This window comes from Actinomycetes bacterium (genome assembly GCA_024222295.1).
Classification (GTDB): domain Bacteria; phylum Actinomycetota; class Acidimicrobiia; order Acidimicrobiales; family Microtrichaceae; genus JAAEPF01.
This window is the reverse complement of sequence record JAAEPF010000033.1, coordinates 1-55,721: the sequence shown is the minus strand read 5'-3', so window position 1 is coordinate 55,721 and position 55,721 is coordinate 1. Positions and strand designations below refer to the sequence as shown.

The following is a 55,721-nucleotide window of genomic DNA, read 5'->3' as shown; positions in this document are numbered from 1 at the left end:
CCGCAGCTGCGCGTAGTTGTGGCACCTCCGTTACCGATCCCAGCTCCGCCGAGTCATAGGCCTCGATCGCCGCAGTCGCTCCGACCTGTTCCACGAGCCGGCGGGCCTCCTTGTCGTCGATCGGGTCGCCGTGCGCCGGCTCCATGGCGGGCCCGTGCGGGTAGATGCCCGGCTGGCCGAAGAGCGTGTTGGAGGTGAAGCGGGAGATGTCGGCCGGTTTCGCTGGTGATGGCAGGTCCGCGCTGTTGTCAGTCATGGCCTTCAGTCAACCCGAGGGCGGCCAGAACCCACCCGCACCAGTCACGACCACGGGGGGCCGTGGTCCCGATCCACCTGCCCAGCCTTGCTGCGAGTGGGTGCCCGCCGCCCACGACAGCAACCTGCGCAGCGGTGCGACCGCTGCCATGGTCGCCGCGTTGGCCCCAGTCGAACCCGAGCAGCGACCCCTCGGCACCCCACGCAGCCAGGGACCCGTCCTCGAGCCCGCGGACGTGAGCGATACCTTCGATCGCCTCGACATCGGCCGCTGAAAGGCCTGCATCCGACGCCACCCACCCCGCAGTCCCGTCGGTGCGCCACCGACCGCGCGCATCGCCCTGGAGCGGATTCAGCGGCGGATCCGTACCGAGCAGGCCGGCCATCGCGACATCGAACGCCACGCTTGCACCGACTGCGACCTCCTCCTGGCAGTGGTCGCTCAGCACCACCACCAGGGTGTCGCTCCAGACGGGCTCGTACAACGCCAGCATCTCGACGAGGCAGCGGTCGACAGCGCGGGCTCGCTCCCGTGCGTTCTCGCTCTGCGGCCCGTGCAGATGGCTGTCGGCATCCATCTCGTCTAGCTGCACGAAGGTCAACGCGGAGTCCTGGGGTTCGATGTCCTGCACCGCGCGCACGACCGCTGCATCGGTCGCGTAGCCGGTGACGCCTTTCGGCGTGGCGGCGTCGTGCACGCCGTCAGGCGGCCAATGCCGCCATGCCGACCGGGCGCCACACACGCCCACAAGGTTCTGGTCACCGAAGACGGCGACGCTCTGAAGACCGGCGCCAGATGCTGCCTCGAACACTGTCGGCACCGCCGGACCCACCTCTTCGGCTCCGACCCACGCCCCGGCTCTGAACACGTCGTTGGCCATAACCCCGTGTGCCAACGGCGATGCACCGGTGACGAATGTGGCGTGGTTGGGATAGGTGAGCGCCGGGAGCTCCCCGATTCCCCCGTTGTCAGCCCGTCCGCCCTCTGCACCGAGCGCGTACAGCCGCGGCATCACTTCCGGTGTCAGGTGGTGCAGTCCCAGCGAGTCGACGACGACCCAGAGCACACGAGGGCTCATCGACCCAGGCGGCCGGCGAGCCTGTCGATCATCGGCTCGAAGTGCGCGAACGGCGGCGTGGCCGCTCCGGACACCTTGGCTTCGTCATCCCAGCGGCGCAGCCTCACGGCGTCGCCGTGGCGGGGACTCGCCTCGAATGCCTCGACCTGACCGGGCGACATCGGCCCACCCTGCACCTCGAGGCTGCGAACCGACGACGGGGAGAGCATCTCCGGGTAGTCGGGATCCACAGAGCAGAGGTATCGCTTGGCTGCCACATGTAGTGCGACAGGCTCGGCAACACCGGGACCGAACCACTGACGCAGGTAGCGTGCACCTGCCCCTTCGTGTCGGTGATCGGCATCCAGCGACTCCTCGATCGGCGCGAGGTCACCGAGCAGCAGGTGGCCGACGTCGTGCAGCAGTGCCGCCACCACCAACTCGTCCGAAGCGCCACCGGCCTCGGCCAGCGCTGCTGCCTGCAGGCCGTGCTCGAGTTCGCTGACCGCCTCGTCGTAGAGCTCGTGCGCGAGTGGCGAGTCGTACAGCGACGCGAGGGAATCGAAGGCTACGGGCCTGCCGAGGTAGTCGTCACTGATCGACATGCGGACCCGCCGGCCTCCAAAGGTCCCGTCAGCGACAGCGAACTCGGCGTCCTTGTCGGCGTAGTAGCGGTCTCGGTGGTCACCATCGGCGGCGCTGTTATACGTGATGTACAGGGCCCGGCGGGGATGGTCGCTTGCATTGGTGCCGGAGCGGTGCGGCGCGAGTGAGTCGAACACGACCACGTCGCCGGGCGCGACCTCCACAGGCACCCAGGCGAGCGACCGCTCGACCTCGGCGGTGAGTCGGCCACCCTCCTCGGCATCGAGCAACCGCCGCTCTGCATCGGTGGCGAACCAAAGGCAGCCGGCCTGCTGTGTCGCTGGATCGAGCGGCACCATCAACGAAACGTGGTGATCCACGAACCGGTAGGCACGGGCGTCCTGGTGTGGCGCGAACCCCGCCCCTCCAGGCTGTTTGTAGTTCACCTTCTCCTTGAACAGCACTACGGGCTCGCCCAGCACCGACCCGACTATCCTTGCGGCTTCGCCCCGCACGAACGCGCCGAGGCCTTCGTGTGAGTCAGCGAACCGCTCGCTGCGTGCGAGTACCGGTCCATGGTCGGTCTGCTCCCTGTGGTGAAGTGCAAGCGCAGGCCCCTCCGGGCTCGCAGCATCGGCTTCCAGCTCGCGCACCCAGGCCGAGAGCCTGCGAACCGTCTCGGTGCCGAGCACTCCACTGCCCACCCACACCCCACGTGCGGCCCAACCCTCGGCGGACCCTGCGGGCCCACCTCGCCACCTGCCCCCGGTCTGTGCCACCCCGGACCTCCCAGATACTGGGTCCGCCCGCCTTCTGGCGGCCGGCCGACGCCAAGCTACCGCTGGAGCGCCTCCATGAGGACCTCGGAGCATCTTTGCGAAGGCACTGCACCGCGCGAACGCGCAATCTCCGGACGCCGGGCGGCGAGCCCGATGCAACTATGGTGAGCCCGGTCCCCCGAGACATGGATGGCAGGCACCCCTTAGATGGATGGAATCCGCAGCTGGTTCGAGTTCGTGTTCGATCGTTGGGACGAGATAGTCGAGGCTTCGCTCCAGCACGCCCAGATCACGCTGACCGTCATTGCGTTCGCCACGGTCTTTTCGGTCGCCATCGGGATCTTCGTGCACCAGAGACCCACAGCCCGAGCGGCGGCGCTGAGCATCGCCGGGGTCTTCCTGACGATTCCGTCCCTCGCGTTGTTCGCACTCTTCATTCCGCTGGTGGGCATCGGCAACAAGCCCGCCATGATCGCCCTGTTCCTCTACGCGTTGCTTCCCATTCTCCGCAACACCGTGACCGGGCTGGACGAAGTGAACCCTGCCGTCGTCGAGTCGGCAAAGGGAATGGGGCTCAACTCGTGGCAGCAACTGGTGAGGGTGCGGATGCCACTGGCCTGGCCGGTGATCATGGCCGGCATTCGTGTCTCGAGCCTGCTCGTGGTCGGAATCGCGGCGATCGCGGTACTGGTGGGGGGCGACGGACTGGGCACCTTCATCCAGAAGGGTCTCACCCGATTGGGCCTGCCCAACAGCATCGAGTCCGTGTGGGTGGGAACCGTATTCACGGTGCTGCTCGGCCTGTTGCTCGACGTCGTCTTCTCAACAATCCAACGCCTGACCACGAGCCGCGGGCTCCGACTGTAGGACCAACAAATGACCGAATCCATGATCCACCTCGATCAGGTGAGCAAGACCTACGCGGGCACGGAAACACCCGCCGTGGAGAAGCTGTCCCTCGACATTCAGCGAGGTGAGATTCTTGTGTTGGTCGGGCCCTCGGGTTGCGGAAAGAGCACCACTCTGCGCCTGATCAATCGGATGATCGAACCCACCGGGGGCCGGATAATCTTCGACGGCGAGGATGTCACGGACGTGAACCCCGACCTGTTGCGGCGCCGAATCGGCTACGTCATCCAGCAGATCGGCCTCTTCCCCCACCAGACGATCGCCCAGAACGTGGCAACCGTGCCCAAGATGCTCGGGTGGGAGAAGTCGGAGATAGGCGACCGGGTCGATGTTCTGCTCGATATGGTCGGACTCGACCCTGCAGAGTTCCGCGACCGCTACCCCAAAGAGCTCTCGGGAGGTCAGGCCCAGAGGGTGGGCGTGGCGCGCGCCCTCGGTGCCGACCCGGCGGTGATGTTGATGGACGAGCCGTTCGGGGCCATCGACCCGATCACACGCGACCGTCTCCAGAACGAGTTCCTCCGCCTCCAGAGCGAACTTCGCAAGACGATCGTGTTCGTGACGCACGACATAGACGAGGCAATCAAGATGGGCGACAGGATCGCAATCCTCGGTGATCGCAGCGTCATCCGTCAGTGTGATACCCCGGAGCGAATCCTCGCATATCCGGTGGACGACTTCGTCGACGACTTCATCGGTTCGGGTTCCACGCTGAAGGGCCTCAACTTCGAGCGAGTGAGCGATCTCGACTTCGCTGACTACCCGACGATGAAGGTGGGCGATCCATTGGACGCGGCCAAGCGAACCCTGGCCGAGTCGGGGCGGGAGTGGATTCTCCTCATCAACGAGCAGGACGAGCCGACCCGATGGCTTCGGGATTCCGATCTCAACCGGTCAGACCACAAAGTTGCGGAGATGGGTCAGACTGTTCGGGCCTTCGTCGAGCCCAACGCAACGCTGCACGACACGCTGGAGGAGATGCTCCAGTCATCCACCGGCACGTGCGTCGTGGTGGACAAGCAGCGCCGGTACCTGGGAGTTGTGGAGATCAAGCAGCTCACCGACGTCATCCAGCACCTGCGATCCGAGGCCCAAGAGCACTACGAGCGACTGGGGGCCGAACGATGACAGAGCGAATCGTCCGGGATCCCGACCATGTAGAGCGCCTCGACCATCCGAGGGAATCCGACGATGACGAGTCCGACCTTGCTGTAACGGCAGCCGGGTACACGACCACTCGCGCCCGCGCACTTGGCCTCTGGATCGCCCCCATCGGCATCGCCGTCCTCGGCGTGGGGCTCGTCCTCTACCAACAGGGAATCGTCAACGATCCCGAGGTGAAGATCCAGCTCTCCAGCGCGTTGGACTGGAGCACGAAGCTCCGACCCCAGCTGGTGGAGCACATCCTCATCGCCTTCTGGTCGACAGTGCTGGTGATCCTGATCGCCGTGCCCCTCGGCATTCTGCTCACCAGGCCGTCGTTCAGGCGGTATGCGCCCGCGGTGCTGACCGTTGCCAATTCCGGCCAGGCTCTGCCTGCCTACGGCCTTCTCGTGATCTTCCTCATCATCTTCGGCCAGGGCACCTCGACGGTCATCTATGCGCTCGTGTTGTTCGCGACACTGCCCGTGCTCAGAAACACCATGGTCGGCCTCGACAACGTCGACCGCCCCACCATCGAGGCCGGTCGCGGAATGGGAATGACCAAGCGCGGGGCACTCGTGCGCATCGAAGTGCCGCTGGCGGTCCCCGTCATCGTTGCGGGGGTCCGCACAGCCATGATCATCAACATCGGCATGGCCACTCTCGCCTTCCTGATCGGCGGTGGCGGCCTGGGTATCACGATCAACTCGGGGCTCAAGCTCCAGCAGAACCCCGTGCTGTTCGTTGGTGCCGGCATGGTGGCAGTACTTGCGCTCACCTTCGACTGGCTCGGAGCGGTGGCGGAGCGATACCTGAAGCCCAAGGGAATCTGAAGCGACCGCCGGCAACGCCCCAAACGAAGAGCGCCCACGACGTCCCAAACGAAGAGCGCCCACGACGTCCCAAACGAAGAGCGCCCCCCGACCCAACAGGTCGGGGGGCGCTCCAGGACTGTGGTGGCAATCGCTACATGCGGCTAGACGAGCCCGATTGACTCCAGGTAGCCCTTTGCAACGTCCGCGGGGTCATCGCCGTTCACGTCGACCTCGGCGTTCAACTCCGCCATCTTTGCGTCGGTCAGCGGGTCCAGGATCTCATCGACGATGGTCTGGTAGGTCTCTGCATGGGCCTGGAATGCCTCGTCGTTCCAAGTGTACGAAACGTTGTACAGGATGAAGACGCCGGGGTCCTCGACCAATTCGATGTCGAGCGCTGTCACTCGGCCGTCCGTGGTGAAGATCTCACCGAAGTCACAGGCGCCGTTCTCCGTCTCCGTGTAGATGAGACCAGTGTCCAGAATCTGGATCTGTTCCTGGGGCACCTCGTAGCCAGTTGCTTCCTCGAACAGGATCAGCCCATCTGGACGGTCCGGGAACTCAGTCTCGAGGCAGAGCACGGCGTCCGGGTTGGCCGCCAGGTAGTCCGCCATCGACTGCAGATCGAAGCTGCCTTCCTGTTCGACCAGCGTTCCGTTTGCAGCGAAGCCGTAGGTGTCATTGAACGGGGAGAGGCCCGCCCACTGGATGCCGTTGTCAGCAAGGTCCTTCTCTGAAGTGACGTCATAGAGCTCCTGGGGATCCGAGCTCGGGTCTTCCTGGCCGAGGTGGACTGTCCACCCTGTGCCGTTGTAATCGGGATAGACGTCGATATCGCCGGCAAGCAGAGCCTCGCGGTTGACGGATGTGCCGCCGAGGTTGACCTGATTGGTCACGTCTGCGCCCTGGGCCTCCAGAGCCTGGACGAGCATCTCGCCGAGCAGGATGTTCTCGGTGAAGTCCTTGGAACCGACAGTGACACTCACCCCGCTGAGCTCATCGCCGGCTCCGGAGCCTTCTTCGGAGCCGCTGTCGTCGTCATCGCTGCTGCACGCTGAGGCGATCAGCAAGGATGCGAAGATGAGTGCTGCTACGCGCAGTAGTCGAGAGTGGGGCTTTGTCATACCGACCTCCATGATCGGGTGCTGTACAGCCGCTCCGTCAGCGGCCTCGGGCCGCAGGTGTTCACCGCCCCGAGAATTTCCCGGCGACGAGCAACACCCATCTAGGGAGCGCTGTTATCTCGACCTTAACAGCCCGTCTGAGCCCGCCCGCCTGATACCCGCGTGGCCAGGGTCGCTGCTCCGGCAACGAGGAAGCACCCCGTCCCGCTCCGCAGCGGCCCTCTGTCGGTTGCCCGTGAAGGGCAAAACTGAAACGAGTTCCACTTTCGCGGGTGCCCCGGAATTACGATTGGGCCACGCCCACAGGAGGAAGACCGATGCCCATCGACGTGGACAAGCTGACCAAGGCCACATGGGACGTGATGCCGTTCACCGAACGCACCGGAGTACGCGTGCTCGAGGCCGAACGGGGCCGGGTGAAACTCATGATGCCGCTGGCGCCCAACGTGAACCACGTCGGGATCATGTACGCGGGCGCCCTGTTCACCCTGGCTGAGCTGCCGGGCGGAACGATGACCGCGGTCACGTTCGAGCGGGGCAAGTACTTCCCGATCGTCAAGGACCTCCAGATGACCTTCACGGCCCCGGCAGCCACCGACGTCACCGTGGAGGTCCACCTCGATGACGCGACGATCGAGACCATCCAGAAGGGCCTGGACACCAAGGGCAAGGCCGACTACGGCTGGACCGCCGAACTGCTCGATACGAGCGGCACCGTGGTTGCTCGCAGCCGCAACGAGTACCAACTCCGTTCCCTGGACCTCCCGCTCGGCAAGTAGGCCTGCAAGTAGGCCATGCTTGATGGTCCATGAGCACCAAGCACATACGCACCTGCCCGCTGTGTGAGGCCACCTGTGGCCTCGAGCTGACCATCGACGACGACGGTTCGGTGAAGGTCATCCGCGGTGACCGCGACGACGTCTTCTCCGCTGGGTTCATCTGCCCGAAGGGCACCACCCTGGCGAAGCTCAATTCGGACCCGGACAGGTTGCGCAAGCCGCTGGTGCGCCGTGAACTCCCCGATGGCGGCACCGAGTTGATCGAGACCACGTGGGAGGAGGCGTTCGCAGCGGTCGATGCGGGCCTCGCTGCAGTGCGTGAGGCCCACGGCAACGATTCCGTGGCCGTGTACCTGGGCAACCCGAGTGCACATGGACACGCTGGGCCGATCTTCGCCCGCACGATGATCAAGGCACTCAGCACCCGCAACGTGTATTCCGCCAGCACCGTTGACCAGATGCCCAAGCACGTGAGCAGCGGCTTGATGTTCGGTCACGGACTGACGATCCCCGTGCCGGACCTCGACCGCACCGACCATCTGCTGATGCTCGGCGCCAATCCCTATGAGTCAAACGGGAGTCTCTGCACCGCGCCCGACTTCCCCGGCCGGCTCGAAGCGATCATCGAGCGGGGCGGCAAGGTCGTGGTCGTCGATCCGCGGCGCACCAAGACGGCCGAGCACGCCAGCGAGCACGTGCGGATCCGACCCGGCACAGACGCCCTGCTACTCGTCGCGATCGCCCATGTGCTCGTCTCGGAGGATCTGGCGGAGCCGGGCCATGCCGGTGAACATGCCGACGGTCTCGGCGAGCTGGGCCGAGTGCTCGACCGCTTCACACCTGAGTCGGTGTCCCAAGCCACCGGGATCACTGCCCACCGGATTCGCAACATGGCCCGTGAACTCGCTGCCGCCCCGACTGCGGCCGTGTACGGGCGGATCGGCGTGCACACGGTCGAGTTCGGAACCCTTGCTGCCTGGGCCACCGACGTCGTCAACCTGCTCACCGGCAACCTCGACAGCCCGGGCGGAGCAATGTGGCCCTCGCCGGCGCACCTGCCGGCACGCGATGCTCCCGGCGGCCGCGGCTACCGCACCGGCCGCTGGTCCAGCCGGGTGGGCGATCACCCGGAGGCCAACGGCGAACTGCCCGTTTCGATCCTGGCCGAGGAGATCCTCACACCCGGCGACGGACAGGTGCGGGCCCTGCTGACCGTGAGCGGCAACCCCGCTCTCTCCACTCCCGAATCGGAGCGGCTGTCCGAAGCCCTCGACTCGGTCGAGTTCATGGTGTCCGTCGACCCGGCCCTCAACGAGACCACCAGGCATGCTGACGTGGTCCTGCCACCACCCGGCCCCCTGGAGCGCAGCCACTACGACCTGGCGTTCTACTCACTGTCGGTGCGCAACATCGCCAACTGGTCTCCCCCGTTGTACGAGCCCGAAGGCCCCGAGGAGGCCGAGATCCTCACGCGGCTGACGATGATCGCCATGGGACTCGGAGCCGACGCCGATCCGCAGGCCGGCTACGACCTCGCACTGGACACCTTGCTCACCCAGGCCGTGGGCCGCGAGGGCTCGCCGGTCGAGGGCCGCGAGGTCGAGGAACTCAGGGCCATGGTGGGCGGCGACCGGCCGGCCGATCAGGTGCTCGACGTGATGCTGCGCCTCGGCCAGCACGGCGACGGTTTCGGTGCCGATCCCGAAGGGTTGAGCCTGGAGAAGCTGGCCGACAACCCACACGGGGTCGACCTGGGGCCTCTCGTGCCGCAACTGCCCAACATCCTCGCCACCTCTTCGGGACGCATCGAGACACTGCCCGACATCGTCGTGGCCGACCTGGACCGCCTCGCTGCGGCGATGCAGAAGGACTGGCCGGACCTGGTGCTCGTCGGCCGACGCGACCTGCGGTCCAACAACTCATGGATGCACAACGTCGAGGTGCTGGTAAAGGGCAAGCCCCGCTGCACCCTGCATGTGCACCCGGTCGATGCCGAGCGATACGGGCTGAGCGAGGGCGCCGATGCCGTGGTGACCTCGCGGGTGGGCTCGGTGCAGGTGCCGGTGGAGGTGACCGACGAGGTGATGCAGGGCGTGGTCAGCCTTCCCCACGGTTGGGGCCATGACCAGCCCGGCACCCGAATGAAGGTCGCCTCACGTGTCCCCGGCGTCAACAGCAACGTGCTGACCGACCCCGAGCGGATCGACCCGCTGTCGGGCAACGCTTCGCTCAACGCCATCCCCGTGACCCTCGACGCCGCCACCACGTGAGCATCCAGGCGGTCACGAACCTGCTCGGGCTCTACTGCGAGGCGATGGACTCGGCAGACTTCGACGCCGTTGGCGCGCTGTTCCGCGATGGCTCGCTGTGCGATGCGCACGGCAACACCCTCGTCGAGGGAGCCGACGCTGTCGCAGCGTTCTACCGGGACAGCGTGCAACTGCACGACGGCAGCCCGTGCACCAAGCACCTGGTGATGAACGTGATCGTCGACGACCACGACGACTCGGCCGGCACCGCCACGCTGCGTTCCTCGTATCTCGTGCTGCAGGGCCTCGACGGGACCATGGCGCCGATGATCACCGGCCGCTACCGAGATACGTTCGCCCGCGACGCCGACGGCTGGCACTTCACCGAGCGTCGCTTCTTCGTCGACCTCGCCGGCGACCTGAGCCACCACCTGCGATTCGACATCTGACGCCGCCACCGCCGCGCTATGGCAGGAACCAGGGACGGCCGCAATCAGCGAGAACACCGTCGTAGGACTCGGCCAGCACGCGCAGCCCATCGTCATCGGGGTGGATGCCATCGAAGGTGAGCGCCTGGGGGTCGCCACGCCGCAGTGCCGCCGCTTGCTGGATCCGGTCCCAGTGGAGGAGGTCGACGTTGGGCCTGCCCGATGCCGCCGCGGCGATCATCCTGTTGACCTCCCGGCCGGCGTCCGGAAGCAACACCCCATCTGACAGGAGGTTCTCCGAGACCGTCACGACATGCACGCATTCGACATCGGAGAGCTCATCGAGGAGTGCGTCCATGGCGAGGCGGACCTTGTCGAGCGGCGTGCCCACCACCACGTCGTTGGTGCCGAGGTTCACGATCACCTGGTCGGCGTCAGCGTGCTGGGCAGCGGGCTGCACCCTGTCGCCGACGCGAGCACCGAAGTCGCCGTCGACGATGAGCCCGTAGGTGCTGCCCAGCTCCAGGCCGAGGTGCCCCTCTCCGAACTCCGTGATCGAGTCGCCGAACACGACCACGGAGTCGCCCGTGCGGTCAGGACCCGGCACCAGGGACAGGATGGCCAGCAGGGCCACGAGGCCGAGGCCAGCTCCGATCGCGATCCAGTACTCCCGCTTCACGGCTCCCCTATCGCAGCGATCAACTCGTTGAGCTCGGCCTGCACGTTGTGGCGCAGCTCCGTTTCGGTCTTGCCGAGCCGCACGACCACGGCATCCAGGCTCGGAACCACGATGATGTACTGGCCCTCATAGCCGGAGCACCGGTATGCACCCTGCGGACCGCCGTCCCAGGTCCACCAGTGCGCCGTGTGGGTGTTCCCCTCGTCGTCGGTACCGGTGGGCACCGCCGCGGATGCCACCCAGGCAGGGTCGAGCACCTGCAGCCGGCCGACCTTGCCGCCGTTCAGGTAGAGCTCACCGAAACGGGCGAAGTCCTCGGTGGTGCAGAAGCAGTAGGACGAGGCGATCCAGGTGCCCACCTCGTCGAACTGCGGGTCTGCCGACTCCATGCCCACCGGCTCGAACAGCGACTCCCGCAGCCAGTTGCGGTAGGAGTTTCCCCGGCCGACTTCACCGGCGACGATGCGCGACACGATGTTGCTCGTGCCGCTCGAGTAGTTGAGGGTGCTGCCCGGCGCTGCAACCAAAGGCTTGTTGGCCGCGAAGCCACCCGTGTCAGCCACGGGCTGCCAGTCGCGAGCGAAGAGCATCTCGATCACGTCGGAGCCCTCGCCGGAGACGTAGTCCTCGTTCCATGCGAGTCCGGGGCGCATCCGCAGCAGGTCCCACAACGTGATCGCACCACGGGCGTCGCCATCGCCGGCCCACTCGGGCACGTTTGCGGGCGCATCCGGGTCCAGGCGCCCTTCGGCCACCAGCAGGCCGACCGCGGCGTGCAGGATGCTCTTGGCCATCGACCACGACTTCAGCGAACTGGCCGCGTCGACCCCGTCGCCGTAGAGCTCGAGCAGGGTCTGGCCACCCTGGCGCACCATGACGGCGTCGGTGCGGCCGAGGGACTCACCGCCGGCAATGAGGCGTTCTGCTGAGTCGCTTCGCAAGGTGCTCCGATCCATCGCTTCTCGCCGAACACGCACCGTACTGGCGCCACGGTCGACCCATGGCGAACACTGTTGCCCATGAGCAACAGCCGCCAGACGATCGTGACCCTCGACCTCGAAGGGGTGCTCATTCCCGAGGTGTGGATCGCCACTGCCGAGGCGTCCGGCATCGACGAGCTGCGCCGCACCACCCGCGACGAGCCCGACTACGACGTGCTGATGCGCCAGCGACTCGACATCCTCGCCGCCAACGGCCTCGCAATGGCCGATGTCGAGCAGGTCATCTCGTCCCTGTCGCCGCTGGATGGGGCCAGGGAGTTCCTCGATGAACTGCGTTCACGCACGCAGCTGATCATCCTGTCCGACACATTCGAGGAGTTCGCCCGGCCCTTCATGGCCCAGCTCGGCTGGCCCACGGTGTTCTGCCACAGCCTCGAGGTCGACGACCACGGCCGTATCACCAACTACCGGCTGCGCCAGGAGGACCAGAAGCGACATGCGGTCAAGGCCTTCCACGGCCTCAACTACCGGGTCATCGCCGCCGGGGACTCGTACAACGACACGACGATGCTCGCAGAGGCCGACCATGGCTTCCTGTTCCGCGCACCCGACAACGTGATCTCCGAATTCCCGCAGTTCCCTGCCCTCACCGGGTACGACGAGCTGCTGGGGCACTTCAGCGACCTGCTGTAGGCATGGTCACCGCCGCGTGCGGCTCCGGCACATCTACCCTGTGGCCGAGCCGAAACGACCGGAGACCGACATGGGTAGATGGAGCCGCGACGAAATAGAACAGGCCTTCGACGACTACCAGGCCGCCGCGCTGGAAGGCGGCACCACCGGCGACTGGACTCGCTGGGCCAGCTGCTTCACCGAGGACGCAACCTACGTCGAGCACCTCTACGGCAAGATGGGCGGCCGCGAGGCGATCCTGGCCTGGATCACCGAGACGATGTCGACCCCGCCCGGCGACGAGATGCCCCACTTCCCGATCGAGTGGTACATCATCGACGAGGAGCGCGGCTGGATCGTGTGCCAGGTGTGGAACCGGATGGCGGACCCGGGCGACGGCTCACTGCACCAGGAGTACAACTTCACGTTGCTGAAGTACGCGGGCAATGGCCTGTTCTCCTATGAGGAGGACATCTACAACCCCGCCCACTTCGCCACGATGGTGAAGGGCTGGCAGGACCGCAAGGCGGAGCTCGAGGGCGGGCGCTGAGCCGTGACCCGTACCACCCGGGAGCCGGAGTCGGCCGCGCTCGAGTCGGCTCTGTGCGACCCGACGCTCGCCGATCGCGTCGAGATGGTTCTCAGCTCTCCTCAGCCAGACACCTATCGTGCCGCCGCACACGACGGGGCGGTGGAGTTCACACGCAGCACCGACAACGGCAACCCCGAGTACCGCCGCACCGCCACGAGCGGTCGTGACCCACTCGCGGACCAGAGCACCGACCGCTTCCTCGGGCTGGGCACCGAACGCAGCAACTCCTTCCCCGCCGCGCATGACAACGCCTACCCGTTCGCCTTCGACTCCGTCGCCCAGTTCTTCGATGCACCGGTGGCGCCCGATCTGGTCGCGCTGCACTCGGCGTCGCACCACTACGGTGGCCACCTCGGCCAGCACGGCTCGCTCGGCACCGTGCAGGCACGGGCGCCGTTCATCGCGGGCGGCGCGGGTATCGCGAAACTGGGCGTGGTCGACCAGGCCACCAGGGTCGTGAACGTGGCCCCCACCATCGCGCGGCTGCTCGGTGTCGAAGCCAACGTCGGCAGCGTGGGCCCCACGGGCGAGCGACTCGACCGCGGGTTGTTGCGACGACAGGACGGCACGGTCGAGTCCGAGGTCCTGGACGGCACCCGGCCGGATCACGTCGTGGTGTTCCTGCTGGACGGGTGCAACCCCAATCTGCTCGCAGCAGCCATGGCCGACGGCGAGGCGCCCAACATCGGGTCCGTCCTCTCCGACGGCATGAGCTTCGGCCGGGGTTCGATGGCGTCCCTGCCCACTGCGACGCTGGCCAACCACACCACATCGATCACGGGTGCCCACCCCGGCCACTCGGGCATCCTTCACAACGCGTGGGTCGACCGCGCCGACGGTGACACCGTCGACCTCCTGGAACTGCCAGCCATGTTCCACGCGATGCAACACCTCTCACCCGACGTCGAGACCCTGTTCCAGGCGCTCCACCGCAGCAGACCCAGCGCCTTCAGCAGCGCGAGCTTCGAGTTCTGTGACACGGGCGCCGACTTCTCGACGTTCGCCCTGGTACGCAGGGGCGACGAGTCAGGGCTTCCCCCCACCGACACAGTCACCCACCTCGACCCCGACGCGTCGGCCAACGAGCCGTACCGCTTCATGTCGCGTGTCGACCACCTCTCGACCGCCCACACACTGCAGTGCTGGCGGCGCGAGCACGGCAACCCACTTCCCACACTCAGCTGGTGCAGCCTGGCGCTCACCGATGAAGCAGGCCACACGAGCGGCCCCCACGGCGAGCTGGCAAGAGCCGCTGTGCGTGACAGCGATGCCAGGGTCGGCGACGTACTGGCAGCAGTCGAATCCGCAGGGGCGCTCGATGACACCGCTGTGCTGGTAATCGCGGACCACGGCATGGAGCAGTGCGATCCCGAGGTGGACGAGGGGTGGGACCAGGCGGTGGCGGAGAGCGGAGTCGCGTGCCGCGAAGTCGGAGACGGCCTCATCTACCTAGGCTGAGCTGATGGGATACACCGACGCCCCGACCCGCTGGTGGCAGGAGTTCATCGAGGAGTTGCCGGCCCGCACGGCAAAGCTCGCAGTCGTGCGCAAGGATGGCAGCCCCCACGTCGCGCCTGTCTGGGTGGCGCTCGACCACGACAACGGCCACGACGACCCCGACATCGTCTTCCTCACTGCGGCCGACACACTCAAGGGTCGCTGCATCCTGCGCGACCCTCGGGTGTCGATGTGCTTGGATGACGAGCGGCCGCCGTTCAGCTTCCTGACGGTGTCTGGAGCAGTCACGACCTCGACCGACGCCGACGAGCTGCTGCACTGGGCCACCGCAACCGCCGCGAGGTACATGGGTGCCGAACAGGCCGAGGCCTACGGCCGCCGCAACGCAGTGCCCGGTGAAATGGTGGTGCGCCTGCACCCGGAGCGGATCGTCGCCAAGGTCGCCGTCGCCGACTTCTAGTCGCCGCCGTCGCGGTTTGCGAGTGAGCAAGCCGTCGAGGCGGTCAGCGCGGCAGCCGCATAGAGGGCCATGGCCTGGAGCCAGAGCACGACCAGCACCGTGACTGGAACGGCGAACGACCCGTACTGCGGGCGCCCCACCGACCACGACACGATCACAGCCATCAGGGCCTTCAGGGCCGTGATGATGACGGCACCGAGCAGGGCTCCCGGCAGCAGCGCCCTTCGCCCGGGCGCGATACCGCCGAGCCGTGAGAGCAACAGGGCCGTGATGCCCACGTCGAGCGCGAATGTGAGGATTGCGCCGGCCGACACCATCAGGAAGCGAACGAAACCGCCGCTGATGCCGAGGTCGTCGAGGATGTCGGAGCCGAAACCTGCAACTGCCGTGGTCATCGAATAGGAGATGACGACCAGGGGACCCATGACCATGAGCCATCCGAACAGGTGCATGCGCCTCGCCACCGGATTACGGCCATCCGGCGGAGCTCCGTAAACCTGGTGCAGTGAATCGCTGGCGCCGGCCATCACAGCCGAACCGCTGACCGCAAGCAGCAAAAGGCCGACGACCGACGTCGTTCGGCCGATCCGCTCCAGCGTGGAGGGATCGATGCCCTTGTCGCCGATGAGCCCAGGCAGTGCATCCTTCAGGGCGTCGGTCAGCCAGTTGGCGATCGCGTCGGCGTTGAGCAGCGCGGCCATGCCGTATGCGAAGGCGAGCAGCGAGAACATCGCGATGAACCCGTAGTAGGCGGTACCGGCGGCCATCAGGGGTGCGCGGGCCGTCCTGAACCGCATGAACATGCCCCATGCGATGCCCATCCATGCCCTGTCCTGCTCGAGGTCGGCGACCTTCCGTGGCTTGGGCTTCGGCTCATGGTCGATGTGGCGACCCGGGATCGGTGTCAGCACCTCCGAAGGCGCCGTCGCTGCCGCCTCTTCGAGCTGCTCGGCCTTCACTGGCCGCCAGCGGCGCCCAGGGCGGCCTCTGACCTCTGCCGCGCCGCGGCGAAGGAAAGCATCTCGTTGTAGAGCGTCAGGATCTTCACTCCGTAGCCGGGGCCTGTTGCCCACACCCCTGACAGCTCCATCCACGTGTCACAGCACCCCCGCACTCCGACCCGCTCGGGGGCACGGCCGACGGGTGGGTTGCCGAGCTGGTCTGTTGTCAGGTTGTCATCGGCATAGGCCCGCAGCAGCTGCATCTGCGCTCGCACACCGAGTCGTGGCGACTTGTATCGGAATCCCGATGAGCAGCTGTCGCATGCGCCGATCCCCGCGTAGTTGTTGTCGCTGGTCGACACCATCGACCCCCGGTAGCCGAAGTTGCCGGTCTCGAGGATCGACTGCGCCCAGGCGATGTCACCACGCACCCCTTCGGACTCGCCTTCCTCGACGAAGAAGCCGGCCAGTTCGAGGAGCTTGTCGTAGGGCGGCGCCCCGGGGCGCCGCTGTGAGAACCCGGCCAGGTCCTCGGGGCCGAGAATGGTCTCGCCGAGGATGGTCGGCCCGAGGCCCTCGAAGGCCAGATCCTCGCCGATCTTTGCTGCCTCGGCGATCAGCTGTTCACCCATCTCGGCGACCTCGACCGCCTCGGCCGTCGCACGCTCGAGCGCGAAGCGCGCCTCGGTGATGCGACGCTCGAGGCGGGTGCGCTCCTCGAGGGCATCGGCCGTTGCACTCTCAGCGGCCACGAGGGCCACCTCGGCCTCGGACACCGCGTTTGTGAGTGCTGTCCACGCTGCGCCGGAATACTGCGAGGTCTTCACGAAGTCGTCGTAGCCGTCCATGCTCACGATGGCATCGGCGGTTGCGTTCATCGTGACTTCGCGACCTGCCACGGCTAGCTTGTAGGACTCGATCGCAAGGTCACCCGTGCGGTCACGTGCCCGCTCTAGTGCCGTCACCGCCGAGCGTTCTGCCGCCCGTGCGGACTCCACGAGTTCGTCGGCGGCCGGCACGAGCGCCGCCTCGGAGTCGAGCGTCGCCTGGCTGGCGGCCACCTTGGCCGCGGCGTCGGCGTTTGCTGCATCTGCGAGCAGTCGCGCGCCCGCTGTGGCTTCTGCCCGGCGGGTCTCGACCACCTGGTTGAGCGAAGTGAGGTCGATCGGGGGTGGTATCAACTCGTCGCGGCTGGGGCGGTCTGGCGGGGCAGGGTCCTCTGGGGGCGTCTCGCGCTCCGGTGCCTCGGGGATCGTGAAACCGTCGCCCGGATCCTCCGGGCTGCCGCCACCGGGTGCGGTCGTGGTCGTCGTCGTTGTGGTTCCCGGCGGCTGCGTGGTACTCGTGGTGCTCGGCGGCGGATCGACGAGCGTCGTGGCCGTCGTCGTCGGGGCTGCGCCACCCTCCTGGGCGGAAACGCCGCTCGGCTGGGCCACCGAAGCCACGAGCAGTCCTGCTGCGCCGGCCGCGAGGGCGCGAACGACTGTCAGCCGACCCTGCCTACCGCGCGTCAACCCCGTGTGGAGTTCCCCTGCGCCAGCGCGGTGAGCACCCTTTGGTACCCCTGAACGCACCGTTCAAGCCTACCGGGGGCACGCGCGAACCCGTCCATCGGCGCCCGTGGCAACGTGCGGGTCCTCAGCTGCGCCCGTACTGGCCGGCCATTGTCTCGATCGTGTCGAGGCAGCCGTTGACGCACTCGTCGATGATCTCCGCGACCGGCTTCACCTCGTCGATGCGGCCTGCGACCTGGCCCGACAATGCAACGCCCGACTCCATGTCGCCGCCGAAGTAGAGGTCCTTGACGTTGAACGCCGCCATCGCGTTGCTCTCGCGGTCGAACTCGAGCGCCGATGTCCGGCCGGTCCGCAGCGCCCGCAAGGCGGGTGACGTGTGTGAGTTGAGAAACACCGTGTCGGTCTCGGCCGCGTCGAGGATCGACTTCTTCCAGTTGTCGTGCACCGGCGACTCGGCGGCTGACACCATGCGTGTACCGAGCTGGATGCCTTCGGCTCCCAGCGCCAGCGCGGCCGCCATGGTCGGGCCGTCGAGGAAACCACCGGCCGCGATCACCGGCACGTCGACCGACTGCACCACGAGAGGCAGCAGCACCATCGACGACACGGGCCGCGGGTTCTTGAATCCACCACCCTCTCCACCTTCCACGATCAGCCCGTCGACACCGGCCTCGACCGCCTTGTGGGCCGCCCGCAGGGTCGGCACCACGTGGAACACAGTGAGGCCGGCTTCCTTGAGCTGCGCCGTGTACTTCATCGGGCTGCCCGCCGAGGTGGTCACGAAGCGCACTCCCTGCTCGATCACGAAGTCGACGATCGCAGGATCGCTCACAAAGGCCTGGGCGATGTTGACAGAGAACGGCTTGTCGGTGAGGTCCCGCATCTTCCGAATCTCCTCTTGGATGACGTCGAGTTCGCCCGAGGACGTCTCGATACAACCCATCGCTCCGGCTTCGCAGACTGCGGAGGCAAGCTCGGACCGAGCGATCCAGCCCATAGGAGCTTGAAGGATCGGGTATTCCACGCCCATGAGGTCAGTGGCACGATTCGAGAACATCGAGGCACCATAGAACGAAGAAGACTCCCTCGACCGTGTCAGGGAACGGAACACGACCGACGGAGCCCAGTATTCGGTTAGTTGTTCAACCTCGCATAGTTCCGTACAACGCAACCATGGTCATCGTGTTCTCACTCGAGGAAGCCTTGGAGGGAGACCACGATGAAGAAGACCTTCGCTGCTGTGGCAGCGTCTGTAGCCTTGACGTTGGTTGCTGCAGGTTGTGTCGGTCCGCCCGCAGACGGGCCACCGGCCGAGCCCGAGATGCTGGCTGTCGCTTACTCCAACCTCGACGGCGTCGATGGCTACGACCCGACGGGGTCCGACGTGCTGATCGCAAGACTGATGGACACCAATGGTGATGGGGTCCACTCGGCGGGTGACACAGCGGTTCTTGTTCAGTACCCCTTGGGTCTTACGGCTCCTGAGTTCGGTGAGTTCGGCTCAACTACTCACGTAGGCGCCTCCGACCCAGTCATCGTTGGCAACGCCGCCGGAGTCAAAACCGCTGAAGGCTCGATCTTCGTGTGGAGAGCTGACCAGGGCCTGGAGGCGTTCCTCCAGCTGGACCCCAGCACTAGCGGCGTACGCAGCACTGTGGTCCAGATCGAGGCCCAAGTTGAACCCCCGCCGTTCGAGCCTTACTTCACCGACACTGTCTTCGTGAACGGGGCTGCCATCAGCGATCCAGCGACTGACGTCGGGCCACTCTGGGCGGCCTCCTACGCAGACGACCCGTTCATCGACGTCGACATCTTCATCTGAAGCGACGCCGATACTCAGGGCGTGTGCGAAAGCGGGGAGGCAGGGGCGCTCAGGGAGGCGGTGGTCGTTGAACTTCGGACCGGCCTTCCGCTATCCGGTACCCCCGTCGCCGACGCCCGACACGGTGGACGACGAGAAGAGTGAAGCTCGTACACATACCTGCACCGGCATGTGGAACCGCATCCATATTGCTGATGAGATCGAAGGAATAGGTGTGACACACGAGTCGGCGTGGGCACGAAACTAAAGGAGCAGCAATGGAGCTCGTACTGACAGAAACCCAATACAACTTGGTCTACAACAGCTTCTCGTTCGCAATCGCCTGCATGGGCGCTGCCTTTGTGTTCTTCATTCTCGTGAGGAATCGGGTCGCACCCTGGCACCGCATGGCCATCACACTGTCGACCCTGGTAGTCGGGATCGCTCTCTACCACTACGTTCGGATATTCGATTCTTGGTCGGCTGCGTTCACATTTGTCGGGGGCGAGTACGTGCAGGACGGTGAGCCGTTCAACGAGGGGTACCGCTATGTCGACTGGCTGCTCACGGTTCCGCTCTTGCTTGCGGAACTAGTCGTCGTGTTGAAGCTGGCACCCGCCAAGACACGGAGCCTTCTCATCCGACTGACCATCGCCGCCATCGCAATGATCGTTCTCGGGTGGCCTGGGGAGCTGTCGGACCCTGACTCGACCGCACGGACCGTGTGGGCAGTTCTGTCCACGATTCCCTTCCTTTACATCCTGTACGTGCTCTTTGTTGAGCTCGGCCGTTCTCTCGATCGGCAGAGCGCTGGTGTGCGCAAGATCGTCGAAGGGCTCCGGTTCCTGCTCCTGTTGACCTGGGGTGTGTACCCCCTCGCCTATATCGCTCCCTCGGTCATCGACAATGAGGCGACTGCCGAGGTAGCCCGGCAGGTGGGCTATTCGATCGCAGACGTGCTGGCGAAGCCGCTGTTCGGCCTCCTAATTCTGGCCATTGCGATATCCAAGTCCCGCGATGACGGCTACTCGATCGAGCCGTCCGGCCATCCCCTGTCCGAAGATCAGGTCTCCGTCTGAAGGCGGTCGGCCCGTCCAGCTGGGGACCCTGGGCCGCCGAGGCAGCCGACGAAGTGCGGCGAGAGTTGACCGGGCCGGGTGGCGACGAGGAGGAGGCAACCTCGATCGAGGTGCTGGACCACGACGAGCCGGTGGATGGGGCCACGAGCTACAGGGTCCGAGGGAGCCGTCACCCGGCCCGAGAGAACCAGAGAGCCGGAGGTGACGGGATGGGCGGACCCATCCCAACCACCTCCGACTCGTCGGGGTACTTCGACGGTGACCGAGCAACTCAATCCCGGTCGGCCGTCTCAACGGGCGCAGCCCTCGCCCGGTACCTAAAGGCGACGTCGCTAATAGCGGAGGCGAAACAGACCCCCGGTGCCATAGCTCAACGAGCATGAACTACTCGTGTCGCCTTAGAAGATGACTCAGGCGTTCCAACCCGAGTCGTAGACGACCGAGGCTTCCTCGGCTACACCGATGTCAGCACGGACGATGCCAAGGATGGCGGTCTCGTCGTTCGAGAACCGGAAGTCACGACTCGACTCGACCTCGACGTCCTTACGGACACCGACGTAAACACGGGACAGGTCGACGAGTGCGACCTCTCCTGCGGGCACGGCCGACGAGACGTGGACCGGGACTCCGAAGATGGAGCGAGCGGTCGCAGCGGTCGGCGTCGAGTTGAGGAGGTACTCCCCAGTGCCCGAAGCGGTCTCGCCACGGACGTCGCCCCACTCCTGCGGGTTCAGGAAGAAACCAGCCCTCGACAGGTCGTTGTCATTGGCCTCGAAGACCGAGAGGAAGGTCTCCTGGTCGGCCACGGTGAGAGCACCGGAAGCGGTGATACCAGCGTCGGTCGGTGACGTCCGAGCGAAGATGCTGGTCATGTTGGCTCCGGTGCCATCGCCGGTGAGGAACTGAGCGTCTCGGTCACCCGGTTGGGAAATGGTCCCGATGTCATCGCCATCCTCGCTTGTGCTCTGAGCCATCCGGCCGGCAGTGAACCATCCCACTGCGAGCAAGGAATCCTACGCGCAACCGACCGCGGTGATTCCGGGCGACCCGCTGCACGCAATACCCTGCGGGACGTGACCGACCCAGGAGAGTTCACACGAGCCACCGCCGTGACGCGCCGCGAGGGGGCCGCGCCAACGCATCCACAGCCAACAGCGGTCTACGGCTCGCAGGTCGCAGATGGCTGGGACATCCTCGGCAACGCCAACGGTGGATACCTGCTCGCCTCGGTGGCCCGGGCGTGCGCCATCGAGCTCGACCGGCCCGACCCGGTGAGCATCACCGGGCATTTCCTCTCACCTGGCACGCCGGGGCCCACAACCATCGAGGTGAGCACGCAGCGCGTCGGTCGCCGGTTCGCGACCGCCGCAGCCAACCTCCGAGCGGGTGACGGCAAGCTCCTGCTGAGCGCGCTGGGGTCCTTCGCGGACCTCTCGGAGGCCGACGGACCGCTGCGCGTCGACGCGCAACCCCCCGACCTGCCGCCTGTCGAGGAGTGCCTCGGCGCTCCCCCGCCGGTGGGTGAAGGCGGCGAGGGGCCCAACTTCATGCACAAGGTGGACATGCGCCTTCACCCCGCGGACGCAGGGTTCCGGCACGGCCGTCCCAGTGGCGACCCACGCGTCAGGGGCTGGTTCCGAATGCCCGACGGCGAGCACGTGGACCCGCTCGGGCTGCTGTGCGTGCTCGACGCGTTCCCACCCACGGTGTTCAACTCCGACCTGCCCGTGGCCTGGGTCCCCACACTGGAGTTCACCGCCCATGTCCGCTGCCGACCTGCGCCGGGCTGGCTGGCCTGCGAGTTCACGACCCGGATCGTGTCGAGTGGCTTCCTCGAGGAGGACGGCCTGGTCTGGGACAGCGAGGGCAGACTCGTGGCCCAGTCGCGCCAGCTCGCGCTTGTTCCACGCGGCTGAGGGCGATGAAGCCGGCCACGGAACGGATCCGGGCCGAGCCGGCGGTCCTCACCCAGCCTCTCGTGAGTCAGATCGCGTCGTTGAGCTTGATCACGGAGAACACCGAACCTGCTGGGTCGTTGAGCACGGCCGTGCGTCCCACCGGGAGGTCGAAGGGCTCGACCGACACGGTGCCACCCACCTCGACTGCCCGCTTGGCCGTCGCATCGGTGTCCTCGACGGCGAAGTACGCCATCCAGTGTGTGGGTATCCCCTCGGGCCAGCTGTCGTCCATCTCCATACAGCCGCCTATGAGCTTGTCCCCGAGGTACAGCTCGCGGTACTTGAATGGCGCGTCGGCACCGTCCTGCAGGTGGACTCTCCAACCGAACACGGCGCTGTAGAACTCGAGCACCTCATCCGCGTTGCGCACGGTGAGCTCGTTCCAGCACAGCGAGCAGGGCTCGTTGACCAACTCGGCGCCGATGTGTCGGCCGGGCTGCCAGATGGCGAACACTCCCCCGCTGGGATCAGTGGCAATGGCCATCCGCCCGGCGTCGAACACGTCGAATGGTGGGGCCATGACCCCTCCGCCCGCCACCGCGATCGTTGCCGTGGTGGCGCCGGCATCGGCCACGGTGATGTAGGTCGTCCACGACGGCGGGGCCTCCATGCCCGGAGGTGTGGGGCTGGCCGCGGCGACCGAGCGGCCACCCTGGGCAAACATCGTGTAGTGCCCGGCCTCCTCACCCTGGTCCTCTGCATCCCAACCGAACAGCTCCGAGTAGAACGACGCCAGCCGCTTCACGTCGGGTCCGTTGACATCGACCCAGCTGGGTGTTCCCGGCTCGTACCTGTCGACCTGCATTACGCCTCCTCGGACCGGCGGCGGATCACCCGATCGACTCCGACCGTCACCCGACGGTACCCACCTCACCGGCGCTACGCAGCCCGAGTGCAACCGGGGCCAAGCCCGAGTCCGCGTGCCCCCCGGCACGCTCCATGGCGGCCAGCGCGCTCTGGGCAGCCTCCGCGAGCTGCTCGAGGTCGACATCGCCCAGAACCGCCGCATACGTCGACTCGACATCGGCCAGGAGGGCGTCATAGAAGTCGGCACCGTCGCGCGTCAGTGACACCAGCAGGCTCCGGCCGTCGTTGGGGTCCTCGATCCTCTCGACGCGCCCCTCCTGCTCCAGCCTCTTGAGGGTCGACGTCAGCCCACCTGTGCTCTGCACGATCCAGCGGCCAATCGTGGTCGGTCGCACGGGTTCGCCGGCCGCGCCGTGGCGCAACACGGCGAGCACACGGAACTCGGCCGCGGAAATGCCGCGCCTGCGACACGCCTGTGTCAGGAGATCGTCGTTCAGCCGTTCCAGCCGCGCCAGCAGGAACACCACCGTACGCAGCTGCGCGGAACCGTCGATTTCAGTCATCGACTCGGCCCGTCGTCACGTCGGCAGCTTCGAGCGCCTGGCCGATAAAGGCCACGCGGTGCGCGATGCGCTGCTCGTCGTAGTCGAACACCGCGTAGTGCTGGGTGGCCCAGTTGTCCCATATGACGACGTCGCCCTCCTGCCAGCGGTGCCGGTAGGTGAACTCGGGGCGCGACACGTGCTCCATCAGGAACGGCAGGACCGCGTCGGACTCCTCTTGGGGCAGGTTGGTGATTCCGCGGGTGAAGATCCGGTTGACGAAGAGTGCGGGGCGACCCGTGACCGGGTGGGCAATCACCACCGGGTGTTCGAACGAGGAGCCGGGGCCGATCTCATGCAACGCGCGGCGACCGGCCAGCAGGCTGCGCATCCCACCGGAAAGCGAGTCCCATGCGGCATGGGTGTTGGCGAACAACGTGTCACCGCCGTAGCTCGGGCAGCGCACCATGCACAACGACGCCCCCATCGGGACTTCCTCGCGCCAGGTCGCGTCGCTGTGCCAGCGGTCGGCCTTGTAGCCCTCGACGCTGTCGAACACGGTGACGTACTCGGCGTCGGGGTGCGCCACGTTGTAGCTCTCCACCGGCTGGAGGTCACCGAAGGTGCGCGCCAGCTGCTCCTGTTGCTGCGGGCTCGGCGACAGCCGCGGAAACACCAGCACGAGGTGCTCGTGCAGCGCCGCCTTGAGCGCCTGCTGGGTGGTGCCGTCTTCGAGGACCGCGTCGAGGCTCACCTCGGCGCGCGCGCCTATCGACCCGGAGAGCTTCGTGAGCCCGAGTCGGGCCGTGTCAAAGGCTTCGGGTGTCGGTGTGATCGCCATCAGTGCCCCCTTGGGCCGCTAGGTGGTGGGTCGTACTCGGCCGCCCTGCCCTCGAGGCGGCTCAATACCGCTTCGATCTGGTTGGGAGTGGCCATCAGGTCCATCGATACCTTCAGCTCGAGGGCCAGACCATCGGCGGCCGATACCAGGCCCGACTCGTTGAGCAGCGCCTTGGCCGCACGCATTGCATCGGGACTCTTCGAGGCGATCACTTCCGCTGTGGCCATCGCCTCGGCCACTGGGTCCTCAGCTGATCGGGTCACGAGCCCGAGCGAAGCGGCCTCCTCTCCGTTGATGCGCCGGCTCGTGAGCACGATGTCCTGTGCGACGTCGAGGCGCACCAGCCGACGGAGTGACTGCACCGGCGACAGGTCGGGCACCAGCCCCCATTCGGTCTCGACGAAGGCAAACCGCGCATCGGGCGCGGCGAACCGGATGTCGGCTCCGAGCGCGATGTGCATGCCGGCTCCCATCACCGGGCCGTGCAGTGCAGCGATCACCGGTTGCGGCAGTTCGTACCAACCCCATCCGATCAGCTGGGGGCGCGCAGCGCCTCCCGGGCTCAGGTCCTCCGCTGCGGCCTGCACCGAGTCGGAGCCCCCGCTGAGCGAGCCCGCGCCGATCTCGGCAAGCACCTCAGTATCGAGTCCGGCACAAAAGCCCCTGCCGGCGCCCCGCAGAACGACCGCCCGGATCCCGGGGTCGGCTGCGATGGCCCCCTGTGCTGCGATGATCCCCTCGATCATGTCGCCGTCGAGCGCGTTGAGCTTGGCGGGGCGGTCCAGGACAACATCCGCTATCCCGTCGGCCACCGTCAGCGAGACGCGGTCGGCGAACCGCGTGGGAGATGGATGGTCCATTCGCAGAGACTAGCTCGCTATCTAGCTTTATGTCGCGCTAGTTAGCTGGACATATTGCGCCCGATGTCCAATACTCGCTACATGATGCCGCCTGTGACCACCAACCAGCAGAGCAACACCGACCCGGCCGACGCCGCGTTCGTCCCGTGCAACGAGGACACCTGGCGGAATCCGTTCGACATGTATGCGGCACTTCGGGAGCACGACCCGGTGCACTACGTATCCGATGGTGACTACTGGGTGCTGAGCCGTTTCGACGACATCTTCAACGCGGCACGCAACACCAAGACGTTTTCCTCCGCAGAAGGCCTGACGTTCAACTACGGGGAACGCGAGGCGCTCGACATGGACTTCGCCCCGATGGTGATGCTGGACCCTCCGGAGCACACGGCGTTCCGTCGGATGGTCGGGCGGGGATTCACCCCGCGGCGCGTGCAGACGATCGAACCGCTGGTGCGGGACTTCGTGGTCGAGTACCTGGGTCGCCTGGCCGATGGAGGCACGGGAGATTTCGCCGTCGACTTCGCGAAGCCCCTGCCCAGCTTCGTGGTCGCGTTGTACCTGGGAGTGCCGGAGGAAGATCGGGGCAGCTTTGACCGCTGGACCGACTCGATCGTGGCCGCCAATGCCCAGGGTGAGAACCTGCAGGCCATCGACGCCGTGGCCGAGCTCGCGCTCTACTTCTCCGAGCTCGTCGAACGACGCAAGGCCGAGCCCGGAGACGACGTGGTCTCCGAACTGGTTGCACTCATGCAGGACGGCGAGGAGATGGACCTGTTGTCGATCCTCGGGTTCACGTTCACGATGGTGGCCGGCGGCAACGACACCACCACCGGCCTACTCGGCGGCGCCGCTGAACTGCTCACGGACAACCCCGACCAGCGGGCCCTGCTGGCCGAGGACCCATCCCTGATCGACAACGCCGTCGAGGAGTTCCTCAGGCTCACGTCGCCCGTGCAGGGTCTCGCACGCACCGCCACCCGCGATGTCGAGATCCGAGGTCGGACCATCCCGGCCGGACGCAAGGTGTTTCTCGCGTACGGATCCGCCAACCGCGATCCTGACGAATTCGGCGTCGACGCAGAGGAGCTCGACGTCACACGGAACATCGAGCGGATCATGACGTTCGGCTATGGCGCCCACCATTGCCTCGGCGCAGCGACCGCCCGGCTCCAGGCACGGGTTGCACTCGAGGAGTTGCTGGCCCGCCACCCCGACTTCACCGTCGACGCAGCCGCAGGCCGGTTCGCCGGCGGTCACTTCGTTCGCCGCTACGCCTCCCTGCCCTTCACCGCCGGCCCCGCCGCCTGATGGGCCCTGACTGGATCGCAGAAGACCGCGCCGCCCTGGCCACCTCGCGCCTCTTGGACGCGGCCGGCGCCGTGTTCGCGGAGCACGGCGTCCAGGCCACCACCATGGCCAAGGTGGCCGCTGCCGCAGGCTGCTCCCGTGCGACGCTGTACAACCACTTCGCAGACCGCCGGGCGCTCGAGCTGGCGTTCGTTCACCGCGAGGCACTGCGGATCAGCGCCGAGGCGACCGAAGCGCTCAGCGGTCTCGCGGATCCCGAGCAACGGGCCACCACCGCGTTCGAGTTCATCCTCGACCGCGTCCGATCCGATCCGAGCCTGCTGGCGTGGTTCTCCGCGTCCGACGTGGGCGTTGCGACGGCGATCAGCTCCGACTCCGAGGTGCTCGGGGCCATGGCCAGCGCGTTCGCCGGCCGGCTCGCGAAGGAACTGCCCGAGGCTGATGCGGTCAGGCGCGGGCGCTGGCTCGTGCGGATGATAGTTTCGCTGCTCGCGATGCCCGAACCGGACTCGATGGAGGAACGCCGGGTGATCGCGGACTTCGTCGTCCCGGCACTGCTCGCGGCACCGCCGATCCCGACCGGGGTGGCCGACTGAAGGCCGCACACTGTGGCTACCGTGTTGGTTCCGTACAGCCGACCCGGTGAGGTGTGCATTGATCGACCTGCTGACCAACGACGAACTGCGCTCGATCGCAGAGGCCCACTCACCGCATTGCGTGTCGATGTACCTCCCGACACACAAGCGGGGACAGGACGTACAGCAGGACCCGATCAGGCTCAAGAACCTGATCTCGCGCGCCGCCGGTGAACTCGGCGCACTCGGGCTCAAGCGAGACGAGGCCGACGAGTTCCTCTCCCCCGCCGCCCGTCTGCTCAAGGATCCGGACTTCTGGGCCCACGGCGAGGAGGGCCTCGCAGTGCTGGTCGACGACCAGGGTATGCGCACATTCCACCTGGGCGACGCGCCGGATGACCTACTCGTCGTAGCCGACCGGTTCCACGTGAAGCCGCTGCTCCGTTCCCTGTCGGCCGGTGAGGCCTACTGGATCCTGGCCATCAGCCAGAACCACATCCGACTGCTGCGCGGTGGCCCCAACGGCGCGGCCGAACTTGGTCTTGGCGACATCCCCGAGAGCCTCGCAGCTGCGCTCTGGTTCGAGGATCGCGAACGACAGCTGCAGAGCCACGGCGCCAACCGCGTCGGCAGCGGGCGTGTCAGCGCCACGTTCCACGGCCAGGGCATGGGACGCGACACCCAACACAGCGACCTCGGCCGCTTCCTTCGTGCTGTCGACGACGGGGTACGCCACCTGACAGCGGGCGGCGGCGAGCCGATCGTGTTGGCCGGGGTCGAGCGTGACCTGGCGGCGTTCCGCGAGGTGAGCCGCACAGAGGGGCTGTTGTCCGAGGCCGTCACCGGCAACTGCGACCACAAGTCACCCGACGAACTGCACTCAGCCGCATGGCCGATCGTGAGCGCCCGGTTCGAGATGGCGCTCAACGGTGTGCGCGACGCGATCGCCGCGGGCAACGGGTCCGCCGAGACCCACCTGGCCGCAGCCCACGTGGCCGCCGAACAGGGAAGGGTCGAGTCCCTGGTGGTCGCCCTCGGAGTGCAGTTGTGGGGCCGGGCAGGCGAGGACTCGGCACCGGAGGCGCACGCCGAGCGGCTGCCGGGCGACCGCGACCTGCTGGATGCCGTGGCGATCGAGACCATGCGACACGGCGGCTCCGTGCACGCGGTTGATCCATCAGCGGTGCCCGGCGGTGGCCATCTCGCCGCTCTGCTGCGCTGGTGAACTGCCGTCGCAGAACAGCTGCGCAGGCGCTCAGTTGACCGCCCGGTCGCGTCCTTCCCAGAACGGTGCGCGCAGCTTGAATTTCTGGAGCTTGCCTGTCGCGGTGCGGGCGAGCTCGTCACGGAACTCGAAGCTGCTCGGGCACTTGAATCCGGCCAGGTGATCCTTGCAGTGCGCGATCAATGCCGCCTCGTCCACCGTCGACCCTTCGACCAGGACCACCAGAGCCTTCGGTGTCTCGCCCCACTTCTCGTCGGGAACGCCGATCACGGCAACCTCGGCAACCTCGGGATGCGAGAAGATGCAGTCCTCCACCTCGATCGACGAGATGTTCTCGCCTCCCGAGATGATCACGTCCTTCTTCCGGTCCGAGATCGACAGGTAGCCCTCGTCGTCTATGAGGCCGCCATCACCGGTGTGGAACCACCCGCCCTCGAGTGCAGTGGCACTCGCCTCCGGGTTGTCCCAGTAGCCCTCGAGGATGTGGTTGCCGCGGGCCAGGATCTCGCCCTGTTCCGACAGCCGCACGCGTATGCCCAGCGCGGGGACCCCGGCGCGTGACAGCTTCCGCGCACGCTCGGGTGGCTCGAGTTCATCCCACTCGCTGCGGTTCCGGTTGACCGTGAGGACCGGCGAGGTCTCGGTGAGTCCGTAGATCTGCATGAACTCCCAACCGAGCTCCCCCTCGACGCGCTCGATGGTGCGGGTGGGCGGCGGCGCGCCCGCAACCACGATGCGGACCGTTCCAGAGCCAGGTATCGGCCCGTCCCAGTCCTTCGCCGCGTCGAGCACCGCTGCTACGACAGCCGGAGCACCACACATCAGGGTGACCCCGTGGTCACGAATGCGGCCGAGGATCTCCGCTCCGTCGACCTTGCGCAGGATCACGTGGCGGCCGCCCATGGCGGTCAGGGCGTAGGGCATCGTCCAGCCGTTCACGTGGAACTGGGGCAGGGTGTGCAGCAGCACGTCGCGGTCGGACACACCCGTATGCCAACCGAACGTGGCCGCGTTGAGCCACAGGTTGCGATGCGTGAGCTGCACGCCCTTGGGCCGGGCAGTCGTGCCGCTGGTGTAGTTGATCGACGCCGTGGCGTCTTCATCGGGCTCCCACCGTGCCGGCTCCGAGTCGAAGTCGTGGAGAACCTCATCGGTGTCGCTGCCGATCACGAACCGATGCCGTGCCGTGACTCCGGAGAGCGCGTCGTCGAGTTCCGGGTCGACCAACAGCACAGATGCGCCGGAATGCTCGACGATGTAGCCGACCTCCTCCGCAGTGAGCCTGAAGTTCACCGGCACCACGACGCGCCCGTAGGCGCTGACCCCGAACAGCGACGACAGAAGCCGCGCCGAGTTGTGACTCACGATGGCGACCCGCTCACCGTGACCCACGCCGAGGCGGTCGAGGCCGGCGGCCTGGGCCCGTGCCAGCGCCGCCAGGCGGCTGTAGGTGACCTCGGGCCAGGGCTGCGCCGGCTGGTCCGGCTCGTCGACCACGCCCACGCGGTCGCCGTAGACCGCTTCGGCGCGGTCAATGTGGTCACGAAGTGTCAGTGGCACCTTCACGTCTGCTCCTCCGCTGCGTCGACACGATCAGCGACCGATTCTGTCAGCCGACACCCAGCGGGCGCGCCAGGTCCCGCGACACGAGTGGTTGCGGAGCGCTCATCTCGAATGTGAGGCCTTGGTTGTGCACACCGATCAGGGGCCTCGAGAGGCCCAGATCGCGAAGTTCATCCGCGATCGGGTGGTCTCCGAGCATGAACTCCACGCGTCGTCGGTGATAACCGACACCTCGGTAGCTCTGGGTCAGCCGGCCAACATGGGGCCGGCCGCTGATCAGCGAATAGACGGGCGGCGAGATCGGACCGCTGCGGCGCCGACCGCCGCCCGGCAGGGCCAACTCCAGCACGGTGTCGCCGCCGTCGCGCCACGACATGCGCTCACGGCTGGGCGAGGATGTGTGCCGCAGCTCGGCCAGGGCCTTCGGGAATCCCCACATCCGCAGCCCACAGTCCCTCGACAGGGTGGAGCTCACGCCCAGCCTCCAGGTGTACGAGGGCACCTCCCCGCCGATGATGGACCCCAGCGCGGAGGCCCAGGGAATGCGCCACTCCCGGTCCATCGGCTCCACGAACACCGACAACGCAATCTCTTCGTAGCTGCCGCAGTCGGTATCTGTGTAGTGGACACAGTTCACGCCCACGACCGCCTTGGTGGGCATCGGTTGTGCGACCACGAATGGGGTCTCCGAGATCAGGTCCTGCACCCGGTCTGCGGAGGCCGCCATCATGACCATCATCGAGCTGCCGTCGCGGAAGCGTGTCGGATAGCTGAGTTCGCGCCCCTCGATCTCGAAGGTCGTGTCGGGGTCCAAGCGGTCAAGGATACCCAGGTGGAGCAACCAGCCCGACCGACAGGCACAGCCGTGAGGACCTGTCAGCGAGGAAATGGAGCCTCGGATGGCGACGTCCTACGAGGAGATGGCGAGCTGAACATGCGGACGTCCGGCGTCCCCCGAAGGGTGTGACAACGAGTCGGGATCCACTCGGCGCGTCGCCTTGTGGACCACGATCGTCTGCATGATCGGGTCGAACAGCTCGACATGAATCGAACGGACATGGCCGCGCGGACATGAACCGAACCGCCGTGGCGCTGCTCGGGCTGGCGGGCGGCGTGCAGATGGTCGACCCCACGATCTCTTCGATCGCATTCGTGGAGGCCTCGGAGGACCTCGGCTTCTCCCCGAGCATGGCGGCACTCGCGGCGAGCGTGTCCACTCTCGCACTAGCGGCGACCGTCATCGCCACCGGCGCTGTCGCCGATCGGCTTGGTCGCAGGCGTGTGTTCATCGCAGCACTGCTCACAGCGGCCGCCGGAAACGTGATCGTCGCGGTGGGGCCGACCACGCCCATGTACATGGGCGGCAGGATCATCGCAGGAATAGGCCTCGGCGCCGTGTTCGGCTCTGCGTTCGCCTTCGTGCGCGATGTGGCGGGCGAGGAGATGGGCAAGGCGCTCGGGCTGTTCGCCGCTCTCAACGGCGCCGTAATCGTGGTGGGAGGCCTTGCCGGCGGCGCCCTCGCAGCTTGGAGCTGGCGCCTGGCGTTCCTGGTGGTGCCGGCGCTGTGCGTGCTCCTGGCACTTGCGAGCAGGTCAGTGCTGCCCGACATCCAGCCCCTTGGCGCTGGTCGGGTTGGGCACCGTGGGTGTGCTGTTCGGTCTCAGCAAGGCCGCTCGCGACCTCACCAGCCCAGCGAATCCTTGCCATTGGCTTCGCCCTGATGGCTGCGGGCACCGCCACCTTCTTCGTGGTCGGCGACGACCTCATCTACCTGTTCTTCCTTCCGGGGCTGGTCGCCATCGGTGTCGGCATCGCCTATGCCTCGGTCGCCCAGTCCCAGCTGTACCTCGCCGAGGCACCCGCCGACGAGTTCGACCCAGTCACGTCGTCGCGCATGACCGTCGGCCAGTTCGGCTTCGCCCTCGGGCTGGCCGGCTCCTCGACGTTGATGGCCCAGATGATGACCGACGGCGTCGTCGACCAACTGCGCAAGGCGGGCGTGCCGCCACAGAGCTGGGGAGAGGGAATCGCCGCGGCCAGGCTGCACATCAGGTCCGCATCGACAGGTGAGCAGGGCGAAGGCGTACTCGACGCCGCCGCACCCAACTACGTTGACGTCTTCAGTCTCACGATGCTCGTTAGTGCGGTGCTGGTGGCGCTTCTGGGCCTGCTCAGCTGGTACCTGCTGCGCCGATCGGCCCGTGCGGCTGTCCCAACCGACTAGCGGAACATCATCTTTTCGAACAGCGTGCGCCCGGCCACGGTCTCCGAGATGCCGTCGAGGTCGATCGACAGTTCCATGTCAGCGTTGAAGTCGTAGTACATCGGGTGCTGCAACACGTGGCGCACCGCTCCGGCAAGGCCGTGATGCGGCTTCTCCATGTCGAGCGCCTCGATCATCTCCACGTTGGTGACCTTCATCGTGACCGAGCCGTCGTCGGTGCGCCATGTCCACTCCAGCTCCGTCGGGTAGTGCTGGTGGTTCGGGCCGGGCACGTCGCCGGACGTCTCCAGTCGCAACGGCAGCATGTCGTCGGTGACCACCTCGTCACCCTTGGCGAGCAGGAAGGTCGGGATGTTGATTGCACCGAGGCCGAAGAGTCCCTTGGTGGTCATGCGCACGTACACGACGGTGTAGTCGCCGATGTGTGCGCGACCCCAGAACCAGTGGTCCAGGCCCGCGTCCATGACCTTGTTGCCCCAGTTGTGGTCGTGGTACGCCGAGCCGGACACCTCGCGGCTCTCCCCGTTGACCGAGACGGTGCCGCTGACGGTTCCGTACGGAACGGGTACGACCCAGGCGAGGTGCTGGCTCTTCGCCTTGTCGAAGTAGGTGATGCCCGCCCCTGGACGCCACGACGGCGACCGGCGCTCCAGCTTGATGTCGGCGACCACCCCATCGCCCTCGAGGTGCAGCTCATAGCTGGCGAGGTCACCGGTCACGGTATTGGGGCCGATGCGTATGTCACACCCATCGGTGGAGGCGGAGAACTCCGAGGCGGGATGGTGGGTGTCGGCGCGCACCTTGGTGCCCTCGGGCCCGTGGTAGATCAGCAGCACCGAAGGGTCCAGTGGTCCGTCCGGGGCGGTGTTGGGCTTGGTGTTGAACGTCGCGACCAGGGTCGATCCATCGTCGAGCTGCATGTCGAAGTACCACCACTCGAATGAGTTCTCCACATCGCCAGCCGATCGAAAGCCGTCCTCCCAGACCGCCACCTTCGTCGCGTCGATGTCCAGGGCCGCAAGCCCTTCTGCCTGCGCGGCGTCAATCTGCGCTCGCACATCGGGTGTGTCGGGAATGTCGTGTCCGTGCATCGGCGGGGCTCCTCGATCTCTTGGATTCCGAGGGTACGAGCGGATTCACAGAATGCCTCCGCATCCGCGCCATCAGCGCACCGCTGTGACCGATCCAGCCGCTTGGCGCATCGCGGGCCCGAACGCCCACAGGTCGTAGTCGACATGGCGGCGGCTGCAGATGGGCAGTTCGGCATGCTCATCGCACTCGTCGACTGCGTCGAGGATCGAGAACCAGATCTGGCCCGTGCAGAGTCCGTCGAACCGGCCGCACCAACTCGTGGTGCGACCTTCCAGGACCTCGGGCACATAGGGGACGCGTGGCCCGAGTATCCCGTGGCCGGACGGAACGCTGGTTCCTGCCCCCACCATCCACGGACCCACCACCAGACCCGGATCACCGAAGACGTGCACCGCAGCAATGCTCGCGAGGTATGGAGCCGGCATCCGAGCGAGTCCCTTCATGGCCGCATCAGCACCCTGTGACTCGCCCACCACCACCACCGCCTGGTCCGGACACATGGAGTGCATGGCTGCGATCACAGCGACGAGTTCGTCGCCGCCCAGGCGGGTGGACTCGTTGTAGGCCCCGATGAGGAACAGCTCGCGCTCGGGATCCCCGATGGTGTCGATGCCGAAGTATCCGGCGAATCCCGGCGCCGGGTAGCCACCTTCATCGAGCACGCCATCACCGTCGAGGTCACCGAGCTCCACGAACCGCGTGGACAGCGTGGGATCGAGTTCGCCGAGAGCGTCCACGAACAGCTCCTCGAGCATTCGTGCGGAGCCGGCGCCGACGTCATTCGAGCTGCCCCGCGCGAACACCAGGGCTGCATCCGTGCAGTCGGCGACGTCGACGGCGAAGTCGCCCCGCGCTGTGGCGGGCGTGCAGGCACTCAGCGCCAAAAGCGCAGCCGCCAACGCGAAGGCGCCGACTCGGTGCATCCCCCGGCCCGCCGTCGACATGGAACCAGTCAGTTGCCCGGCGGAGCCCACCGCAGCATCGACCCCTGGCCTGCCAGCCACGCCACGTGACGAGTCGTCTCAGCTCGCCTTCACGAGCGACGTGTCGTCGTACCAGTCCCTGAGCATGCCGGCGTCATCGATCTGCCACGGGTGGAAGCTCGGCTTGAAGTAGGCCAGCAGCAACGGCCCTTGTCGGCGCAGTACCCGCTTCTGGAACTCGAGGGCTTCCTTGCGTTCCGCCTTGGTGATGTGGTGCGGGTCCTCGCGCATCATCGCCCGGGCGATCTTGACCTGCGGGACAGCAAGGAAAAGCGCCGCCATCAGCACCGACAGGATCCTCGTGACGTATCCGCCGCCCAACCGCTGGAACAGGTCGAACGCGACCGACTTGTGCTCCAGTTCCTCAGCAGCATGCCAGCGCCAGAAGGCCAGCATCTGAGGGTCCATCTCGTCTTCGACCTCGTCTGACTCGAGCAGCGAGTGTGCTCCCACCGCGGTGAGGTGTTCGGCGAACACCGTGATGCCGAGCTGGATCTTCGCCGGTAGCCAGCGCTGCGCCCGCTTGAATATGCGCTCTGCGTAGGCCTGACGCGCTGCGATGTCGATGCCGAAGCGCTCGCACGACGCGTTGTAGCGATCGTGCGCCTCGCCGTGGAGAGTCTCCTGCTGAACGAAGCCGCGGATGACATCCCGGGTGCCGGGATCGGTGACCTTGTGCTCGTAGTGACGCACCGAGTCGATGAAGAAGCGCTCCCCGGGCGGGATCATGATCGAGAAGCCGTTCTCGAAGTGCGTGAGCACCGGGTTACCCATGTTCCAGTACTGCGGGATCGCATCGAGGTCCTCGAAGCAGTACTCCCGGGGCTGCATCGACACGCCCTCCGGGAAGTCCTCGGATCGAACCGGCTCATGGACTTCGGTGTACGACATCTGAGGCCCCCTCTTCGTATCGGTCGAGATTAATCTACTCGCCGTAGCAGGCAGGATTCAGCCTGGTTCGGGGTGACACTTGTCGCAACTGTCCCGAGCTGCCGTGCAGCTTGCGGCCGGAGCTCAGGCAACCGGCATCGAGCCCTCCCGGACCCTTACCGCACCCCGCAGGTCATCCTCGGAGAACGGTCCGAGAGCACCCTCACCGGTGGCCCACCTGTAGAGCGCCACACCGAACACCGTGCGGCAGGTGGAGGCCTTCACGGCTCCGACGATGATCAGCACGACGCCGACTGCTGCGAGCACCAGGCCTGCGACCATCGCAGCGCCACCGACGGCCACACCGATCACGATGCCTCCGACGACGAGGAGCAGGCCCGGCAGGGTGTAGATGAGGAAGAACCGGAATCCGATGCGAACGCTGCCGAGCACCGCCTCACCCCAGGTGGAGCGGATGACGCTGGCCGAGCGCTTGATGGCATCCACTGCGCCCATGTTCTCGAACACGATCACCGGCAGCACGAGCGTGGTGGCGACCATCCATACGGCTGCGACCAGCCCGGCCAGCAACGACCGAACGAGCGACACGATGATGCCACTGTCACCGTCGCCCTGGATCATCCCCACGAGCGAGTTGACCGCGACAGAGATGGCCGACCAAGCGGCGAAGGTGCCGAACCTGGACCGACCGGCCTCCCTGGCTGCCGCGTCATCTCGCTCGCGGCCATGGAGCACGGCGTCGGTGGCGCTCACCAGCCCGGCGAGCTGGATGTTGGCGAAAGTGAGACCCGCGATCACCGAAGCCACCACCAGCAGGGCTCCGAGCACCAGGGCGACGATGCCGACAGCACCGAGCCCGGCGTTGTCGTCGCCGCCGACGAGGCCACCGAACACGACGAGCCCGACGCCCACCAGCACGCCGATTCCGCCGACGAGAGCGCCGTGCACCGCAGCGCGCACGGTCCATCGGTACATGCCGGGGTTCTCCTTCACGAGGCTGTAGCTCGCACGGGTCAGTTCCTTGCTGTTGCCCCATCTGCGCATGACTGTGTCTCCTGGTGTCGAATGCCGGCGACACGCGACGCGCCACCGTTCCGTTTCCTTCGGCCGCGGATCCCCGGAAATGAATGCCCAGGGCACCCCGATGGGACGAATCGGGCCCAAACAGGGCCGCGACACGTTCAGCCGACGGGCAGGCGCCATTCGACCCGGCGCTCCTCAACGACGACCCCCGGTGCGAACTCCTCTTGGCGGGCTACCGACTCCGAGCCCCCGTTGCGCCGGTAGAAGCGGCGCGCACCTTCGTTGCGCTCGAGCACCCACAGGTACAGCACCGCACCGGGGGCGACCTGCGCGGCCCGGCGGAGCACGGCCTCCAGGACCTTCTGCCCCACTCCCGTGCCGCGCAACGTCGGAGCCACATGGAGGTTGTCGAGCAGGAGGTCATCCCCGTCGCCCTGGCCGGGGCGCACGGAACCGAACGCGACGACACTGTCGCCGACCTCGGCAACGACCACGAAGCCGTCGCCGGGCAGCTCACGCCACTGGCGCCGGTGGCGCTCCGGCACCTCTTTCAGAAATGCCCCAGGCAGCAGACCGCTGTAGGCGCTGAGCCAGCTCCGCGTGTGAAGCGCTGCGATCGCAGCGAGGTCGGCTTCGCCGGCTGGGCGGAGCTCCACTCAGCCGGCAGCCTCGGCCGCCGCTCCGATGTCGACCAGGTCGGCCGCGATCGCCTTGCGGGTGCTTCCGGCCATCAGGCGCCCGACCGTGAAGTCCATGATCTTGGCCATCGTCGACTGCGGTTCGCCGCGAAACGACATGGTGAGACGGCTCCTGTCTGCGGCGGGCTCCACGGTGATCTCCGAGAAGTACTTGGCGCCGTGGGACTCCGCTTCGGTCGCGTAACGCCTGCCTTCGTCGTACTCGGTCACTTCCATGTCCTCGGTGGCGGTCTTGCCGAACATCGTGCGCGTCTCGCGCCACCTGGTGCCGAGACCGAACGAGTCGCCGTCATCGAGGCGCTCCACCTTCTCGATCGCACTCACCACAGCCACCCAGTCCTCCATCCCGACGCATATGTCCCACACCACTGCGCTATCTGCCTTGATGTCCTGGGTTGCGCTCACCGATGGCATGTCTCCGACACTACCGCTGCCCCCGGCAGGACGATGACCGTAGATTGGCCGGGACGCATCTGGGCTCCCCAGTGCACCGAATGGATGAACTGTGCCGGAGTGGGACGAATACGCGCAGGGTTGGGACGACAACCCGGCGGTACGCGCCTACGCCGACGCCGCGTACGTCTCGCTCTGTTCGCGGGCCGACTCGATCGGCTTCGCCATCGACGGCACTGCGGCATGTGACTTCGGGTGTGGCACCGGGCTGCTGACCGAGCACCTCGCCGCGAGGTGCTCGATCGTGGAGGCCATCGACAGTTCAGCCGCGATGCTCGACGTGCTGGGCACCAAGATCACCCGCGAGGCCTGGGTCAATGTGCGTGTGCTGGCGGAACTCCCGGAAGCAGGACCGAGGTATGACCTGGTGGTGTGCTCGTAGGTGCTGGCCTTTGTCAACGACTACCCCGGGACCGTGCGTGAGCTGGTCAGCAGGATGAAGCCGGGTGCGCTGTTCGTGCAGTGGGACTGGGAGCTGAACCCAGCCGACGACGAGCCCTTCGGACTCGCACCCTCCAACATTGGAGCCGCCCTGCGAGGGGCCGGTCTCGCCGACGTGCAGGTGGGCGTCGGCTTCGAACTGCCTGCGGGCGGCGAAACCATGCGCCCCCTGATGGGATCCGGACAGCTGCCCGCAGACAGCTCGTCGCCATGACCCACTTGCAGAACTGGAAGCGCCCGAGTCGTCCCGACAGGACCGGCAGGCGACAGCGGGAGCTACTGTGCCGGTTCGCACCTCCACCGGTCAGGACATCCCATGGGAATCGGCTCGAATGCGTACAACATCATGCTGTGGCTGCACATCCTCTGCGCCATAGTCGGCTTCGGCGGAGTGATGCTCAACGGCGTGTACGCCGCCAAGGCGCGGGCACTGCCGCCCGAACAGGCTCTCGCGGTGACCGAGGTGAATGCATTCGTGAGCCTGCGCGTGGCCGAGATCTTCATCTACCTCGTGCCTATCTGGGGCTTCGGGCTGGCGGGCCTGAGCGACGACGTCTACAAGATGTCCGAGCTGTGGCTCTGGTTGTCGATCGTGCTCTACCTGGCTGCACTTGTCGTGTCGCTGTTCGGCGTCCAGCCCCGGGTCCGCAGGATGGTGGCCCTCCAGAAGGACTTGGTGGCTGCCGGGCCGGCGACGGGAGGACCTCCTCCGCAGGCGGCGCTGCTGGAGGCCACCGGCAAGCAGATCGGCGCCATGTCCGGATTCCTGCACCTGTCCATGGTCGTGGTGCTGGCGCTGATGATCTGGAAGCCGGGAGCCGGGGGTTAGCAGGACCGGGCGGCGCGTTCAGCCCCTTCGGCGTCAACCAACCCGAGGACAACGAGGCCAATCACGACGATGGCGGACGGCCACGCCCGGTCAGCTGGCGGCGCCGGACGCGCGGGAGCGGGCGCCGACCAACCGACGTGCGAGGTCATCCGGTTCGAGTGCGGCGGGATTGGTCGTGGCGATGAAGTCCACCAGCAGCTCCAGGAATCGTTGCGGCTGCTCCGCGTACGGGAAGTGCCCACAGCCCTCCATCAACTCCAGACGGCTGCCCGGCATGGCCTCGTGGGTGCTGTGAGCATGCGACACCGGTATCACGGGGTCCGCGTCACCCCACACGATCAGGGTAGGCACCTCGGCCGCGAGGTAGAGCTTGTCGCTGGCGCTCACCCGCTGGCCGCGGTGGTCCACCACTGATCGCAACGTGTGCACGAATGCCGCGCGGGCTTCGGGGTCATGAAGCGACACGTAGGACCGCCACATCTCCTGGGTGGCAGGGTCCGGACTGAGTCCGACCTTGGCGGCCGCTCCGGCCACCCCCTCTACCCAGCGGCGGATGAAGGGCATGAACGCCACCGGCATCACGAGATCGGCCCCCGGCAGGGCAAGTGCCCGCAGCAGCGGCATGACTTCCTCGCCCAGTCCGCCGCTGCCGACCAGCGCCAGCCTCTCGCAGCGTTCGGGGTGCTGGTACGCGAACTGCATGGCGATGCCGCCACCGAGTGACGTGCCCACGACCGTCGCCCGCTCATGGCCGAGGGTTGCCAGCAGGTCACGGAGGAACCCCGCCTGGGCTCCGAGGGAGTAGTCGCCCTTCTCCGGTTTCGCGGAGCGACCGTGACCGGGCAGGTCGGGCGCGATCCAGGTGCAGTGCGTGCCGAGCTCGGCCAGGACCGGCTTCCATGATGACGAGCTACCCGCCATCCCGTGCACCAGCAGCACCAGGGGCCCGGTTCCACCGGTGCGGTAGGACACGTCGTGCCCATGGACCTCGACGGTCATTCTCTGCATGGGTTAATCGTAACAGTGTCTACTGGCACGAGTTGAGACCGGAGCCGCCCAACGGGCACGGGCCGGCCGCTGGCCAGAGGTGTCCGCCGCCGGAGAGGGCTGGTTGGCGGCGAATCCTCGGGCCCGATGACCGGCGCCCGCCGCGCCTCGACGGCGACCAACGGCCGCGCGCAGCCGAACCGGGACCTGCGCGCAGCGAGAACAACGCCGCGTAGAGCCAACATGACGGCAGCGTCACATGACAGGCTTGTCAGCAATGTGGTCGGGTTCCAGGCGGAGGCAACCCGCCCCGAACCCATCGAAGTGGTGGCGAGATGAGCGCAGAACTCCCGAACGACTATGACAAGGCGGCCGTGCGGGCCCGGTACGAAGCGGAGCGCGACAAGCGTCTCGTTCCAGGCCGGGCCGACATCTTGGATCTACGCCATGACGAGCGGTTCGCTCGCTACCTGGCGGACCCCTTCACTGAGATGGAGGACCGCGATCCCGTCACCGACGACACCGAGGTGGTGATCGTGGGCGGCGGAATCGGGGGGCTGCTCGCAGGCGTTCAGCTCCGCGAGCATGGCGTTGCGGACATCCGCATCATCGACCACGCCGGCGGGGTGGGCGGAACCTGGTACTGGAACCGCTACCCGGGAATCATGTGCGACGTCGAGTCGTACATCTACATGCCGATGCTCGAGGAACTCGGCTACATCCCGAAGGACCGCTATGCGACCGGCGGCGAGATCCTCGGACACCTGCAGAGGATCGCCGAGCGGTACGACCTCGAGCGCAACGCCCTGTTCCACACCGGGGTCACGGATGCCACCTGGCTCGAGGACGCGGGCAGGTGGGAGGTCACCACCGACCGCGGCGACCGCTTCCGCAGCCGCTACTACGTGCTCGCGGTCGGCTTCCTGAACCTCCTCAAGCTCCCCGACATCCCCGGCATCGACGAGTTCAGGGGTGCGGCCTTTCACACCGCTCGATGGGACTACGACTACACGGGCGGCGCGCCCGGCGAGCCACTCACGAAACTCGACGGAAAACGGGTTGCCCTCATCGGCACCGGTGCCACGGGCATCCAGTGCGTCAAGCCGCTCGCAGAGGCCGCTGAGCAGGTCTACGTGGTGCAGCGCACCCCATCGGCCATCGGAGTACGGGGCAACCGCCCCACCGACCCCGGGTTCGGCGAGAACCTGGAGCCCGGATGGCAGCAGGCCCGAATGGACAACTTCGAGCTGATCATGTCGGGCAACCCGGTCGAGGAGAACCTGGTGGACGACGCCTGGACCCACCACTTCGCACTCGTGTCCAACCCGCCGCGCGAGCCGGGCATGTCCACGAAGGACTTCCTGCGCAACGCCGAGGAACTCGACTTCGGGATCATGGAGGAGCACAGAGGCCGGGTCGAAGACCTCGTCGAGGACCCGGAAACAGCCGAGGCCCTGAAGCCCTGGTACCGGTACCGGTGCAAGCGCCCGTGCTTCCATGACGACTTCCTGCCCGCGTTCAACCTGCCGAACGTCGACCTGGTTGCGTGCCCGGCCGGCATAGAGCGCATCACCGAGGACGGCCTGGTGATCGAGGGCATCGAGTACGAGGTGGACTGCATCGTGTTCGGCAGCGGCTTCGAACCCGAGTTCACCCCCCTGCAGCGCAGGGTTGGCCAGGAGGTTGTGGGCCGCGACGGCGTAACGCTCGACCAGAAGTGGGGCGATGGCCCATCCAGCCTGTTCGGCATGCTGAGCCGGGGCTTCCCCAACCTGTTCGTGATGCCCGCGCCCGGCCAGCAGGCCGTCATCACCGTCAACTACACGGAACTGGCGGTGCTCGGAGCCGAGTTCATCGGACGCACGGTCGAGATCCTGCGCAAGGGGGGCGTCTCGGTGTTCGACGTGAGCGCGGAAGCCGAATCGGACTGGGTGCAGCAGATCCTCGACGCCTACGTCGACGCCACGGCGTTCCTGTCGACCTGTACGCCTTCGCGACTCAACAACGAGGGCAACCCGGAAGGCATGAACCCGCTCACCGGAAGCTACGGCGGAGGCCGAGGCGACTTCTTCGCGTACCGCGACCTCCTGCGTGAGTGGCTCGACGCCGGGGACTGCGAGGGGCTCGAACTCGAGGCGCGTCCAGACACCACGGGTGACGACACGTGACCAACGGCGCCACTGGCCGCCGGCGCGTGGCAGTAGTCACCGGAGGCGGACGCGGCATCGGAGCCGCAATCGCCGAGGAACTCGGGCAGCGCGGATCGCACGTAGTCACGATCGACCCTCTCGTCGCGCTCGACGGCGGCACCGATCCCGACGCCGCCGCCCAGCCCTCGACTGCCGAACGCATCGTTGCAGCGGGTGGCAGTGCGAGCGCGTCCTCTGGGTCCGTCACCGATATCGACCATCTGCGGGACCTGTTCGCGGGGCTCGTCGAGGAGTTCGGTGGCGTGGACGCAGTCGTCAACGTGGCGGGGATCACCCGCCCCACAGGGTTCGCGTCCGGCTCGGAATCGGACTGGCGCGAGGTGTTGGAGGTGCACCTGGGGGGCTACTGCAATGTGCTGCGTGCGGCACTCCCCCACATGGCCGCAGCCGGTCACGGCCGGATCCTGGGGGTCACGTCCGGCGCCGGCTGGAGGCCCGCGGACGCCGGGGCCTACAGCTGCGCGAAGCGTGCCGTGGCCGCGCTGACCTGGCAGCTCGGCCAGATGGCCCCAGACGGAGTCACAGTTAACGCCCTGTCCCCCATCGCCATGACCCGGATGGTCGAGGCGGCAATGGCGCGGCGACGCCCTGCCGGCGAGGAGGGAAGGTCTCGAAGCGGAGGACTCAGGCTCGGGTCGGGCCTGCCCGACCCGACAGAACTGGCGCCCCTTGCGGCGCACATGATGAGCGAGGGGTTCGGGTGGTGCTCCGGCCAGGTGGTGTTCGCCGGTGGCTCCGAGCTGGCTCTCATCGAGGCACCGCGGCTGCTCGAGGCCCTCAGCGCCGAGGACGACGGGTCCGCAGGGCTTCTGCTCGACGCTGTGGGCGTCACCGCGCTGGCCGGCGCCCACGACCACCAGCAGAGCTCCGGTGGCGCAGGACAACGCTTCGCCGGCGTATTTGATGCCACGGACACCGCTTCGGCACAAACGGGAGGCCGCTGCGGGATCGTGAGCGACGACGAGTCGGCTACTCGGGCGCTGGTGGCCGCGCTCTCCGAGCGCGGCACCCGGACCAGCCTGATCGATCCGGGGGGCACAGGCGACGGTTTCGAAGCTGCCGCGAACAGCCTGGCTGCTTCTGAGCGGGGCGAGGAGCCACTCGATGCCCTCGTCGTCTGCCGACGCGGGCATGCACCAACCCGTCCTGCGAACACCTGGCAGTCCGTACTCGACGACCACGACGGAATCACCGGCCGGATCCTCGGCGACGCTGCCTTCACCCGCGCTGTCGCGGACCATGCGCGTCGAACAGGACGCAAGATGCGCCTCGTGACGATGATTGACACGACATCCAGCGGCGGGCGCAGCCGGATTCAGGCCGCCACTCAGCTCGCCCGTTCCGCCGGACCGGCCACCGACGGACTGGTCACGGCGTCCACCGTCGGCCTCGCGACACCCGATAACAGAGCCGTCGCAAGTCACCTGGCCGCCTACCTCGCCACGCACGCTGAAGCTGCGGCCCTCTCCGGCGCCGAACTCCTTGCGGGCGACGACTGGATCGGCCTGCACAGCCATCCCCGCGTGGGCACCAGCATCGTGTACCGCGGGCCGGACCTGCCCGACTGGTTGGACAGCACCCTCCGCAGTGCCGTCACCGGCGGCGGCGCCTGATGGATCAAAGGCCGCTGCGGGTCGTGGACCCACATGTTCACCTGTGGGACCCCGCGCGAACCGATTGGTATCCATACCTCTCCGGCGCACGGAAGATCCCTGTCAACGATGTGGCAAAAATGGCCAGGCCGTTCGACCTGCCCACCTACAACGCCGAGGCTGCCGGCTGGAACGTGGACAAGCTCATCACGGTCTCGGCAGCCACCGGTGCGCACTGCGTGGACGAAGCAATCGAGATGGAGGCCCTCGCTGAGTCGACCGGCCAACCGGCTGCGATCGTCGGCGGCATCACGCCCTCGGCCCGGCAGGCCGATGTGACCGCACAGCTCGATCGCCAGATGACCCTGCAGCGGTTCCGCGGCGTGCGCGCCATGGGCAAGCTCGACCATCCCGTCCCCGCCCCAGCGGTGTTGCAGGAACTCCGCGACCGTGGCCTCGTGTTCGACCTCATGGCACGCACGGACCAGCTGGTGTCATCGGCTGGGGCGCTGGCAGACGTGGATGGACTGCTGGTGGTGGTGGAGCACCTCGGCTGGCCCCGGTCCGCCGAACCGGAGGAGTTCAGCACCTGGCAGGAAGGCATCCGGGCCCTCGCTGACCTTGGCGACCGGGTTACCTGCAAGCTGTCAGGCCTGGCGATGCCGCTCGGGAGTGTCCATGCCGATGTGCTCGCCCCCTGGCTCGAGTTCGCCATCGAGTGCTTCGGCGTCGAACGCTGCATGTTCGCCAGCAACTTCCCTGTCGACGGCGCACACTGCACCCTCGACGAGCTGTTCAGCGCCTACTTCGAGTTTGCTTCCGGCCTTGGCGCGGACGCGTTGCAGATGCTCTTCGCAACCAATGCCGAGCGCGTCTACCGCTGCTGACACACGCGGTCACAGCTTCTCGCCGCGAAGGTGGCTTCCCTGCTGGAACCACGCGCAGGAGCGAGCTTCGCCGGGCCGCTTCCGGGATGTCATGGGAGTCGGCCGCCCCGGTCGGCCGCTCAGGTGCGCTCGTAGGTGCCCACGAGCACTGCACTGTCGAGCGTCGTGTCAACGATGGCCGCCCTCACTTCATCGGCGGTGGCTCCGGGCTGCAGGTCCGGTTGTTCGCTGACCGCCGAGAGCTGGAACTCGTAGTTGTGTGGTCCCCCGGGGGGCGGACAGGGTCCGAACTACGCTGTGTCCGAAGTTCCATTGGTCCCCTCGGTCGCACCGGCCGGCAATACGCCTTCGCTGATAACCGCATCGGGCTCGAGGTCCCAGACGACCCAGTGGATGAAGCTGCCCGACGGGGCGTCGGGATCGTCCACGATGAGCACCAGGCCCACCGCGTCGCTCGGCGTTCCCTCGACCGTCAACGGGGGTTGCGTATTGGCTCCGTCGCACGTGTACTGCGACGGAATCGGCGAGCCGTCCGCAAACGCCTTGCTTGTGATGGCCATCTCCGCCGCGACGCCGGAGTCCGGCGACTCCTCCGCCTCGGTGCCCGATGCGCTGTCGGCTTCGGCATCGGTGGTGCTCGACGCACTGGAGTCGTCCTCGGAGCCGCAGCCGACCACGCCGACCGCGAAAGCCATCACCATCAGGACCCTGAATGCCGGTCTCATGGTGCAACCTACCGGCGGGTGGACTCCGCCGCTGCGAGCCGGCGCACAACGGATGCCGGACTCAGGTGGGTGTCAGACCGAGTTCCCGGTAGCGCTCGACCGCCTGATCGGGATGCCCGGCTATGACGCCGTCGATGTCGAACTCGAGCAGTTCCTCGTAGAAGTCAGGGTTCTCCTGGGTCGATGCGTCGTTGGGCCACACCCAGATGCTCAGACCCTCTTGCTGGGCCTGCTCGAGGAAGCCGTCGAGTGCCAGGACGTCGATGCCGTCGAAGTCCGGGGGAATCTGCAGGATCCGGTCACTGGGCAACAGCGCTGCGCCCTCGAGGAACCAGGCCGGGAGGGCATTCGTGCCCGGACTGGTGGGCACATCCGGGGCCAACTCGTGGAACGCTGCGATCACCTCATCGTCGAAAGAGACGACCACGACGGAGTCGGATCGACCCAGCTCCTCGATCTCAGCGGCCAGGACCCGGGCTGCTTCGATCGCGAACTCGACATCGTCCTCACCGTCGTCACCGCGGGGGACCTTGATCTCGACGTCGAGTACGTGGTCCGGAAACGCCTCGGCAACGGCCCTGAACGTCTCAACTCGGAAGTCGTCGGCGGCGTAACCCTCCGGCGGTTCGACGGCACCTGTGCGCACGCCGCGATACGAGTACTCCGCCTCGGGTCTCGACCTGTCACCCAGGTCGTCGGACCACCAGTAGCCGCTGTCGAGTGCCTGCAGTTCGTCATAGGTGAGTTCGCGAACCCTGCCGGTCGTCCCGGTTGTGGCGTCGACCGTGTCGTCGTGATGAACGACGAGCACGCCGTCGCCGGTCAGCTGGACGTCCATCTCGAGCACGTCGGCGCCCGACCGGGCGGCCTCGTGGAAACCGAACATCGTCGAATGGGGCCAGGACCTGTCGCCGCCGGCATGGCCTACGACGACTGGCCGCTCGATCGCGAGAAGCTCCTCCAGCGTGGACGCCTCAGGCGTCGGGATCCCAGGCCGCTGCGCAGTCTCCTCCGAAGACGCCGTCGTCGAGGCTGACGAAGCCACGTCATCGCCACATCCGGACCCAACAAGGGCGAGGCCTGCGACGACGGCAAGCGCTGGCATCAGGCAGCGGCGTTTGCGCATGAGTCGAAGCTACCCGGGGCCGGGGTCGGGGCTCGAACCCGGCGAGGCTCTAGGCCCTTATCTCGACCATGGTGCCGACCGGCAGCCAGTCGTTGAGGATCTTCACGACCTCGTTGGGCATGCGGATACAGCCGTTGGAGGCGGCCTGACCCATCAGGTCCGGTCGGTCGGTGCCGTGCAGCGCGATGACGGGTACGCCGTCGGCGAAGTAGTCGAGCTTCTCGCTGTAGCCGTTCAGGGGGAGCACGTGTGATCCGTATGACGGGCCGGGGGTGGAGTTGCGGCGGTCCGTCACGTAGAACCGGCCGGTGGGGGTGCTGCGCGATGCGCTGCCGACGGTGACCGGGGTTTCCATGATCTTGCGGGTCCCGTGCCACGCGACCAGCTTTCGATCGCTGAGGTCGACCTCGACGCGGTGGTCCTGCCTGGTCATGCGGAGCTTCCTGGTGTCGACGTAGCCGCGGGTGCCGTTGGGGCGCACCGGGATCAGCACCTCGGCCCAGTAGCCGCGCCGCTCGGTGACGAGCATGGCAAAGGGCGAGCCGAACGGCGACTGGCTGTCGAACTCCCAACCGGTGGGCGTCTTGAATCGTCCGGGAAGCGGATACCCCTCCCTCGGCATCGCCGCGATCCCCTGGTGCGCGCCCGCGCTGGATGGCATCTCCGGTTGTTCCCAGGTTCCGATCCTGCGCATCGTGGCCCACCCCGGAGGCGGGGCCTCTCTGACCGAGACCTTGCCCAGCCAGGGCCAGGCCCAAGCGACCTGACTGATCCGCCTTTCGCCCCGTTCCGGCACCGAGGTCGTCGGAGGGTTGTCGACCGGCCCGAGCAGTTGTACGTCCGGCGCCGCTGGGAGTCGACCGGGGCTCGCTGCGCTCCCGGATGTGTCGGGGCCAGGCGGGTCCTCGAGACCACCGGATGCCACCGCACCGGCCCTGACCAGCGCAGGGCGCGTGGTCGTGGTGGTGGAAGCAACTGGTTCGGGGTCCGCTCTGTCGAAGCTGAACCAGGATCCGAGGGCCAGCAGCGCTCCGAGGACCACCAAGCCCACCGCCATCAGTCCCACGCCCTGGTCACGCTCGTTCATGTCGCCCGCTTCGTCGCCCGGGCCCCTATCTCGGCCTGGGGCCGCGGGCAGCTTCTCACAACGGAGCCACCCCGACCACAAGATGACACCTGTGACGGTGGCCGCCCCTGGGCCCTTCCTTGGCTGGCCAGGCGTTACCCGTTGGGGAGCGTCGACCTCGACTGCGGGTCACGGAGCCTTGACCCGCCCCGGCGAGCGGTTCCGGTCCGCCAGCGCTCGTCTGATGCGAGCCGTCCTGCCTCTCCGGCATCGCGGAGGGCGACTTGGAGGGGTTGCTGACCGCGTGTGCCGGAGAGGTCAGGACGACCGGGGGGGGCTTTCCCCAACGGTCACTCTCGTAGGTCGCATTCAAGCCCTCTCCAACCCTGCCTCAAGAGTTCCTCAACTCTCGGACATTGCCCGAATCCGTTCCTAAGGTCGTAACCATGACCACAACACGAAATCGAGTTCTAGTGCTATCGATCGGCCTCGTCCTTGTGGCAGCAGGGTGCAGCTCCACCGACGACGAGGCCGCTGACACCACGTCCACGGAAGCGCCGACCACCACCGCTCGGGCCACCACGGCTGCACCCACCACCAGTGCTGCGGCGTCGGCGCCCTGCACTGAGGAAGCAATCGCTCTCGCACTGCCCCAAGGCGACACGATCAACGACTTCAGGTGCGACAGCGGCTATGCGGTCGCAGGTGTCACGAACACCTCAGACCCGGACCCCGAGAGCCAATACGACTACACGGCGAGGCTCAAGTCATCGCAGGGACTCTGGGTAGAGGACGACGACTGCACCACGTTCCCGGCCTCGCTACAAGATGAGTGCAACACCAACTGACCGGGTGCGGCTGCCATTTCCGGATTGGACCCGCCGACGCAGGTCGCTGCGACAACACACGTGGTTGGCGGCGGGTGGGAACAGTCCCACTCAGTGGTGTCGGAGGGGGGACTTGAACCCCCACGCCCTTGCGGGCACTAGCCCCTCAAGCTAGCGCGTCTGCCAATTCCGCCACTCCGACGTGAGTGCCCGCCAGTGGCGGGAGAGACGACTGTAGCGCGCCCGAATCGGTTGCCGAAATGAGCGGCGGCCGCCGTCGCGGCTTCATTCACGATGTGTATTCGTGCGCCGCAGGTGACATCTCTCGCGCTCCCGGCCGTATGCCTCCATGACAACTCACGTGGGACATCGCCGCGGATGACTGGAGGACTGGATGATCCGACCACGTACCCGGAAGGTGGCCGGAGCGTCGCCCGCTTCAGATCAGTGCGGATGACGCCGGATCAGCGACCTGCGCCTGGCCGTGCGCTGGTGAGGACTCGACACCCAGCGTGCGCACATCGGGTGATGTCTCGACCATGGACGGGTCGGGCGCGGTGCCCAAAAGGTCGTCCACCCAGGGCACGGTGAACCCGTACCACAGCTGCTCGTGCTTGAAGTGGTGCAGTCGGTGGCGGCGCTGGAGCTTTCGGTAGAAGGCGTGGCGCGGCTTGTGCGACGTGTGGGTGAGGTAGTGGGTCCACTCATAGACGAGCGCCATGGTCGAGATCGCCGCCACACCGGTCGCCGTGGGCTTCTTTCGTCGCCCGGTGATGATCCACCACACCGCGACGTTCACCGGAAGGGCCGGCAGGATGAACCACGCCGGCAGGAACGACAGGTCGATGCGCCACGGGTCCGCATGGTGCGCACGGTGGTATCGGGCGACGTGCGGGTCATGGGTGCGGCCACCGATCGTGATCGGCCTGGCGTGCAGGATCAGCTTGTGCGCCAGCCACTCGTTGAGCGGCCACCACGCAAGGACTCCGACAGCAGCTGTGAAGTCACGGGATGTCGGCTTCCCCATGAACAGCCGCGCGGTCCAGGCCAACAACGCGGAGACGCCGAGAGCCCTCACGCTGGTATGGCGGCTGTAGAGCTTGAATGCCTCACCCAGGTCGGCAACCGGAGCGGGCCGGGGCGCTGTCGGCCCGTGCGCTGCCGTCACCGTCGGCTCGTCAGTCCCCTCGGGAGTCCACATGATCGGGATTCTGTCATGGTCGAGGGGGCTGGCGACGGCCCAAGCAGCGCGTGTGCCCGATGTCCTATTCGGCCAGCGGCGGCGTGCCGTGGGTAACCACCATCACGCCGGATGCCGGCTGCACCACGCGGGGGTCGGGCGGACGCGCGACGTCATGGTCCTTGTGCTCGTAGTCGATCGTGTGAACGACGTGACGGATCGCCTCGAGGCGGGCCCGTTTCTTCTCGTTGGAGTTGATGATCGTCCACGGCGCGTTGGGGCTGTCGGTCTGGATGAGCATCACGGAGCGGGCGCGGGTGTAGTCGTCCCACTTGTCGAGTGACGCCTCGTCGACCGGAGAGAACTTCCACTGACGCAGCGGGTCGGTCTTGCGCCGCTCGAAGCGCCTGAGTTGTTCCGCGCGCGACACGGCGAACCAGAACTTGAAGAGGTGTATGCCCGATTCCACGACGCTTCGCTCGAAGCCCGGGGCCTGGCGGAAGAACTCTCCGTACTCGGATGGGGAGCAGAATCCCATCACCACTTCGACACCGGCGCGGTTGTACCAGGAGCGGTCGAAGAACACGAGCTCACCGGTGGTGGGCAGATGCGACACGTATCGCTGGAAGTACCACTGGCCGCGCTCGGTGTCGTTGGGCTTGGCAAGCGCCACGACCCGCGCGCCGCGGGGATTCAGGTACTGATTGAACCGCCGGATCGAACCGCCCTTGCCGGCGGCGTCACGGCCTTCGAAGAGCACCACGACCTTCTCGCCGTTGGCCTTCACCCAGCGCTGCAGCTTGAGCAGCTCCACCTGCAGGTCGTGCAGCTCCTGCTCGTACAGCTTGTTCTTGATCTTGTCCTTGTAGGCGAACCGGTCCTCCATCATCTCGAGGGTCAGGTTCTCCGGGGCGATGCCCTCGTTGTTGGGCCTCTCCGGCCGCTCGGGCTTGTTCTTGTGCTTGCTCACTCGATCTCCCGCGGATGGATGGCTGGGCGCGGAGCCCGGGTGCCACGAAGTACCGCCGGAATCCGCTTGTTCAGGCTAGCTGGGAGCGCGCCGGGGGCGGCCCGGTCGGCGAGTGGAGCGGGGCCGGCGTCAGCTGTCGAGCAGCAGCGCCATGATGAGCGTGTTGAACCCGAACAGCAGTGCCACCACAACGGTTATGCGGTCGAGGTTCTTCTCCATGACGGTGGAGCCCGCGGCCGATGCGCCGAGGCCACCGCCGAACATGTCCGACAGGCCTCCGCCCTTGCCCGAGTGGATCAGCACCAAGAAGATCAGGCCGATTCCGAGTCCGAACTGCAGGACCCAGAGGAGTAGTTCAAGTATTCCCACGGCTCACGAGGGTAGTGCACACCCGGGCGCAGCGATAACCCGTCCGCCAGCTCCTCAGTGGTTGCGGAACTGGACGATTGCCGCGAACTCGTCGGCATCGAGTGACGCGCCGCCTACGAGCGCTCCGTCGATGTCGGGCTGGCCCATCAGTTCGACGATGTTGCCCGGCTTCACCGAACCGCCGTACTGCACGCGCACCCCGGCTGCGGCCTCGGCACCGGCGACCTCGCCCACAACCTGGCGCACCTTGGCGCACATCGCCTGGGCATCCTCCGACGTGGCGGTCTTGCCGGTGCCGATCGCCCAGATCGGCTCGTACGCGATCACGAGCTTGGCGATCTGCTCGGCTGACAGGCCGGCGAGGCCCTCGCGGACCTGGCCCTCTACCTTTGCCTCGGCCATGCCCTGTTCGCGCTCCTCGAGGGTCTCGCCACAGCACATGATCGGGGTCATGCCGTCGGCGATCACGGCCTTGACCTTCTTGTTGACGCTGTCGTCGGTCTCACCGAACAGCTCGCGCCGCTCGGAGTGCCCGACGATCACGTAGGCCACATCCAGCTTGGCCAGCATTGCGGGGGCCACCTCGCCGGTGAACGCGCCCTTCTCCTCGAAGTGACAGTTCTGGGCACCGAGACCAATCTTCATCTTGTCGGCCTCGATGACCGTCTGTACCGAACGGATGTCGGTGAAGGGCGGGTGCACCGTCACGTCGACCGCCGCATGGTCATCGGAGTCGAGGCGATAGTGCAGCTTCTGGACGCACTGGATCGCCTCGAAGTGGTTGTGGTGCATCTTCCAGTTGCCGCTGATGATCGGCTTGCGAGCGTCTGCCATTTGACTTGCTTCCTATCCTCTGGCGCCGCACGGGTTCCGAACCCGGGGCTTTGTGTTCGCTGAATCACGGATTCCGTGATCCAGCGCGAACAGAACGTTAGTAGTCAGCCTCCGGCCGCGTTGGAGGCTGCACGCAGGGCATCGAGCCCCGGCAGGTCACCCTGCTCGATCAACTCGAGCGAGGCGCCGCCACCGGTCGAGATGTGGTCGACCTCGTCAGCCATGCCGAACTGGGCAATGGCCGCAGCCGAGTCGCCACCGCCGATCACCGAGAATCCGCGTGACTCCGCGACCGCCGAAGCGACCGCACGGGTGCCCGCCTCGAAACGGGGGTCCTCGAAGACGCCCATCGGACCGTTCCACAGGATTGTGCGGGCCGACAGGATGATGTCGCCGAACGCCGCAGCCGTCCCCGGGCCGATGTCGAGGCCCATCCAGCCGTCGGGAAGCGCACGACCGAAGTTGCGCACCTCTCCCCCGACCTCGGGCTTGCCGATCTCTCCGCCGGGGCCGAGCCCGACCACGTCCTCGGGCAGGTGCAGCCGATCGCCGAACTCATCCAGCAGCGCCCTGCAGTTGTCGACCTGGTCGTCCTCGCACAGCGAGTTGCCGATGTTGTGCCCGGTCGCCCTGAAGAACGTGAAGCACATACCGCCACCGATGAGCACGTCGTCGGCGATGTCGAGCAGCGCACGGATCACGCCGAGCTTGTCGCTCACCTTGGCGCCACCGGTGATCGCCACGAACGGGCGCTTGGCGCTCTCGCGCACGCCGAGGAGCACCTCGACCTCCCTGGCGAGCAAACGGCCCGCTGCGGAGGGCAATGTGCGAGGCGGACCGACGATCGACGCATGCGAGCGGTGCGAGGCACCGAAGGCATCGTTGACGTACATGTCGTGGCCGGCCACCAACTGGGCGACGAACGCGTCGTCATCGGCGGTCTCACCCGGGTCGAAGCGCAGGTTGTCGAGCAGTTCGACACCGGGCGCCAGTTCGGCCAACCGGGTGCGGACCGGCTCGACCGAGAAGGCCGGGTCGGGCTTGCCCTTGGGCCGACCGAGGTGCGTACAGGCGGTGACCCGCGCGCCGCGTTCGATCAGCCAGTTGAGCGTGGGCAACGCTGCGCGGATACGCAGGTCGTCAGTGATGGCGCCGTCGCGGATCGGGACGTTGAAGTCCGCCCGCACCAGCACTGCCTTGCCCGATACGTCTCCCAGGTCGTCGAGCTCGGGTACTCCGAACTTCATCGGGTCGCCCGGCTCAGGAGCTGGCCGCGCCGACCTTGAGGGCCAGATCGACCAGTCGGTTCGAGTAGCCGGCCTCGTTGTCGTACCAGGACAGGATCTTCACCAGGTTGCCCATGGCCATGGTCAGACCGGAGTCGAACACCGAGCTGTAGGGAGAGCCGACGATGTCGGAGCTCACCAGCGGCTCCTCGGTGTACTGGAGCACGCCCTTGAGCGGGCCGTCCTCGGCCGCAGCCTTGAACGCTGCGTTGACGTCCTCGACGGTCACCTCTGTGTTGAGGGTGCCCACGAAGTCGGTGATCGAGCCGGTCGGGATCGGAACGCGCAGCGACGTGCCGTCGAGCTTGCCCTGCATCGACTGCAGCACCAGGCCGGTCGCTCGGGCAGCGCCGGTGGAGGTGGGCACGATGTTGATGGCGGCCGCTCGCGCACGACGAGGGTCCTTGTGGGGGCCATCCACGAGGCTCTGGTCACCCGTGTAGGCGTGGATGGTGTTCATGAGGCCCTTCTCGACACCGAAGGCGTCGTCGAGGACCTTGATCATCGGCACGAAGCAGTTGGTCGTGCAGGAGGCGTTGGAGACCACGATGTGCTTCTCGGGGTCGAAGGTGTCGTCGTTCACGCCCACCACGAATGTTGCGTCCGCGCCGGATGCCGGAGCGGAGACGATCACACGGGGTGCGCCACCCTCGAGGTGTGCAGCGGCCTTGTCGCGGTCGTTGAATATGCCGGTGGACTCGATGACCACATCGACACCCAACTCGCCCCATGGGATCTCGGCGGGGTCCCGGTACGAGACGACCTTGAGCACGTCGCCGTCGACATCGATGCCACCCTCGACCGCCTTGACCTCACCGGGGTATGCGCCGGCGACGGAGTCACGCCTGAGCAGGAGCTCCATCGTGTCGAGCGAGCCGAGGTCGTTGACTGCGACGAAGTCGATGTCTTCGCCACGCCTCTTGGCGGCCCGGAAAAAATTGCGCCCGATGCGGCCGAATCCGTTGATACCAACGCGAACTGTCATGTGTTAAGCACCCCTCGTGTAACGAGATGTCGTCTTGTGCACTCCGAATCCGGAGTCGTGCCCTCTTTCACAGGCAACGACCCCATCCGACCAGAAATCGACTATCGGTGCCAATCAGCGAAGGACTCAGGAGCCGGCTGCACCCCAGAGCGCGGATCGCAGTGCGCTCGCGAGGAGCTCGGCGTCGTGGGCCACATCACCGTCGCGGACCAGGTTGGCCGTGCGGGCCCCAGCCACGGACTCGGCTCCCCCGATTCGCGAGTCGTCGTGGAACACCAGGTCGGGGACGAGCCCGTGGCGAGACAGCGCGTCAACGTGGTCGGCCACGTCGTAGCCGTCGGTCTCGCGTGCCTGAGGGGCCAGGTTGCTCACGTAGGCCAGCGGAGCTTCACCCTGGGCAATCGCTTCACCGACTCCCGGGACCGCCACAGCCGCCAGCACGGACGTGTACAGGGATCCCGGGCCGAGCACGACCAGGTCCGCGTGGCTGATCGCCTCCAGCGCCTCGTCACAGGCCGTCGGCTCCGGGTCCAGACGCACCCGCCGAACCCCGGCCGTACCCGAAATCAGCTCCTGGCCGACGCAGATCGAACCGTCGGCCAACTCGGCGACCAGCTCCACCGGCTCCATGGTCGCCGGCAGCACCCTCCCGGCCACACCCAGCATCCCGCCCACCTCGTCGAGCGCCCCGAGCATGCTGCCAGAGGACTCCTCGAACGCTGCCAGCAGCAGGTTCCCGAACGAATGACCCTTCAGCTCCCCGGATTCGAAGCGGTGCTCCATCACCGTGAGCAGTGGCGACGAGTCCTCCGCCAGGGCCACCAGGCACTTGCGAAGATCGCCCGGCGCCAGTCGCTCGCCCGCCGCTCGAAGCCGACCCGTGGAACCGCCATCGTCTGCAACCGACACGACGGCCACAGGGTCGACCGGTAGTAGGCGCAGAGCCCTCAATGTGGCCGAGAGCCCGTGGCCGCCCCCGATGGCGACGACCGTAGGAGTACTCACCGTCCGAGGTCCCGGTGGCGGACCTGGGGCTCGCGGCCCGCTTCCCGTAGCCAGCCGGCGCATTGCTCGGCCATGGTCACCGACCGGTGCCTGCCACCCGTGCACCCGAACGCGATTGTGAGGAACGACTTGCCGTCGTTCTCGTACGCCGGAACCAGGAACTCGATCAGATCACGGGTCCGCATCATGAAACCGTCTGCGGTCTCCGACCCCATCACACGCTGCTGCACCGCCTCGTCGAGGCCACTCAGGTCGCGAAGCTCCGGATCCCAGTAGGGGTTGTCGAGGAACCGGCAGTCGAACAGCAGGTCGACCTCGCCCGGAACGCCGTACTTGTAGCCGAACGACACCAGGTTGACCTTGGTGCGCCCGTCGTCGCGGTCGCCGAACGCCGCAGTCACGCGCCGCCTGAGGTCGTGCACGTTGAGGTCGCTCGTGTCTATGAAGAGGTCGGCGCTCTGGCGCACAGCGGCCAGCAGCTTGCGTTCCTCGTGGATGGCGGACTCGGTGGAGCCCGTGAGTTCGCGCAGCGGATGGCGCCTTCGGGTCTCGCCGTAGCGGCGCACCAGCACGTCGGTCGCAGCGTCGAGGAACATCACGCGCACGTTGATGCCTGCCTCGCGCAACTCGGCGACCATCGATGACACCGCGCCCATGTCGTGGCCGGATCCCACCACGAGCGCGAGACCCCTCGCCGAGTCGGTGAAGCGACCGAGGTCAGCCACCTTGTGCACGAGCTCGACCGGCATGTTGTCGATCACGAACCAGCCGAGGTCCTCGAGCGTGTTTGCCGCCTGGCTGCGGCCCGCACCCGACAGGCCGGTGATCAGTACGACTTCTTCCACGTCTCCCAACGCTAGCGGGGCTGCCGCAAAAGAATTTCGGCGGGGCTGCATCCGGGTACCGCCCGCACGCCGAATCACCCCCCGACACCACAACGGTGCAACTCGACAGGAGATGAATCCCATGAAGAAGTTCCGTTTCACACTCGTCGCGATGCTCGCAGGCGTGGCCCTGGTAGGCGCCGCCTGCTCAGATGACGACGACAGCAGCGACGAGACCACGACCACCACAACCGAAGCCGAGAGCTC

At 66.8% G+C, this 55,721-nt stretch carries 60 protein-coding genes, 1 tRNA gene and 1 pseudogene (1 of these 62 running past the window's edge); 26 read left to right on the top strand and 36 right to left on the bottom strand.

Annotated elements, in window-relative coordinates:
• The 3 genes in view from GY812_11550 to GY812_11540 are tightly spaced (each overlapping or abutting the next) and all read right to left on the bottom strand, a layout consistent with a single transcriptional unit that may run on beyond the window.
• Window positions 1-256, bottom strand: the beginning of a protein-coding gene (locus GY812_11550; protein ID MCP4436109.1) for a hypothetical protein. It extends 704 nt beyond the left edge of the window; only the first 256 of its 960 coding nucleotides appear in the window; the start codon lies at window positions 254-256; the stop codon falls past the left edge of the window.
• Window positions 249-1,334, bottom strand: a complete 1,086-nt coding sequence (locus GY812_11545; protein MCP4436108.1) for a hypothetical protein — start codon at window positions 1,332-1,334, stop codon at window positions 249-251. The genes GY812_11550 and GY812_11545 overlap by 8 nt, the downstream gene beginning before the upstream one ends.
• Window positions 1,331-2,602, bottom strand: a complete 1,272-nt coding sequence (locus GY812_11540; protein MCP4436107.1) for an HD domain-containing protein — start codon at window positions 2,600-2,602, stop codon at window positions 1,331-1,333. The genes GY812_11545 and GY812_11540 overlap by 4 nt, the downstream gene beginning before the upstream one ends.
• Window positions 2,603-2,884: 282 nt before the next feature.
• Between GY812_11540 and GY812_11535 the strand changes: the two genes are divergently transcribed.
• From GY812_11535 to GY812_11525, 3 genes are read left to right on the top strand one after another with little or no spacing between them, the layout of a single operon-like run.
• Window positions 2,885-3,544: an ABC transporter permease gene (locus tag GY812_11535; GenBank protein ID MCP4436106.1), complete on the top strand. Its 660-nt coding sequence runs from the start codon at window positions 2,885-2,887 to the stop codon at window positions 3,542-3,544.
• A 9-nt stretch (window positions 3,545-3,553) separates the two neighbouring features.
• Window positions 3,554-4,714, top strand: a complete 1,161-nt coding sequence (locus tag GY812_11530) for a betaine/proline/choline family ABC transporter ATP-binding protein (protein ID MCP4436105.1) — start codon at window positions 3,554-3,556, stop codon at window positions 4,712-4,714.
• On the top strand, window positions 4,711-5,562 hold the full coding sequence (locus GY812_11525; GenBank protein ID MCP4436104.1) for an ABC transporter permease: 852 nt from the start codon (window positions 4,711-4,713) through the stop codon (window positions 5,560-5,562). The genes GY812_11530 and GY812_11525 overlap by 4 nt, the downstream gene beginning before the upstream one ends.
• Window positions 5,563-5,705: 143 nt before the next feature.
• On the opposite strand, the gene GY812_11520 is transcribed toward GY812_11525, so the two are convergent.
• Window positions 5,706-6,668: a hypothetical protein gene (locus GY812_11520; protein MCP4436103.1), complete on the bottom strand. Its 963-nt coding sequence runs from the start codon at window positions 6,666-6,668 to the stop codon at window positions 5,706-5,708.
• A gap of 317 nt (window positions 6,669-6,985) precedes the next feature.
• On the opposite strand from GY812_11520, the gene GY812_11515 reads away from it, so the two are divergent.
• From GY812_11515 to GY812_11505, 3 genes are read left to right on the top strand one after another with little or no spacing between them, the layout of a single operon-like run.
• On the top strand, window positions 6,986-7,447 hold the full coding sequence (locus tag GY812_11515) for a DUF4442 domain-containing protein (GenBank protein MCP4436102.1): 462 nt from the start codon (window positions 6,986-6,988) through the stop codon (window positions 7,445-7,447).
• A gap of 29 nt (window positions 7,448-7,476) precedes the next feature.
• Window positions 7,477-9,717: a molybdopterin-dependent oxidoreductase gene (locus GY812_11510; GenBank protein MCP4436101.1), complete on the top strand. Its 2,241-nt coding sequence runs from the start codon at window positions 7,477-7,479 to the stop codon at window positions 9,715-9,717.
• Window positions 9,714-10,145 carry a nuclear transport factor 2 family protein gene (locus GY812_11505; protein ID MCP4436100.1) on the top strand — a complete coding sequence of 144 codons (432 nt, stop codon included), beginning with the start codon at window positions 9,714-9,716 and terminating at the stop codon, window positions 10,143-10,145. The genes GY812_11510 and GY812_11505 overlap by 4 nt, the downstream gene beginning before the upstream one ends.
• 16 nt (window positions 10,146-10,161) lie before the next feature.
• On the opposite strand, the gene GY812_11500 is transcribed toward GY812_11505, so the two are convergent.
• On the bottom strand, window positions 10,162-10,803 hold the full coding sequence (locus tag GY812_11500; GenBank protein ID MCP4436099.1) for an SGNH/GDSL hydrolase family protein: 642 nt from the start codon (window positions 10,801-10,803) through the stop codon (window positions 10,162-10,164).
• On the bottom strand, window positions 10,800-11,759 hold the full coding sequence (locus tag GY812_11495) for a serine hydrolase (GenBank protein MCP4436098.1): 960 nt from the start codon (window positions 11,757-11,759) through the stop codon (window positions 10,800-10,802). The genes GY812_11500 and GY812_11495 overlap by 4 nt, the downstream gene beginning before the upstream one ends.
• A 63-nt stretch (window positions 11,760-11,822) precedes the next feature.
• Here GY812_11495 and thrH point away from each other — a divergent pair, with 63 nt between their 5' ends.
• From thrH to GY812_11475, 4 genes are all read left to right on the top strand, one after another.
• Window positions 11,823-12,437 (top strand): bifunctional phosphoserine phosphatase/homoserine phosphotransferase ThrH, encoded by a 615-nt coding sequence (gene thrH / locus GY812_11490; GenBank protein MCP4436097.1) that lies wholly within the window; start codon window positions 11,823-11,825, stop codon window positions 12,435-12,437.
• A 70-nt stretch (window positions 12,438-12,507) separates the two neighbouring features.
• On the top strand, window positions 12,508-12,966 hold the full coding sequence (locus tag GY812_11485) for a nuclear transport factor 2 family protein (GenBank protein ID MCP4436096.1): 459 nt from the start codon (window positions 12,508-12,510) through the stop codon (window positions 12,964-12,966).
• A 3-nt stretch (window positions 12,967-12,969) separates the two neighbouring features.
• Window positions 12,970-14,466 (top strand): hypothetical protein, encoded by a 1,497-nt coding sequence (locus GY812_11480; GenBank protein ID MCP4436095.1) that lies wholly within the window; start codon window positions 12,970-12,972, stop codon window positions 14,464-14,466.
• Window positions 14,467-14,470: 4 nt separating this feature from the next.
• Entirely contained in the window at window positions 14,471-14,926 is a 456-nt protein-coding gene (locus tag GY812_11475) for a PPOX class F420-dependent oxidoreductase (protein ID MCP4436094.1), read from the top strand.
• Here GY812_11475 and GY812_11470 read toward each other — a convergent pair.
• From GY812_11470 to GY812_11460, 3 genes are all read right to left on the bottom strand, one after another.
• On the bottom strand, window positions 14,923-15,885 hold the full coding sequence (locus tag GY812_11470) for a YihY/virulence factor BrkB family protein (GenBank protein ID MCP4436093.1): 963 nt from the start codon (window positions 15,883-15,885) through the stop codon (window positions 14,923-14,925). The two genes, GY812_11475 and GY812_11470, sit on opposite strands and share 4 nt — an antisense overlap.
• The gene (locus GY812_11465) at window positions 15,882-17,312 is read right to left on the bottom strand and encodes a hypothetical protein (GenBank protein ID MCP4436092.1); all 1,431 of its coding nucleotides are present in this window, start codon (window positions 17,310-17,312) and stop codon (window positions 15,882-15,884) included. Before GY812_11465 ends, GY812_11470 begins: the two co-directional genes overlap by 4 nt.
• A gap of 193 nt (window positions 17,313-17,505) precedes the next feature.
• The gene (locus tag GY812_11460) at window positions 17,506-18,441 is read right to left on the bottom strand and encodes a nitronate monooxygenase (GenBank protein MCP4436091.1); all 936 of its coding nucleotides are present in this window, start codon (window positions 18,439-18,441) and stop codon (window positions 17,506-17,508) included.
• Between the two features lie 162 nt (window positions 18,442-18,603).
• Here GY812_11460 and GY812_11455 point away from each other — a divergent pair, with 162 nt between their 5' ends.
• Both GY812_11455 and GY812_11450 read left to right on the top strand, forming a co-directional pair.
• A complete protein-coding gene (locus GY812_11455) occupies window positions 18,604-19,206 on the top strand; it encodes a hypothetical protein (GenBank protein ID MCP4436090.1) in 603 nt (200 codons plus the stop codon).
• Window positions 19,207-19,463: 257 nt separating this feature from the next.
• Window positions 19,464-20,264, top strand: coding sequence for a bacteriorhodopsin (locus tag GY812_11450; protein ID MCP4436089.1), 801 nt, complete (start codon window positions 19,464-19,466; stop codon window positions 20,262-20,264).
• Window positions 20,265-20,674: 410 nt separating this feature from the next.
• Here GY812_11450 and GY812_11445 read toward each other — a convergent pair whose 3' ends face one another.
• A complete protein-coding gene (locus GY812_11445; GenBank protein ID MCP4436088.1) occupies window positions 20,675-21,238 on the bottom strand; it encodes a phage major capsid protein in 564 nt (187 codons plus the stop codon).
• Window positions 21,239-21,373: 135 nt separating this feature from the next.
• On the opposite strand from GY812_11445, the gene GY812_11440 reads away from it, so the two are divergent.
• Window positions 21,374-22,180, top strand: a complete 807-nt coding sequence (locus GY812_11440) for a thioesterase family protein (GenBank protein ID MCP4436087.1) — start codon at window positions 21,374-21,376, stop codon at window positions 22,178-22,180.
• A 67-nt stretch (window positions 22,181-22,247) separates the two neighbouring features.
• Here GY812_11440 and GY812_11435 read toward each other — a convergent pair whose 3' ends face one another.
• From GY812_11435 to GY812_11420, 4 genes are read right to left on the bottom strand one after another with little or no spacing between them, the layout of a single operon-like run.
• Window positions 22,248-23,027, bottom strand: a complete 780-nt coding sequence (locus GY812_11435) for a VOC family protein (GenBank protein MCP4436086.1) — start codon at window positions 23,025-23,027, stop codon at window positions 22,248-22,250.
• Window positions 23,028-23,073: 46 nt separating this feature from the next.
• Entirely contained in the window at window positions 23,074-23,592 is a 519-nt protein-coding gene (locus tag GY812_11430; GenBank protein ID MCP4436085.1) for a MarR family transcriptional regulator, read from the bottom strand.
• Window positions 23,585-24,412, bottom strand: coding sequence for a taurine dioxygenase (locus GY812_11425; protein MCP4436084.1), 828 nt, complete (start codon window positions 24,410-24,412; stop codon window positions 23,585-23,587). Before GY812_11425 ends, GY812_11430 begins: the two co-directional genes overlap by 8 nt.
• The gene (locus GY812_11420; protein ID MCP4436083.1) at window positions 24,412-25,272 is read right to left on the bottom strand and encodes a crotonase/enoyl-CoA hydratase family protein; all 861 of its coding nucleotides are present in this window, start codon (window positions 25,270-25,272) and stop codon (window positions 24,412-24,414) included. The genes GY812_11425 and GY812_11420 overlap by 1 nt, the downstream gene beginning before the upstream one ends.
• 63 nt (window positions 25,273-25,335) lie before the next feature.
• On the opposite strand from GY812_11420, the gene GY812_11415 reads away from it, so the two are divergent.
• The 3 genes from GY812_11415 to GY812_11405 are packed head-to-tail and all read left to right on the top strand — an operon-like array spanning window position 25,336 to window position 28,383.
• Window positions 25,336-26,583, top strand: a complete 1,248-nt coding sequence (locus GY812_11415) for a cytochrome P450 (GenBank protein ID MCP4436082.1) — start codon at window positions 25,336-25,338, stop codon at window positions 26,581-26,583.
• The gene (locus GY812_11410) at window positions 26,583-27,179 is read left to right on the top strand and encodes a TetR/AcrR family transcriptional regulator (GenBank protein MCP4436081.1); all 597 of its coding nucleotides are present in this window, start codon (window positions 26,583-26,585) and stop codon (window positions 27,177-27,179) included. Before GY812_11415 ends, GY812_11410 begins: the two co-directional genes overlap by 1 nt.
• Window positions 27,180-27,225: 46 nt before the next feature.
• Window positions 27,226-28,383: a hypothetical protein gene (locus GY812_11405; GenBank protein MCP4436080.1), complete on the top strand. Its 1,158-nt coding sequence runs from the start codon at window positions 27,226-27,228 to the stop codon at window positions 28,381-28,383.
• A 30-nt stretch (window positions 28,384-28,413) separates the two neighbouring features.
• Here the strand turns inward: GY812_11405 and GY812_11400 are convergent, their stop codons facing one another.
• Together GY812_11400 and GY812_11395 are read right to left on the bottom strand one after the other, a co-directional pair.
• Window positions 28,414-29,949, bottom strand: a complete 1,536-nt coding sequence (locus tag GY812_11400) for an AMP-binding protein (protein MCP4436079.1) — start codon at window positions 29,947-29,949, stop codon at window positions 28,414-28,416.
• Window positions 29,950-29,992: 43 nt separating this feature from the next.
• Window positions 29,993-30,760 carry an acetoacetate decarboxylase family protein gene (locus tag GY812_11395; protein MCP4436078.1) on the bottom strand — a complete coding sequence of 256 codons (768 nt, stop codon included), beginning with the start codon at window positions 30,758-30,760 and terminating at the stop codon, window positions 29,993-29,995.
• A gap of 257 nt (window positions 30,761-31,017) precedes the next feature.
• Here GY812_11395 and GY812_11390 point away from each other — a divergent pair, with 257 nt between their 5' ends.
• Window positions 31,018-31,668, top strand: a complete 651-nt coding sequence (locus GY812_11390) for an MFS transporter (protein MCP4436077.1) — start codon at window positions 31,018-31,020, stop codon at window positions 31,666-31,668.
• Entirely contained in the window at window positions 31,668-32,171 is a 504-nt protein-coding gene (locus tag GY812_11385) for an MFS transporter (protein ID MCP4436076.1), read from the top strand. Before GY812_11390 ends, GY812_11385 begins: the two co-directional genes overlap by 1 nt.
• Here the strand turns inward: GY812_11385 and GY812_11380 are convergent.
• The 6 genes from GY812_11380 to GY812_11355 all read right to left on the bottom strand — a co-directional run bounded on the left by GY812_11380 (window position 32,168) and on the right by GY812_11355 (window position 37,272).
• Window positions 32,168-33,262, bottom strand: a complete 1,095-nt coding sequence (locus GY812_11380) for a hypothetical protein (GenBank protein ID MCP4436075.1) — start codon at window positions 33,260-33,262, stop codon at window positions 32,168-32,170. The genes GY812_11385 and GY812_11380 overlap by 4 nt on opposite strands.
• A gap of 72 nt (window positions 33,263-33,334) precedes the next feature.
• Window positions 33,335-34,186, bottom strand: coding sequence for a cutinase family protein (locus GY812_11375; protein ID MCP4436074.1), 852 nt, complete (start codon window positions 34,184-34,186; stop codon window positions 33,335-33,337).
• 99 nt (window positions 34,187-34,285) lie between these two features.
• Window positions 34,286-35,137 (bottom strand): metal-dependent hydrolase, encoded by an 852-nt coding sequence (locus GY812_11370; protein MCP4436073.1) that lies wholly within the window; start codon window positions 35,135-35,137, stop codon window positions 34,286-34,288.
• 123 nt (window positions 35,138-35,260) lie between these two features.
• Complete coding sequence (locus GY812_11365) at window positions 35,261-36,181, bottom strand: hypothetical protein (GenBank protein ID MCP4436072.1); 921 nt, start codon at window positions 36,179-36,181, stop codon at window positions 35,261-35,263.
• Between the two features lie 137 nt (window positions 36,182-36,318).
• Complete coding sequence (locus GY812_11360; protein ID MCP4436071.1) at window positions 36,319-36,816, bottom strand: GNAT family N-acetyltransferase; 498 nt, start codon at window positions 36,814-36,816, stop codon at window positions 36,319-36,321.
• Window positions 36,817-37,272 carry a hypothetical protein gene (locus tag GY812_11355; GenBank protein ID MCP4436070.1) on the bottom strand — a complete coding sequence of 152 codons (456 nt, stop codon included), beginning with the start codon at window positions 37,270-37,272 and terminating at the stop codon, window positions 36,817-36,819.
• 91 nt (window positions 37,273-37,363) lie between these two features.
• Here GY812_11355 and GY812_11350 point away from each other — a divergent pair, with 91 nt between their 5' ends.
• The 3 genes from GY812_11350 to GY812_11340 all read left to right on the top strand — a co-directional run bounded on the left by GY812_11350 (window position 37,364) and on the right by GY812_11340 (window position 38,581).
• Window positions 37,364-37,693, top strand: a complete 330-nt coding sequence (locus GY812_11350; GenBank protein MCP4436069.1) for a class I SAM-dependent methyltransferase — start codon at window positions 37,364-37,366, stop codon at window positions 37,691-37,693.
• A gap of 33 nt (window positions 37,694-37,726) precedes the next feature.
• The gene (locus tag GY812_11345; protein ID MCP4436068.1) at window positions 37,727-37,966 is read left to right on the top strand and encodes a hypothetical protein; all 240 of its coding nucleotides are present in this window, start codon (window positions 37,727-37,729) and stop codon (window positions 37,964-37,966) included.
• A 102-nt stretch (window positions 37,967-38,068) separates the two neighbouring features.
• Window positions 38,069-38,581 carry a DUF2269 family protein gene (locus GY812_11340; protein ID MCP4436067.1) on the top strand — a complete coding sequence of 171 codons (513 nt, stop codon included), beginning with the start codon at window positions 38,069-38,071 and terminating at the stop codon, window positions 38,579-38,581.
• A 90-nt stretch (window positions 38,582-38,671) separates the two neighbouring features.
• Here GY812_11340 and GY812_11335 read toward each other — a convergent pair whose 3' ends face one another.
• Window positions 38,672-39,589, bottom strand: a complete 918-nt coding sequence (locus tag GY812_11335; protein ID MCP4436066.1) for an alpha/beta fold hydrolase — start codon at window positions 39,587-39,589, stop codon at window positions 38,672-38,674.
• 353 nt (window positions 39,590-39,942) lie between these two features.
• Between GY812_11335 and GY812_11330 the strand changes: the two genes are divergently transcribed.
• The 3 genes from GY812_11330 to GY812_11320 are packed head-to-tail and all read left to right on the top strand — an operon-like array spanning window position 39,943 to window position 44,257.
• Entirely contained in the window at window positions 39,943-41,736 is a 1,794-nt protein-coding gene (locus tag GY812_11330) for an NAD(P)/FAD-dependent oxidoreductase (GenBank protein ID MCP4436065.1), read from the top strand.
• Window positions 41,733-43,391, top strand: coding sequence for an SDR family oxidoreductase (locus GY812_11325; GenBank protein ID MCP4436064.1), 1,659 nt, complete (start codon window positions 41,733-41,735; stop codon window positions 43,389-43,391). Before GY812_11330 ends, GY812_11325 begins: the two co-directional genes overlap by 4 nt.
• A complete protein-coding gene (locus GY812_11320) occupies window positions 43,391-44,257 on the top strand; it encodes an amidohydrolase family protein (GenBank protein MCP4436063.1) in 867 nt (288 codons plus the stop codon). The genes GY812_11325 and GY812_11320 overlap by 1 nt, the downstream gene beginning before the upstream one ends.
• A gap of 119 nt (window positions 44,258-44,376) precedes the next feature.
• Here the strand turns inward: GY812_11320 and GY812_11315 are convergent.
• From GY812_11315 to GY812_11300, 4 genes and pseudogenes are all read right to left on the bottom strand, one after another.
• Window positions 44,377-44,544, bottom strand: a pseudogene (locus GY812_11315) (YbhB/YbcL family Raf kinase inhibitor-like protein).
• A gap of 3 nt (window positions 44,545-44,547) precedes the next feature.
• Window positions 44,548-44,982: a hypothetical protein gene (locus GY812_11310; protein MCP4436062.1), complete on the bottom strand. Its 435-nt coding sequence runs from the start codon at window positions 44,980-44,982 to the stop codon at window positions 44,548-44,550.
• Window positions 44,983-45,043: 61 nt separating this feature from the next.
• Entirely contained in the window at window positions 45,044-46,108 is a 1,065-nt protein-coding gene (locus GY812_11305) for a hypothetical protein (protein MCP4436061.1), read from the bottom strand.
• Window positions 46,109-46,157: 49 nt separating this feature from the next.
• A complete protein-coding gene (locus tag GY812_11300; protein ID MCP4436060.1) occupies window positions 46,158-47,195 on the bottom strand; it encodes a L,D-transpeptidase in 1,038 nt (345 codons plus the stop codon).
• A 425-nt stretch (window positions 47,196-47,620) separates the two neighbouring features.
• On the opposite strand from GY812_11300, the gene GY812_11295 reads away from it, so the two are divergent.
• Window positions 47,621-48,022 carry a hypothetical protein gene (locus GY812_11295; protein ID MCP4436059.1) on the top strand — a complete coding sequence of 134 codons (402 nt, stop codon included), beginning with the start codon at window positions 47,621-47,623 and terminating at the stop codon, window positions 48,020-48,022.
• Window positions 48,023-48,116: 94 nt separating this feature from the next.
• Here GY812_11295 and GY812_11290 read toward each other — a convergent pair.
• From GY812_11290 to rapZ, 9 genes are all read right to left on the bottom strand, one after another.
• Window positions 48,117-48,203: transfer RNA gene (locus GY812_11290), tRNA-Leu, on the bottom strand.
• A gap of 237 nt (window positions 48,204-48,440) precedes the next feature.
• A complete protein-coding gene (locus GY812_11285) occupies window positions 48,441-49,202 on the bottom strand; it encodes a sterol desaturase family protein (GenBank protein ID MCP4436058.1) in 762 nt (253 codons plus the stop codon).
• Window positions 49,203-49,266: 64 nt separating this feature from the next.
• Complete coding sequence (gene ppk2, locus GY812_11280; protein MCP4436057.1) at window positions 49,267-50,070, bottom strand: polyphosphate kinase 2; 804 nt, start codon at window positions 50,068-50,070, stop codon at window positions 49,267-49,269.
• Between the two features lie 210 nt (window positions 50,071-50,280).
• The gene (secG, locus tag GY812_11275) at window positions 50,281-50,490 is read right to left on the bottom strand and encodes a preprotein translocase subunit SecG (GenBank protein MCP4436056.1); all 210 of its coding nucleotides are present in this window, start codon (window positions 50,488-50,490) and stop codon (window positions 50,281-50,283) included.
• A gap of 84 nt (window positions 50,491-50,574) precedes the next feature.
• Complete coding sequence (locus tag GY812_11270; protein ID MCP4436055.1) at window positions 50,575-51,354, bottom strand: triose-phosphate isomerase; 780 nt, start codon at window positions 51,352-51,354, stop codon at window positions 50,575-50,577.
• A 104-nt stretch (window positions 51,355-51,458) separates the two neighbouring features.
• A complete protein-coding gene (locus GY812_11265) occupies window positions 51,459-52,601 on the bottom strand; it encodes a phosphoglycerate kinase (protein MCP4436054.1) in 1,143 nt (380 codons plus the stop codon).
• 13 nt (window positions 52,602-52,614) lie between these two features.
• Window positions 52,615-53,625, bottom strand: a complete 1,011-nt coding sequence (gene gap / locus GY812_11260; protein MCP4436053.1) for a type I glyceraldehyde-3-phosphate dehydrogenase — start codon at window positions 53,623-53,625, stop codon at window positions 52,615-52,617.
• 126 nt (window positions 53,626-53,751) lie between these two features.
• A complete protein-coding gene (yvcK, locus tag GY812_11255) occupies window positions 53,752-54,630 on the bottom strand; it encodes a uridine diphosphate-N-acetylglucosamine-binding protein YvcK (protein ID MCP4436052.1) in 879 nt (292 codons plus the stop codon).
• Window positions 54,627-55,475 (bottom strand): RNase adapter RapZ, encoded by an 849-nt coding sequence (gene rapZ, locus GY812_11250; GenBank protein MCP4436051.1) that lies wholly within the window; start codon window positions 55,473-55,475, stop codon window positions 54,627-54,629. Before rapZ ends, yvcK begins: the two co-directional genes overlap by 4 nt.
• Window positions 55,476-55,596: 121 nt before the next feature.
• Between rapZ and GY812_11245 the strand changes: the two genes are divergently transcribed.
• A partial coding sequence (locus GY812_11245) for a DUF4352 domain-containing protein (protein ID MCP4436050.1) occupies window positions 55,597-55,721 on the top strand: 125 nt, incomplete at its 3' end.

Excerpts from the sequence above, each read along its gene's own strand:
- GY812_11485 (MCP4436096.1), top strand. The coding sequence starts at position 12,508 with ATGGGTAGATGGAGCCGCGACGAAATAGAACAGGCCTTCGACGACTAC.
- GY812_11385 (MCP4436076.1), top strand. The coding sequence starts at position 31,668 with ATGGCTGCGGGCACCGCCACCTTCTTCGTGGTCGGCGACGACCTCATC.
- GY812_11380 (MCP4436075.1), bottom strand. The coding sequence starts at position 33,262 with ATGCACGGACACGACATTCCCGACACACCCGATGTGCGAGCGCAGATT.
- thrH (MCP4436097.1), top strand. The coding sequence starts at position 11,823 with ATGAGCAACAGCCGCCAGACGATCGTGACCCTCGACCTCGAAGGGGTG.
- GY812_11270 (MCP4436055.1), bottom strand. The coding sequence starts at position 51,354 with ATGGCAGACGCTCGCAAGCCGATCATCAGCGGCAACTGGAAGATGCAC.
- GY812_11520 (MCP4436103.1), bottom strand. The coding sequence starts at position 6,668 with ATGACAAAGCCCCACTCTCGACTACTGCGCGTAGCAGCACTCATCTTC.
- GY812_11425 (MCP4436084.1), bottom strand. The coding sequence starts at position 24,412 with ATGGCGATCACACCGACACCCGAAGCCTTTGACACGGCCCGACTCGGG.
- GY812_11320 (MCP4436063.1), top strand. The coding sequence starts at position 43,391 with ATGGATCAAAGGCCGCTGCGGGTCGTGGACCCACATGTTCACCTGTGG.
- GY812_11390 (MCP4436077.1), top strand. The coding sequence starts at position 31,018 with ATGAACCGAACCGCCGTGGCGCTGCTCGGGCTGGCGGGCGGCGTGCAG.
- GY812_11495 (MCP4436098.1), bottom strand. The coding sequence starts at position 11,759 with ATGGATCGGAGCACCTTGCGAAGCGACTCAGCAGAACGCCTCATTGCC.
- GY812_11515 (MCP4436102.1), top strand. The coding sequence starts at position 6,986 with ATGCCCATCGACGTGGACAAGCTGACCAAGGCCACATGGGACGTGATG.
- GY812_11510 (MCP4436101.1), top strand. The coding sequence starts at position 7,477 with ATGAGCACCAAGCACATACGCACCTGCCCGCTGTGTGAGGCCACCTGT.
- GY812_11310 (MCP4436062.1), bottom strand. The coding sequence starts at position 44,982 with ATGAGACCGGCATTCAGGGTCCTGATGGTGATGGCTTTCGCGGTCGGC.
- GY812_11335 (MCP4436066.1), bottom strand. The coding sequence starts at position 39,589 with ATGCAGAGAATGACCGTCGAGGTCCATGGGCACGACGTGTCCTACCGC.
- GY812_11525 (MCP4436104.1), top strand. The coding sequence starts at position 4,711 with ATGACAGAGCGAATCGTCCGGGATCCCGACCATGTAGAGCGCCTCGAC.
- GY812_11530 (MCP4436105.1), top strand. The coding sequence starts at position 3,554 with ATGACCGAATCCATGATCCACCTCGATCAGGTGAGCAAGACCTACGCG.
- GY812_11475 (MCP4436094.1), top strand. The coding sequence starts at position 14,471 with ATGGGATACACCGACGCCCCGACCCGCTGGTGGCAGGAGTTCATCGAG.
- GY812_11355 (MCP4436070.1), bottom strand. The coding sequence starts at position 37,272 with ATGCCATCGGTGAGCGCAACCCAGGACATCAAGGCAGATAGCGCAGTG.
- ppk2 (MCP4436057.1), bottom strand. The coding sequence starts at position 50,070 with ATGATGGAGGACCGGTTCGCCTACAAGGACAAGATCAAGAACAAGCTG.
- gap (MCP4436053.1), bottom strand. The coding sequence starts at position 53,625 with ATGACAGTTCGCGTTGGTATCAACGGATTCGGCCGCATCGGGCGCAAT.
- GY812_11545 (MCP4436108.1), bottom strand. The coding sequence starts at position 1,334 with ATGAGCCCTCGTGTGCTCTGGGTCGTCGTCGACTCGCTGGGACTGCAC.
- GY812_11420 (MCP4436083.1), bottom strand. The coding sequence starts at position 25,272 with ATGGACCATCCATCTCCCACGCGGTTCGCCGACCGCGTCTCGCTGACG.
- GY812_11415 (MCP4436082.1), top strand. The coding sequence starts at position 25,336 with ATGTCCAATACTCGCTACATGATGCCGCCTGTGACCACCAACCAGCAG.
- GY812_11375 (MCP4436074.1), bottom strand. The coding sequence starts at position 34,186 with ATGCACCGAGTCGGCGCCTTCGCGTTGGCGGCTGCGCTTTTGGCGCTG.
- GY812_11305 (MCP4436061.1), bottom strand. The coding sequence starts at position 46,108 with ATGCGCAAACGCCGCTGCCTGATGCCAGCGCTTGCCGTCGTCGCAGGC.
- GY812_11265 (MCP4436054.1), bottom strand. The coding sequence starts at position 52,601 with ATGAAGTTCGGAGTACCCGAGCTCGACGACCTGGGAGACGTATCGGGC.
- GY812_11455 (MCP4436090.1), top strand. The coding sequence starts at position 18,604 with ATGAAGAAGACCTTCGCTGCTGTGGCAGCGTCTGTAGCCTTGACGTTG.
- GY812_11460 (MCP4436091.1), bottom strand. The coding sequence starts at position 18,441 with ATGTTCTCGAATCGTGCCACTGACCTCATGGGCGTGGAATACCCGATC.
- GY812_11535 (MCP4436106.1), top strand. The coding sequence starts at position 2,885 with ATGGATGGAATCCGCAGCTGGTTCGAGTTCGTGTTCGATCGTTGGGAC.
- GY812_11285 (MCP4436058.1), bottom strand. The coding sequence starts at position 49,202 with ATGTGGACTCCCGAGGGGACTGACGAGCCGACGGTGACGGCAGCGCAC.
- GY812_11430 (MCP4436085.1), bottom strand. The coding sequence starts at position 23,592 with ATGACTGAAATCGACGGTTCCGCGCAGCTGCGTACGGTGGTGTTCCTG.
- GY812_11435 (MCP4436086.1), bottom strand. The coding sequence starts at position 23,027 with ATGCAGGTCGACAGGTACGAGCCGGGAACACCCAGCTGGGTCGATGTC.
- GY812_11365 (MCP4436072.1), bottom strand. The coding sequence starts at position 36,181 with ATGCGCAGATGGGGCAACAGCAAGGAACTGACCCGTGCGAGCTACAGC.
- GY812_11370 (MCP4436073.1), bottom strand. The coding sequence starts at position 35,137 with ATGTCGTACACCGAAGTCCATGAGCCGGTTCGATCCGAGGACTTCCCG.
- GY812_11410 (MCP4436081.1), top strand. The coding sequence starts at position 26,583 with ATGGGCCCTGACTGGATCGCAGAAGACCGCGCCGCCCTGGCCACCTCG.
- GY812_11295 (MCP4436059.1), top strand. The coding sequence starts at position 47,621 with ATGACCACAACACGAAATCGAGTTCTAGTGCTATCGATCGGCCTCGTC.
- GY812_11340 (MCP4436067.1), top strand. The coding sequence starts at position 38,069 with ATGGGAATCGGCTCGAATGCGTACAACATCATGCTGTGGCTGCACATC.
- GY812_11445 (MCP4436088.1), bottom strand. The coding sequence starts at position 21,238 with ATGGCTCAGAGCACAAGCGAGGATGGCGATGACATCGGGACCATTTCC.
- GY812_11450 (MCP4436089.1), top strand. The coding sequence starts at position 19,464 with ATGGAGCTCGTACTGACAGAAACCCAATACAACTTGGTCTACAACAGC.
- GY812_11300 (MCP4436060.1), bottom strand. The coding sequence starts at position 47,195 with ATGAACGAGCGTGACCAGGGCGTGGGACTGATGGCGGTGGGCTTGGTG.